The organism is Roseivirga sp. UBA1976 (assembly GCF_002336325.1).
GTDB classification, from domain to species: Bacteria; Bacteroidota; Bacteroidia; order Cytophagales; family Cyclobacteriaceae; genus Roseivirga; species Roseivirga thermotolerans.
Genome location: NZ_DDDQ01000118.1, coordinates 1 through 46,137 on the forward strand (window position 1 = coordinate 1; position 46,137 = coordinate 46,137).

The window sequence follows — 46,137 nt, forward strand, 5'->3', positions numbered from 1 at the left end:
AGCGATTTTCTGCTTCCAGAATTTTTCGCTGTGGGTCGTTTTCAGCCAAAGACGAGGGCACCAGGTTGTACCGCTGACCAAAATTGGTCATAAGTCTTTCGGCATGTTCCAATTGTCTTATGCGCGAATGGAGCTTGGAGAGGGCTTCATAAAGTTCAAAACTTATAATCTCCGTGCCCTCCTTGTTCATGGCATATTCAATTACCTTAAAGTTGTATTGCGGCTCCAGATAACGCCAATTGTAGTAGTCTGTCAGCTCACCGGCATCCAGCAGGCTATCCCATTCGACCAATTTGCCCCGCTGATAAGAGGCAAAGCCGGGAAAATTGGTTCTGAATTCCTCCAGTTCTTTTTTCAGGCTTATTAAAACCTTTTCTTTTTCATCTTTTAATTTTTGACCCTCTGCATAGCGCTGAAAAAGAAAGGCCATGTACACCCCCACAAAAACGACTAATAGTTCAAGCAACAGCCACTTTACTTTGTCACTGATTTGAAATAGCTTTCTAATAAACATTGATGTAGCTTTACCCAAAGGTTCAATTATTTGTAGTTTCAGGCAAATGTAAACCGACTGAAACGGTAGATTTACCAACTGAAAGTGAAGGTTTTAGCCATGAGAAAAAGTGAAAAGGGAAGAAAAGGACAACCTGAGTCATTGGGCGATGCAATACAGGAAATGCTAAAGTCTTTTAGAATTGAAGAGAAGTTCAATGAGGCAAATTTGGTTAACTCTTGGGAGAAGATCATGGGTGCTCCTATAGCCAAGCGAACCACTAAGGTTTACATTCGAGACAAAAAGCTTTTTGTTCATATTAACTCTGCTCCTCTTAAGCACGAGTTGAGCATGTCTCGTGACAAAATTCTGGTACTGATTGCCCGGGAACTTGGTAGTTCCATTGTCAATGAGGTAATCATTAAGTAAAATAGCGACCATTTAGTCTCAGAAGAATAAGAAGAGAGGCTGTCTCTCAAGCCTTTCAAAATCCTGCTCAATGGTAGAACAAAATCTGTCGACTCCGGAGACAGCCTCCTTCAACTGATAAATATGGCCTTGGCCTAGTTTTTCTTTATCTCTTGTTGTAGTTCTGCCTTTTGATTCTGAGGCAGCTTTACGGTTTTAATCATGTTGTCCTCTTTCACAAATTTGTTGAGTGCTGCTACAATAGCTTCTTTCGTTATGGCGTCTGCCCGCTCATTGCCTGTGAGTATGTTTTCCATATCTTCCCCGGTTTTCAGGTAAGTGGCTATCATGCTCTGCCAGTAGGAGTTCTGTTTAATTTGTTCCTCAAAGTTCTGTTTTCTGGCGTTAATCACTTTATCCAAATCTTCCTGAGTGAAATTGCCCTGTTTTATGTTTTCCAGCTCTTGTATAGCGGCCTGAACCAGCTTGTCTACATTCTCCGGCTTGCAGGGAAATGAAATTGAAAATGAAAACGTGGAGTTAGGGTACTGAGAAGATGAGAAGGATGCCCCGGCACCATATACTCCACCCATATCTTCCCTAAGGGTTTCTATCATTTTATTGGAAAGAATACTGGCCGCGGCATTAAGCAGACCATTATTTTCCAGGTTGTAATCAAAGTCTCCGCTAAAAGTGATGTTTACCTGGCTCTTATCGTCTACCCCCACATATATATTCTTCTCGTGCTTTCCGCTAATAATCCGTAAACCCAAATCTTTATACATTTCTTTAGAGCCTTTGGCTGGCAACGAAGCCACATATGTTTCCAGATACTTTCTAAAGGAAGGCATGTCTACATTACCCACAAATACGAATTTAAAGTCTCCACCATTGGCAAATCGCTCTTTGTAAATCTGTACGGCCTTATCCAGTTCAATTTTATCGAAACTCTCAGCCGATGGAAACTCAACTCTCGGGTGGTTATCGTACATAAAGCGCTGGCGCTGCACAGAATACTGAAGATCGGGGCTAGCACTAAAGTTTACATAGAGGTTCTTTGTTCTGGAAAGCCAACTGTTAAACGCAGATTCATCCATACGCACATTGGTAAACCTTAGATGTAGAAGCTGAAAAAACGTTTCCAAATCTTTAACGCTAGAAAAGCCTGAGAGGCCTTCTTCGTAAGAATTGATGTAGGGTTGCACCGAGGCTGTCTTTCCGGTTAAAAACTTGCCCAAGTCTATAGCACTGAAATCGCCTATACCCATTTCATTCACGATGGCCGCGGCATTTGAGGCCGACCAGTATACATTATCCGGGTATAAGGAAGTTCCGCCAAACGAAAAGGCTGTCATTCGCACTTCATCGTTTTTAAAGTCTGTAGGTTTAATGAACACTTCAGCACCATTGCTTAGTGTAATGTGTGTGATGCCCGTGGTTTCATTGGTTTGTTCTGCAACAATTTTACCCGGTTTTGGTGGGGCATCCATCAATGCAGAAGCAATAGCCTCTTCCTCATAAGGCTCAATGGAGTCATCCTCTACTATGGCATCCAGCAGGGCTGTCATTTCTTCGGCCGAAGGAATGGCCGCAGCATTTTCGGTTTTGGCTTGTACCTCAATGGTTCGGTTGTCATTGTGCCACCAACTATCGAGCAAGCCATTGATCTCTTTAAGTGTAATAGTGGGGATAATCTGCTCGGCCATTTCTCTGGTTTGTTTGGCACTTAGCAATGGGCCTCCATTTAAAAAATGGTTGAGATAGCCTTGTACTAAAGACCAGGACTCCCGCTTGTCTGCCTCTTTTTCAAAACGATCGAGTGAATTGGCAAATGAAGCCAAAGTTCTATCCAATTCGCCTTGGGTAAAGCCGAATCTTCTCACACGCTCGTTTTCTCGAATAGCCGCCAGAAGGCCTTCGGCAAACTTATCTTCCTTCACCTGAATGGAGATGGTATAATCATTTTTGCCCTTGCCTAAAGCGCTGCCATATCCACTGTAGCTATATTGGAAGGGTGGATTTTCCGACTGTACAAGCTCTCTTAGGCGTTGGTTCATCATTTGGCTAAAGAAACTGTATACTAAAGACTCTCTGAGGTCGGCAAACGTATTGCCAGTTTCCTTTTCGCCCGGTTGAATAAAGTTGATGGTAATGGAGTTTGAGGTAGCCTCATCGTCTGAAGCAATGGCTACTCGGGTGCCTTCAAAATCGGGCATGGTATAGTAAATGCGCTCTCTGGGCTTTTCAGGCATTTTTATGTCTGAAAAGTACTCCTTAATCATCTGCTCCATTTCGGCCACATCGAAATCGCCTACAGCAATAAGAGCCATTAAGTCTGGTCGATACCAATCTCTATAGAACCTTTTGGCGGCATCATATTCAAAGTTCTCCAATATTTCAGGCTCACCAATTGGCAATCGCTCAGCATAGCGCGAACCGGCCAGGGTAATTGGCCAAATCTGTTGACGCATGCGTTCATAAGCTCCCAGCCTCAATCGCCACTCTTCCATCACCACCCCTCTTTCTTTGTCTATCTCTTCATTGTCGAAAGTAGCCTGATGTGCCCAGTCGCTCAGCACCAGCATGGCGTTCTTCACGTTTTCCGGCTTATCTGAAGGAATAGGCAGCATGTATACGGTTTCATCAAAGCTGGTATAGGCGTTTAGGTCGCCCCCAAATTCAAGACCCATCTTTTGCAGAAAATCTACCAGCTCATTCTTTTCAAAGTTCTTCGTTCCGTTAAACAGCATGTGTTCGGTAAAGTGAGCCAAGCCCAGCTGGTCATCGTCTTCCACGATGGAGCCTGCTTTTACAGCCAGGCGAAATTCAATACGATTTTCCGGTTTAGGATTAGAGCGGAGATAGTAAGTAAATCCGTTATCTAACTTACCGATTAGTACATCGGGGTCTGTGGGTAATTGTTGGAAGGGAAATAAATGAAAGGGCAGCAAAAGTAAGAGGGCTGCCCAAATAGTTGAGAGTCTTTGACTTGTTCTTTTCATTGGTATCGTGTTTAACTAGAATGTTAGTGAAGATACCAATTGTTCAATAAAGATGAAAAAATTTAACTTTTTTTTGTTCGATTGCTCTCGATCTACTTCTTGTCGGTGTTTAGGTCTTGTAGTATTTTCTTTAGGAATCTGGACTCTTTTAAGTTGTTGAGTCTTTGTTGCAGCTCTATGCGCTGGGCTACAAACAGGGTAGTTATGAACAACATAAACAAGGTAAAATCTGTGGTTACCGTACGAAACATAGAAACAAGCACAATCACTATGGCCAGAATGAGCAGTAAAACGGAATTAGACCGTAGATACCATTTTAGTTCACGCTCCTTTTCTTTGCTATGAAAGCGTTCGGTCTGAATTTTCTCTTTGTTCATTATTATTCGCTGATAAGGCGAAATGGACTTCCAGCGGAGCTCCTCTATTCTCTGTTCTATCTTCTCAATCGTCTTCATGTTGTGTTAACCGTTAAAGACAAAACTACTTCACATTAAAGTAATTTTCAAATAACATTAAGTTAATATACGATTGAATTACACTTGAGTTAACCGGGATTCAGCCTGACGGAAAAAGGTTTTCTGGAAAACAAGTATGCCCAACACCCCCACCAAAATGGCTACATCGGCCATATTAAAAATGGGTAAAAGGGCTACTTTTTTTCCTCCCCAAAGAGGAAACCAATCGGGTAGATAGCCTTCCCAAAAATCGAAGTACAACATATCTATAACCTGCCCATGAAACCAGGGAGTTATGGAGTTGTACGGGGCGTTGTCTAAAAGTGCTCCGTAGAATACAGAGTCGACCAAGTTGCCGATTGCCCCACCCAGTATGGCTGCTATACACCAGAGAAGTCCTGCATGATATTTAGTTTTGGTGAGCCTGAATAGACCATAGGCAATAAAAAGAATGGCCAGCAGACGAAAAACAGTCAAGGCGAGTTTGCCATAGCCTGCTCCAAAGCTCAAACCAAAGGCCATACCTCTGTTTAGTACATAATGTAACTTAAACCATTCGCCCAGCAGGTTGATTTCTCCGGCCGGGCCCATGGTCATGTTATAATGAACCAGCAGCTTTACTGCCTGGTCTATTGCAACAATTGTAAGTGTGAGTACAAAATACTTATACTGTCTCAAAATGAAGCTATCTCACTCCAATGCTGACGGTAAGCGTCCAATCGTCTACCTCCAAACTTTGAGCATCAGATACCTCCTCCAGTATCTCCAGACTCAAAGCCTGAGTTTCTGTACAGATATATTCTGAGTAGGCTCTGATGGCCTCGTCTACAAAGCTATCGGACTTTTGAATTCGGATGTCTATTTTGTCTTGCACATCGAGTCCCATATCTTTTCTCAGGTTCTGCACACGGTTTACCACATCTCTGGCAATTCCTTCCATGCGCAGTTCATCTGTCAAAGTGATGTCAAGAGCCACTGTGGTCTTGCCTTCGGTAGCCACAGACCAGCCGGGAATATCCTGGCTCTTTATCTCCACATCTTCCAGGCTCAAGGTTATTTCTTCACCGGCAAGTTGCAGGGTAAAACTGCCTTCCTGCTCAATTGCGGCTATTTCCTGTTTCCCCCAGGCATTGACTGCCGCTGCAATGGCTTTTACCTTAGGCCCAAACTTTTGACCAATGGAACGGAAGTTTGGTTTAATGCTTTTTACCAAAATCCCACTGGTATCGTCTATAAACTCTATTTCTTTTACGTTTACCTCTGACTTTATTAACTCAGCTACATGCTCTACATTGTGCCTGGTTTTGGCATCAAGCACCGGAATCATAATTCTGGAAAGTGGTTGTCTCACCTTTAACTTTTCCTTCTTGCGGAGCGAATGGGTAAGTGACGAAATGGTTTGAGCGAGTCGCATCTGCTCTTCCAAATCCAGATTAATACACGTCTCATCGGCCTTCGGGAAATCGGCTAGGTGTACTGATTCCTCCTTGTCCTGACCGCTCACTCCGTTGAGGTCCTGATACAGCCTTTCCATATAGAAAGGAGCTATAGGAGCCCCGAGCTTGGCAATAGTGGTCAGGCAGGTATATAGTGTTTGGTAAGCTGCCTTCTTATCGTCATTGTATTCCCCTTTCCAGAACCGCTTCCTGTTCAGTCGTACATACCAGTTGCTCAGCTCATCGGTTACAAAATCCATGATCATTCGAGCTGCTTTAGTTGGCTCATAGGCCGAGTAGGCACTATCTACCTCATTAATGAGTGTATTGAGGCGCGAAAGAATCCACCGATCGCTCTCCGGTCGTTTGTTTAGAGCAATAGGGGCATCTTCAAACCTGAAACCATCCAAATTGGCATAAAGGGCAAAGAAGTTATAGGTATTGTACAGCGTTCCGAAGAACCTTCTCTGCACTTCGCCCACCCCCTCAATGTTAAACTTGAGGTTGTCCCAAGGGTTGGCGTTAGAAATCATGTACCAACGGGTGGCGTCTGGTCCATACTCACCGATGGTCTTAAACGGATCTACGGCATTGCCCAACCGCTTGGACATCTTGTTGCCGTTTTTGTCTAGCACCAAGCCATTGGCAATTACATTTTTAAAGGCCACATTTTCATGTAGCATTACGGCCAGAGCATGCAGAGTAAAGAACCAGCCTCGGGTTTGATCTACACCTTCTGCTATAAAATCGGCCGGAAAATTCTTTTCAAAAACATCTTCGTTTTCGAATGGGTAGTGCCATTGAGCATAAGGCATTGCCCCGGAGTCGAACCATACATCTATGAGGTCCGGTTCGCGGAACATTTTCTGCCCTGAATCGCTCACCAGCACAATATCGTCTACATAAGGCCTGTGCAGGTCAAAATCTTCTCCAATTTGCTCGGTCATGTACCCGGCTTCTATGGATTTTTGCACTTCCTCTCTCAGTTCGGCCAATGAACCAATACACTTTTGCTCTTTCTTATCTTCAGAAACCCAAATAGGTAATGGCGTTCCCCAGTAGCGCGAACGGCTGAGGTTCCAGTCTACCAGATTCTCCAGCCAGTTACCAAACCTTCCTTCTCCGGTAGAGGCCGGTTTCCAGTTGATGGTTTTATTGAGCTCCACGAGCTTGTCTTTATAGGCCGTGGTTTTTATGAACCAAGAATCCAAAGGATAGTAGAGTACCGGCTTGTCTGTTCTCCAGCAGTGCGGATAACTGTGCTCGTATTTTTCTACCCTAAAGGCTCTATTTTCTTCTTTTAGTTTGATAGAAATGAGTACATCGAGCGACTTTTCAGGCATCTCTTCTTCTTTGTAGTACTCATTCTTCACATACATGCCGGCAAAGTCTGTGATCTCTTTCACATACTTTCCTTGTTTGTCTACTATGGGTACCTCTTTGCCCTCTTCATCTCTTACAAATACTCCGGGTAGGTTGTACTGAACAGAGGTTCTGAAGTCATCGGCACCAAAGGTTTTGGAAATATGTACTATTCCGGTACCATCTTCGGTGGTCACAAAATCTCCAATAACCACAGTACATCCGGGTTTTGGTAGAGGAATGTAAGGCATCAACTGCTCGTAGCTGGTCCCTGCAAGTTCTTTTCCCTTAAACTCACCGATTACCTCATAAGGGATGAGCTTGTCGCCTTCTTTATAGTCTTCCAGCTTTAGGTCGCGAGCTTTCGGGTTGAAGTAATGACTCAGCCTATCCTTTGCCAGAATTACATTGATGGGTTGGAAGGTATATTGGTTGAAGGTTTGAACCTTCACATAATCTATATTAGCGCCTACGGCCAGACCGTTGTTTGCAGGTAAAGTCCATGGAGTAGTGGTCCAAGCCAGAAAGAAGTCATTCTCCGTTCCTTCAATCTTGAACATGGCGGTAATGGAGGTGTCTTTTACATCTTTGTAGGTTCCGGGCTGGTTAAGCTCGTGGGAACTAAGGCCAGTACCTGCTGCAGGTGAGTATGGTTGTATAGTATACCCCTTGTATAACAAGTCTTTGTCGTAGAGTTTTTTAAGCAAACTCCAGAGGGTTTCTATATAGTCGCGCTCAAAAGTAATGTACGGATTGTCCAGGTCTACCCAGTAGCCCATCTTTTCGGTCAAATCGTCCCACTCATCTTTGAATCGCATTACTGTTTCGCGACATTTCTGATTGTACTCTTCAACCGATACTTTTACGCCTATATCTTCTTTCTTTATGCCAAGCTCCTTCTCTACCTGAAGTTCTACAGGCAAGCCGTGGGTATCCCAGCCCCCCTTTCGCTTTACCTGAAATCCCTTTTGGGTCTTGTACCTACAGAAAATATCTTTAACGGTACGAGCCATTACGTGGTGAATACCGGGTGTACCATTGGCCGAAGGTGGGCCTTCAAAAAAGGTAAATGTTGGCTGTCCTTCTTTCAACTCAACCGACTTCTGAAAGATGTGATTGGTCTTCCAAAACTCGAGAATATCTTCACCAACTTTGGCAAATTCAGGCTGCTTGTATTCTGTGTACTTCTTCACACCTACTCCTTTTTCAGTTGTTAGCGTATTACTTCTTGGTGGTTCCCACAAAGGGGTCGTTTTCTTTGATCAACAGGTTTTGTGTATCTATTTCTTCGTCTTCATCTTCTATGTAGAACTCATAGTGTTCTATAAGGGGATGAAAGTTTTGGTTTCGCTTACCACTATCGAACACCATGAGCAAAGCCGGCAACAACGTGAGGTTGGTAAACATGGCAAAGAAAAGTGTCAGGGAAGTGAGTAAGCCAAGGGCCACTGTTCCTCCAAAATCGGAAAAGACAAAGATTACAAACCCAAAAAACAGAATAATGGAGGTATAGAGCATGCTAGACCCTGTTTCTTTTATGCTGTTGCTTATGGCAATTGGCACAAAGAATTTCTTGGCAAACAACTCTTGCCGGTATTTGGCCAGAAAATGAATGGAATCATCTACTGAAATTCCAAAAGCTATGCTAAAGATTAATGCCGTACTCGGTTTTAACGGAATGCCAAAGTATCCCATAATTCCGGCTGTCATAATCAGAGGAATGAAGTTGGGAATGAGCGAAATGACAATCATTCGAATATTGGCAAAGAGTATGGCCATAATAATGGCAATAATGACGAAGGCCAACAGTAAACTGAACCTCAGGTTTTCGATGAGAAACTGATTGCCCTTAACGAAGAGCAGTGTTGAGCCAGTTACAGCCGTTGAGATTTCCTCATCGTCTTTAAACACCTTGTCTATTTCCGGTTCAATCACGTGGTTAATGAGCGAGTCCATTTTATTGGAACCTATATCGGCAATCTTCAGACTCACGCGCATTACCTGACCGGTTGTGTCTACAAAAGAGCTCAGAAAGCTGGCATTATCGCTCTGGTTGGATAGATAGCTTAGAATTACGTTTCTGTCGCTGGGGCTCGGCAAACCGTAGAAGCGTTCGTTGCCATTATAAAAAGCTTGACGCACTGCCTTGGCAAAAGAGACGATCGATACCGGAGACGACACATTTTCCAACGGCTCCAGAGCCTCTTCGAGCTGATCTACCCTTCTGAGGTTTCTGGCATTTATGGTCGATTTGGGTCGTCCGAAATCAATTATTATCTCCAGCGGCATCACCCCGCTAAAATTGTCTTCAAAAAAGTAGAGGTCTTGCTTGAGCTGAGATTTCTCGGGAATATCATCGACCATATAGGCCACTGAATAGAGCTTGGTAACACCCACTATGGCCACGGTAAGAATAACAGCTGTGGCTGCAAAAACCCTGTAGCGATGGCGGTGTACCAGCAAGTCGAGCAGTACCAAAAACCGACCTACAATTTTAAACTCAAGGTGTTTTAACTGATTGGCCTTAGGGGCCGGCAAATAGCTGAGAATACCCGGAATGAGTACTATACTTACTACAAACGTGGCAAGGATGTTAATTCCGGCTACCAGCCCAAATTCCTTCAATAGCTTAATATCGGTGGTCAGCAGCACCAAAAAACCGATGGCCGTGGTAAAATTGGTGATGAAGGTGACCATACCAATTTTGCGCACCATTCGGCTAAGCGCCTTTATTTTGTTGCCATGTTTGGCAAACTCCTGATGGTACTTGTTGAGTAAATAAACAGCATTGGGTATACCTATTACAACTATTATGGAAGGTATAAGCCCCGTGAGTACCGTTATTTTGTAGTTGAGAATGCCCACTGTGCCCAACACCCACACTACCACCACACTGATAACAATAAGCGGTACCACTACTGAGGTCCACGACCGGAAGAACAAAAACAGAATTAGCGCTGTAATGCCCAAAGACAATACAATGAAGAGCCTCAGTTCATCATTAGTCTTTTCTTGCATTACGGTTCGCACAAAGGGCATTCCTGAGTAATGAAGTTCTATTCCAGTTTGCCGGGTAAACTCTTCTCCCATGGCCTGAATATCTCTTACCAACCCATTTCTGTCTTTGGAGTTGAGCACCTCGCGCTTCATATTAATGAGTATGAGCGTGGCTCCATTCTCCGGATTCAACAGTTGTCCGGTATAAAACTTGAGCTTCAAAGCTTCGGCCAGCAGCGAGTCTAGCTCCTGCTGCGTTTTTGGATAGTCGGGAATTAAGGGCTGCAGATCGAAACTCCTCTTCTCAGTGTTTTTGACCACATTTTGGAGCGCTGCCAGAGAAATTACATTGCTGATACCTTCAGTACTGGCTATACGATCATTGAGTCTCTTATAGGCATTAAAATTTTCCAGCGCATAAATGGCACTGTCTTTAGCACCAACTACCAGAATGTTGCCATCTTCTCCGAACTTTTCTTTAAACTCTTGAAAATACCGGTAGTTCTCATCAGTGCTCGGCACTGCGGTGTTAAAGTTAAAGGCCATCTGAACATCGCGAGCCATAAAGCCCATAAAGGCTGTTACAAGAGCCAGCGCGACTATCAGTATAAACCTGTATTTCAGTACAATATGGGGGAGTTTAGACCACATTTTCGAACAAGATCACAAAGGTAATATTTTCCCCTTTCAATCATATCCACAGGCCATGTTATTCGGAATAAGTGCTCTATATTTTACCGGGCAGGGCTATACCTCCAATCTTTCGGTACAAATTCATGGCGTTAGAGTCGGTTAGGCCCGATACAAAATCAAGTAAAGCCCTAAGGGCAAGGTACACGGTAGGAGCCTGTTCAATTTCGTAGCGGGTATCTTCGGGAAGCAATCTGTAGCACACCTGCTCTTTTCTTGTTTGTTTGCCTTTTTGAATAGAACATGCCGCTGGCACAAAAGCCTCGAGCAAACCATTAATTACTGTAAAACCGGCCGCTTCAATTTCCAGCACTGTTCTGGATCGGTAAATATTCTGAACCGATATCTTACTTATTTGTGCCAGGTGGTCGGCAGCCGGAATGGCATCTGTAAGTGAAACATCAAATTTTCCGCTCAAAATATCCTCTTCACTATCAAGAAACAGGGTCTTGCATTGATCTATCAGCTCGGAAATAGCCAAGGCCCTGAGCACCGCAATTTGCTCTCTTTTACTCCTTATAGTATATAGCTTATTTCTGTCGAACCTCTCACCAATAACCTGTGCATACAATTCAATGGTATCTTCCTGGCTCAGCAGCCCCAAATTGCAACCGTCTTCAAGGTCTATGACATGGTAACAAATATCATCTGCCGCCTCTACTAAAAATGCCAAAGGGTGCCTTGTCCATTGCTCCTCTGCTAAAGCCTTCAGCCCCAGCTTATGTGCCATTTCCTTAAACAGGTCGGCTTCCGATACATAAAAGCCATACTTCTTCTGGCTTCTTCTGGGTTTGAGTGCATCGCTGACCAGAGCCGGCCTGGGGTATTTAGTAAAAGCTGCAAGGGTTGGAGCAGTTAGTTTTAGTCCCTGATAGCCCGATTTGTTGAGCAAACGAAAGCCTTGAGCATTTCCTTCAAAGTTTACGAGATCGGCCCATTCCTTTTGGGTAAACTCACTTTCTAAAAGTTTTGCATTAAGCAAGAAGTACTCCGAAATGGCCTGCTCACCGGAATGGCCAAACGGAGGGTTACCAATATCGTGAGCCAATGAGGCTGAGGCTACAATAGTTCCAAAATCATTGGCCGATATTTGCCGGGCCATTTCAGGCCTGCGCTCAAGTACCGAATCGCCCACCAATCTACCCAGAGATCGCCCAACACTACTTACCTCCAAACTATGCGTCAATCGATTGTGAACAAAATCATGTTCGGGCAGGGGGTGAACCTGCGTTTTGTCTTGCAGTTTTCTAAACGGATGGGAGAAGATTATTCTATCATAATCTCTATCGAACAGGGTTCGGGCCTGTTGAATGCTTTTCTCTTCGCTCAAATCCAATAGTTGCTGCCAATGCATGGGGTAATTTTTTGGTGAAGGCTAATTTTTGCTCACAATAATGCTAAAAAATAAAAGAAGGTAGAACCCCGGAAGACAATTCAACCAAAATGATGGCCATCTGCAATCCTTTGCAAAATTAAAGTGGCTTTTAAGGCCTTAAAACAACTGATTACCGGGCAGGGTTAAGTAAAAGTTATCGAACAACGCTAAGCCTCAGAAGCTAACTATTTGAAGAGGCAACAGATATGTCGTGTATGTTAAATTTTGCAAACGTTTGCGTTAATTTTAACTTTAACATACTATGAATTGAAGTGCAGTAATTGTACTTTAAGCATTCGATTGCACTTTTTTGGCCGTTTTTGGCCACTAATCAAGTAAACTTAAAAATGATTGTATGAAAAAGTTTTTACTACTCCTTCTTGTATTGTCGGTGGGTTTCCAAGGGGCACTGCTGGCACAAACAAGAACGGTTACCGGTAAGGTAACTGGCGGGGATGACGGACAGGGAATCCCCCGTGTGAACATTACGGTAAAAGGAACTACCCGTGGTGTGCCGAGTGGTCTTGATGGTACATATACCATTGAGGTCTCTCCAAGTGATGTACTGGTGTTCTCTTTTGTGGGTTATATCACTAAAGAGGTACCTGTAGGAAACCAAACTACCATAAACGTAACGCTCGACCCTGACTATGCCGAGCTGGAAGAAGTGGTAGTAGTAGGTTATGGGTCTCAAGAAAAGAAAGAGATCACAAGTTCGGTGGTAGCTTTGGATGCCGAAGACTTTAACCAGGGTAACGTAAACGACCCAACTCAACTACTCCAGGGTAAAGTTCCCGGTTTGAGTATCTATAACAAAGGAGGCAACCCCAATGGTGGTGCCACCATTCGTTTAAGAGGTATTTCAACTGTTGGAGCCAACGTGCAACCACTCGTGGTTATCGATGGCGTAATTGGAGCTTCTCTTGACAACGTAGACCCTAACGATATTGCTACAGTAAACGTTCTTAAAGACGGTTCTGCAGCGGCTATCTATGGTTCCAGAGGTTCTGCGGGTGTTATCCTTGTAACAACCAAGTCTGGCAACAGAGGTGGTGGTCTGCAAGCTTCTTACAACGGATATGTTGCAGCCGATGAGGTGTTCCGATTCCAGCCGGTAATGACTCCTGATGAGTATGTGGCCACTGGTGGTAACGACCTTGGCTCCAGAACCATCTGGCAGGAAGAAATTACCCGAACCGGTATTTCTCACGTACACAACATTGCTGTTTCCGGTGGTTCTGAAAACACCACTTTCCGTGTTTCTACCAACTTCAGAAATATTCAAGGAGTATTGAAGAAATCTGGTTTCGATCAGATCAACGCCCGTGCTAATGTGAATCATTATGCACTGAATGACAGGCTGAACATTCAGTTTAACCTCTCTATGACTAATAGAGATCAAAACTTCTCGTTCAACGAAGCCTTCCGCTACGCGGCACTCTTCAACCCAACAGCTCCTATCAGAAACCCTGACGGTAGCTACTTCCAAGCCATCTTGTTCGACAACTTCAACCCTGTTGCTATTATCGAGCAAAATGTGAACCTGGGTAAGAGAAACAACCTGAACTTTAACACTCAAATGAGCTACGATATTTTGGACAACCTAACCTGGTCTGCCAACTATGCTCAGCAGTTCACTACATTTACCGGAGGTACTTTCTATCCTTCTAACTCACTATTTAGAGGATTCGACCGAACCGGTTTAGCTTCCAGAAGAACCGATGAGAGCAAGTTTACTTTGTTCGAAACCTACGGAACTTTTGTAAAAGACTTTGACAATGCCAACCTGACTATATCTGCCGGATATTCCTTCCAGGAAGAAGTATTTACAGGCTTTGGTATGGAAGCTGGTAACTTCCCAAGCAACGATCTTGGATACAACATTATTGGTTCTTCAGGCAACATACTTGGCGATGGTGCCAACGTAAGCTTATTTAGCTATGAGTCTCCTGAAAACAGAATTATTGCCTTCTTTGGTAGAGTGAACTTCAGCCTCGACAACGGTATTTTTGTAAATGCATCCGTAAGAAGAGAGGGTTCTACTAAGCTAGGTGCCGAAAACAGATGGGGTACTTTCCCTGCCTTTGGTGTAGGTGCAGACCTGTTGAACTACTTCGACATTGCAGCCTTCAGCCAACTGAAGCTTAGAGCCGGTTACGGGGTTACAGGTTCATTGCCGGGTCCTTCAGGATTGGCGCAAGACCTCTTCTCTTATGGCTTTGGCGGTGGTGGTACCGTAAGCTTTGTTAGAGCTGGTAACCCAGACCTAAAATGGGAAGAGAAAGCAGAGATCAACCTTGGTCTTGACTTCGGTCTTCTTGGCGGACAGTTGAGTGGTAGCCTAGATGTTTACTCAAGAGACATCAACGACTTCATTCTGGAAAGAACTGTTGATCCAGCCGTTTATGGAACAGACAGACGTTATGAAAATGCTGGTAAGTTAAACACTAAAGGACTTGAGTTTGCCATCAACCATGCCGGTATTGGCAGTGGCGATTTGAACTGGTCTCCTGGTGTAGTACTTTCTACTTACAGCACTACTCTTGAGGAGTTCGTAATTCCGGAGCAAATGATTGCCAACCTGGGTTCTCCTGGTCAGAACGGTACCAACATGGTAAGAATCGCTGTAGGCGAAAAAATTGGCCAGATCTGGGGACCAGTATTCTCAGGAAATGTGGATGCTGAAGGTAGACCGGTATTTGTAGACCTTAACAACGATGGCAACCTGAATACTGACCAAGGTAACGCTTTGGATGATGACGGTGACTTCCAGCAACTAGGAAACGGTATACCAACCCTTGAAATTGGTTGGACCAACCAATTGAGCTATGGCAACTGGGATCTGAACGTGTTCTTTAGAGCAGCCTTCGGTCATAGCCTGGTAAACACTTTCAGAGCTTTCTATGAGCCAATCGACCTGGGTGCTATTAACTCTTACAACAGAACAAAAACTGACTTGCAGATTCCTGAGCTTCAGGTGGCTCAATTCAGCTCACTGTATGTAGAAAAAGCTGACTTCTTCAGACTTGATAACGCCACTTTAGGATACAACTTCGATATGTCGAACAACTCTATGTTCAGCAAATTGAGAATGTACCTGAGCGTTCAGAACGCTTTTGTGATCACCAACTATCAGGGTATCGATCCTGATCCTTCTTTGGTTGACATTAACGATGGAAATGTTTTGGCACCTGGTATTGATAGAAGAAACAACTACTTCTCCAGCAGAACATTCACTTTCGGTTTGAACGTTGGTTTTTAATCAGAAAAGAAAAAGAATATGAAATATACAATTAGAATTCTGGCACTTGCGGCAACCATCTTTACCGTTGGCGCTTGTACAGATTTGGAAGAGGAATTGAAAGATTCGTTTACCGAAGACTTCGATCCGAATAACCCCGGTGTTGGGGTAACCAATAACGTAAACAAAGCACAGCCAAACGATGGCCTTGGTGCTGCATTTGGCAGGCTAATAGGTAGCTCTGCCGGTCATGGAGGATACTTCTCTATACAGGAAGTTTCGACAGACGAAGCTGTAATTACCCAAAAAGGTGGTGACTGGTTTGATGGTGGTATCTGGCTGGATATGCACAGACACCAGTGGCAATCTACTCACCCCGCACTCAATGGAGTATGGAATGAGTCTTACGGTGGTATTAACGAGTGTAACCGTCTTTTAGCCGATGGAGGACTCTCTCCTGCTGCCGTAGCACAGCTTAAAACGGTACGTGCCTTCTTCTATTGGAGATTGATGGATTCTTTCGGAAGAGTAAAAATTGTTACTCAGCCGGGAGTTGATGCCCCACAGGTAGACAGAGTAACTGTATTCAACTTTATTGAAAGTGAACTTCTTGCCGCACTTCCTGACCTTCCTGAAGGAAGACAAGAGTACGGTAGAGTTAGCAATCTTGGTGCTCAGGCATTTCTTTCCAGACTTTACCTGAATGCAGAAGTTTATACTGGTGTTCCTCGATATGCTGATGCTATTATAGCAGCCGATGCCGTAATTAACTCAGGGGTTTATAGCCTTACTCCAGACTATGCCGATGTTTTTGCTCCGGACAACGTAGATGATCCTGAGCACATTTGGGTATTGCCTTACGATGAAGCTACTCAGGGAGGCATGAACTTCGCTCAGATGACCCTTCACTATCCTAGCCAGTTGACTTACCGTTTGGCTGAGCAGCCATGGAACGGTTACTCTACTTTGGAAGAGTTCTACAACTCTTACGAAGATGGCGATGAGAGAAAAGAGAACAACTTCATAGTTGGCCCTCAGTATGATGTAAATGGTGCCCCAATTCTCGATTTGGCCTTTGATGCTGCCGATCCTGATGGAGCTCCTATCAACTATACGCCTGCCATCAACCAATTGGCCCCTAACGGAAGCCGTCAGGCAGGTGCCAGACTTGGTAAGTTTAGCTTCAAGCTGAAGCAAAGAGCAAACATGGACAATGACTATCCGCTTTTCAGATATGCTGAAGTTCTTTTGAACAAAGCTGAAGCCATTGCCCGATTAAATGGAAACTGGAGCGATCCTCAGGCCCTTCTTTTGGTAAACCAAGTGAGAGAAAGAGCCGGTGTAGATGGATTCGCTCAAATGGATGCCAGCACTTTCCTTGCAGAAAGAGGACGCGAAATGTTCCAGGAGTCTCAGAGAAGAATAGACCTGATCAGATTTGGTCGTTGGGGAGCTCTGTGGTGGGAAAAACCTGCTCACTCAGACACATATAAAAATGTGTTCCCTATTCCAAACGAGCAAATCAATGCATCGGGTGGTACGCTTACTCAGAACCCCGGATATAACTAGAATTTAGTTTAAGTATTTAGTAAAATGGGTTGCCGTTGAGGCAGCCCATTTTTGTATGAAAAAGTCAGTATTACTTCTATCGATTTGTGCCCTTTTAGGGGCTTGCAAAAGCAAAACATCCACCCTATTTGAGAAAGTAGAGGGTAAAACAAGTGGTATCGCTTTTGAAAACAGACTCGAATATTCCGAAGAGCTGAACCCCTATACCTACCGCAACTTCTTTAATGGCGGAGGAGTAGCTCTCGGAGACATCAACAACGATGGCTTGCTCGATATCTTTTTTAGTGGCAACATAGTAGAGAACAAGCTCTACCTCAACAAAGGCAATTGGACCTTCGAGGACATTACCGAATCATCAGGAACAGCAGGTAAAGGTTTTTGGTCTACCGGAGCCACTTTTGTAGATATCAATGCCGATGGCTGGCTCGATCTATACGTTTGCAAATCGGGTCCTCCAAGTGACGATCCAGGCAGAAAAAACGCCCTATACATTAACCAGCAGGATGGTACCTTTAAAGAGTCTGCAGCCGATTTCGGTCTAGATTTTAATGGCCTTTCTACCCACGCTGCTTTCTTTGACTACGACAAAGATGGCGATCTGGACTGCTACCTACTTACCAATTCCCTTCGCTCTTTGGGTGTTGGACAAGATATTATTGAAGGCCAGAGAGAAATACCCAGTGCCGAAAATGCCGGCAACAAACTACTACGAAACGACAATGGAAAATTTACCGATGTAAGTCGCCAGGCAGGCATCTATAATAGCGACATTGGCTACGGACTTGGAATAACACTATCTGACTACAATCAAGATTCCTGGCCCGACATTTTTATATCCAACGACTTTTTTGAAAAAGACTACCTCTACATCAACAATCAGGACGGCACCTTCACCGAAAGTTCAGAGGTCTATTTTGAAAGCCTCAGTATGGGGTCTATGGGAGCCGATGCCAGCGACCTGAACAATGATGGCCTGCCGGAAATAATGGTCACAGAAATGTTGCCGGCTACCCTACCCAGAAAAAAAACCAAAGCAACCTACGAGTCGTGGGATAAATATACCCTCAATACCTCCAAAGGATATTACCATCAATTTCCCAGAAACGTGTTGCAAAGAAACCTCGGCAATGGTCAGTTTCTGGAAATTGGAAGATTTGCCGGTGTAGCCGCCACAGAGTGGAGTTGGGGAACTTTAATTTTCGATGCAGACAATGACGGCCTCAAAGATATTTTTGTTTCTAACGGTATATACAAAGACCTGCTTGATAGAGACTACCTTAACTACATGGCCAACGAAGAGCGCATTCGCGCTATGATTCGCAACGATGAAGATGTGATAACCCGCCTAATTGATGTAATGCCTTCCAAGCCTGTGACCAATGCCCTTTTCCAAAACCAGGGAGACTTTCAATTCCAAAACATCAGTGAAACCAGTGGGCTGGAAGAACCCACTTTTAGCAATGGCAGTGCCTATGGAGACTTAGACAATGATGGAGACCTCGATCTGGTCATTAACAATGTGAACATGCCGGCCTTCATCTATAAAAACAACAGCGATACAGCCACTCAACGCTCCATACAGTTGCAGCTTAGCTCAAGCCTAAAAAGCAACCGTTATGCCATTGGTGCCTTTGTTCAGGCATGGGCCGGTCAAGAGCAGTTTTCCGGCTACAACTACCCTTCACGAGGCTTCCAGAGCTCAGTAGACCCCAAAATACACCTCGGAGTAGGCAGCCATGTCATATTAGACTCGCTAAAGGTCACCTGGCCAGAAGGTCGTATTACCACTTTGTATCAGGTTAAAACCAACCAACTGTTGCAATTAGACGAAGCTAATGCTACAGCAAAATCAGCCCCAACCCCACCAGCCAAACAAAGCCCACTCATTTTAGCCCAAAACCCGTTCGAATACACTCATGTGGAAAATGAGTTCATAGACTTTGACCGGGAGCGCCTGCTTATAGAAATGTATCAAAACGAAGGCCCTGCCATGACCATGGCCGATGTGAATGGAGACGGAAAAGAGGATGTTTTCATAGGTGGGTCGAAAGACATAAGCGCAAGACTCTATTTGAGCAACGGCAACCGCTACCAACTCTCCAGCCAGGCCACCTTCGAAGCAGATAAAATTTCGGAAGACGCTTCTGCTGTTTTCTTCGATGCCAATGCCGATGGACATATAGACCTCTACGTGACCAGCGGAGGCAGAGCTTTTAGTCGCAGTTCCTCCGCTCTTATGGACAGGCTTTACCTAAACGATGGCCAAGGAAACTTTAGCAAAAGTCCCTCTCCTTTGCCATTTACAAACTATTTCAGCACCAGCACCGTAGCTGCGGGCGATTTTGATGGTGACGGAGACCTTGACCTGTTTATTGGCGAACGGTTCGATCCTTTCTACTATGGTGAAGCTGGCAGAGGCTTCATCTTTGAAAACGATGGAAGAGGAAACTTCAAAGATGTAACCCAAACGGTGGCAGCCGAACTTCTGAAGGTAGGCATGATTACCTCATCGAGTTGGACCGATGTAGATCAGGATGGAGACCTTGACCTGATTGTGGCAGGCGACTGGATGCCGGTGACTCTTTATGAGAACAACAACGGTCGCTTAACCCGCTCAAATCGGTTGGCACCGCTTAGGGGCTGGTGGCACACCTTACATGTGGCCGATGTTGATGGAGATGGCGACATGGATATAGTGGCCGGAAACCACGGTGAAAACACCTTCTTAAAGCCAGGTACCCGCATGTACATGCACGATTTCGACCAGAACGGAACCAAAGAGCAAATATTCTGCGAGCCAATCAATGGAAAATACTATCCCTTGGCCGACAAGGATGAACTCATTAAGCAAATACCTTCGCTCAAAAAACAGTTAGTGTATTTTGAAGATTATGCAGAAAAAAGCATCGACCAGTTATTTAGCCCAGATGTGCTTTCGCGTACCTCCATCTACGAAATTGACGAACGCAGATCAGGCATTTTCTACAACAACAATGGCGACTTCACTTTTATACCCCTGCCCAAAGAAGCCCAGTACTCTCCGGTATACGCCATCGCTACGGACGATATAGATGCCGATGGCCTCACCGACATTATTCTGGGTGGTAATCAATACCTGGTAAAACCCCAATTCGGACGATACGATGGACTCAAAGGATTGGTGCTGCTGGGCACAAAACAAGGCTTTAACAGTAAAAAAATTGAGTTTTTGAATATAGATGGACAAATTAGACACATCAAAAAAATGTCAGTCAACGGCAAAGAAAGTTTCATTTTCATCATCAACAACGGCCCGTTAAAAACCTATGAAAAACAATAGAACGCTATACTTGATGATGGCCCTGCTACTTACTCTGGGCCTTGGCGCCTGCCAGTCTGATTACAGCAAAATGCTCAATGAAGAAATGGCCAAAGGGGTGCGCAATGACTCGCTCTTCTTTGGTATTCATTTTCAGCAGGCCAAACGCGACTTTTATGAACTCTGCTGGAAGAAAAACCAGGAAGGATTGTTCACTGCCGGTAGCAGAGGCAATTATGTACAGTACAATCTGCCTCCAGACAGCATTCATTCGGAAAAAATCGAAATGTTCTTTTACCCACAGTTCGATAGCAATGAGCAAATTACCGGAATGGACTTGGAGTATCGCTATGCCGCGTGGGCTCCCTGGAACAAAGCCCTCTATGCCCCGGAATTACTCCCCAGAATTAAAGACACCCTTATGGCCTGGTATGGCGGCAATGATTTTATAGCCGTTGAAGGAGAACAGCCGCAAGAAACTATTTGGGTGAAAGTTGATGGCAACAGAAGAATAGCCATAAAAACCAAAGACGATGAGATCGTACGCGTAAAAATGACAGACCTGACGACAACCATAGACGATTAATTTTTTAGCCATGTTCAGAAAGAAAACACTGCTTGCATACACTCTATTAGCCCTCGGATTTTCTGCCTGTCAGAACAAGCCCGAAGAATCACAAACACCACGTTTCACGCTAATGGAAGCAGAAAACACAGGCTTTCAGTTTGAAAACAAACTCACCTACGACAGCGAGTTCAACATATATACCTACCGCAACTTCTACAATGGCGGAGGAGTGTCGATCGGAGACATTAACAACGATGGTCTTCCCGATATTTACATGACAGCCAATCAGCTGCCCAACCGCCTGTTTCTTAACAAAGGCAACTTTCAGTTTGAAGACATTACCGAAAGCTCAGGCACTGCCGGCCAACGGGCCTGGTCTACAGGCGTCACCATGGTCGATGTAAATGCCGATGGCCTTTTGGATATCTATGTTTGTAATTCTGGCGATGTAAAAGGCGACAATAAAGAAAACGAGCTTTTCATCAATCAAGGAGACCTAACCTTTGTAGAAGCGGCCAAAGAATATGGCTTAGCCGACCCCGGCTACACAACCCATGCTTCATTCTTTGATTTCGACAAAGACGGAGATTTAGATGTATACATACTCAACAACTCTTACCAGGCCATTGGCAGCTTTGATTTGCGAAGAAATGAACGACCCAAGCGCGATGTGCTTGGAGGAGATAAACTGATGGAAAACCGGGACGGAAAATTCTACGACATAAGCGAAAAAGCCGGCATCTACGGTTCGGTTATTGGCTTTGGACTTGGGGTGACCGTGGGCGATGTAGACGGTGACGGTTGGGACGATATATACGTATCTAACGATTTCTTTGAAAGAGATTACCTATACATAAATCAACAAAACGGCACCTTTACAGAAGTGCTCACTCAGCGCATGAACTCCATTAGTGGAGCCTCAATGGGAGCAGACATGGCCGATATTAACAATGATGGCAGCAACGACCTGTTCGTAACCGAAATGCTACCCAACGATTATGACCGATTGAAGTCTGTTACCACCTTCGAAGACTGGAATCGCTATCAATACGGACTGAACAATGGCTATTATCACCAGTTCACTCGCAATACCTTTCAGATCAATACCGGAGCCGGATTCTCAGAGCTCGGGCGATTGGCCGGGGTAGAGGCCACCGATTGGAGTTGGGGTGCCCTCATCTTCGATATGGATAATGACGGCTACAAAGACCTCTATGTAGCCAATGGTATATATCAGGACCTTACCGACCAGGACTACCTGCAATACGCCTCGAGCGAAGAAATAATGAGCTCCATGATTAGCAAAAACGGAGTAGACTACAAAAGCCTGATCGACATTATCCCTTCCAACCCCATTCAAAACTACGCCTACAAAAACCAGAATGGCCTGGAGTTTAAAGATGTAACTAAAGCGTATGGATTAGCTACACCGAGCTTTTCGAATGGCTCTGCCTATGGCGATTTGGACAATGACGGGGATCTGGATTTAGTGGTGAACAATGTGAACATGCCCTCCTTCCTCTACCGAAACAATACCAAAGAAGGTGACGGGCACTACCTTTCCTTTTCGCTTAAAGGTGAAGGAGCAAACACACTGGCCATAGGCACCAAAATATGGGTAACTGCGGGTGAAGATCAGTACTACGTAGAGCAGCAACCCACCAGGGGCTTTCAGTCCAGCATGGATCCAAGGCCTTTTGTAGGGCTAAAAACAGGTCAAAACCTATCGGTAAAAGTGCTCTGGCCTTCCGGAAAGGTAACCCTTCTCAATGGCGTTTCACCCAACCAGCAATTGCAACTGTCAGAAGCAGAAGCCACTCCTCAACCCAGCGAAACCGATGAAAAAGGAACCCCCGCTATATTCTCGCAAGCCCCTTTAAACCTGCCATTTGCCCACAAGGAAAATGCCTTTGTAGACTTTGACATTGACCGCTCATTGTTTCTCATGAAGAGTACCCAAGGGCCAAAAATGGCCGTAGCCGATGTGAATGCCGATGGCTTTCCCGATGTGTTTGTGGGCGGCAGTAAAGAAGAAGAGGCCGTACTGCTACTCGGTTCGGCCAACGGGTTTACCGTAAATCGCCAGCCCGCCTTTGCCAAAGACAAAGTTTCAGAAGACCTGGAAAGCGTCTTTTTCGATGCCGATGGCGATGGTGACTTAGACCTGTATGTGTGCAGCGGAAGTATAGAGTTTTCGCAAAGCTCATCGGCCTACATCGATCGGTTATACTTCAACGATGGCCGGGGCAATTTCTCGGCATCCAACCAAATGCTACCCGGCAAAACCCGCTATGTAAGCTCTAGTACGGTCTCTGTTTTAGACTATGACGGTGATGGTGATTTGGACCTTTTTGTGGGAGAGGGCAGCCGCCCAATGCAAAACGGAGTTCCTGGCGATGGCTTCTTGCTCGAAAACAATGGTCAGGGAGTTTATACTGATGTAACCTCCGAAAAAGCACCAGAATTTAAAAGCCTGGGCATGATAACGAGTAGCCAGGCAGTAGATGTGAATGGAGATGGAGCTACAGACCTGATAGTTGTGGGAGAATACATGGGTATTGAGATATTTCTGAATACCAACGGCCAATTCAGAAAAAGCACCCCGGCCAACCTGGCCCGATTAAAAGGCTGGTGGAATGTAGTGCATGCAGCCGATGTTAATGGTGACGGCCGCATGGATTTCATAGTAGGCAACCATGGCCTCAACAGTCGTTTCAAGGCCTCAGAAGAACAACCCATTGCTCTATTTGTAAAAGACTTTGACAACAACGGTACCCTGGACCCTATTCTATCTAAATACATGGCCAATGGCAAAGCCTATCCCTATGGATTGCGCCACAATCTTATCGACCAGATTAAGAGCCTCAAAAAGGTATTGCCCGATTATAAGACTTTTAAAGACATGAGTGTAAGGGATATTTTCACTCAAGCGCAAATGGAAGGTGTTATGGAAATTAAGGCCACCGAAATGACCAGCGTACTCGTGCTCAACAAAGGCCAAATGAACTTTGAAGTGACCGAATTGCCAACAGAGGCACAGGTAAGTCCGGTATATGCCATTGCCACAGGCGATTTTGATGCCGATGGAGATACAGACATTTTACTGGGCGGCAACCTCTACTCGGTTAAGCCCGAGGTAGGCCGATACGATGCCAGCTACGGCACCTTCCTTAAAAACACAGGTAATGGACGTTTTGTGGCTGCCAAACCACAAGAGGGCTTCCTTGTGGAGGGCGAAGTGCGCGACATAGAGGTATTCGAAAACTTTGTGTTAATAGCCAGAAACAATGCAGAATTAATGAAACTCAAATTCGGAAAAAACTAAGGCAGCTTCATGGCTAACCCAACCAACGTATTGAAAACACTGAGAAAGAATACCCTGACCCTATTGGGGCTGGGTATTTTACTCTCTTTTTGCGGATGCAAAACCGATTCGCAATCAAAGAAACCCGTGCTTTTCAAAAAAGTACCCTCAGAAAAATCAGGCGTTAGCTTCCGCAATACGCTCACCGATAGTCCCAATTTCAATATTATAGAATACCTCTATTTCTACAACGGAGGAGGAGTAGCCACCGGAGATATTAACAATGATGGCCTCATAGACCTATACTTTACCGCCAATCAAGCACCCAACAGGCTCTATCTGAATAAAGGCAACTTTGAGTTCGAAGATATTACCCAAAAATCCGGTATTACCGAAAGCGGCACATGGTCTACAGGAGCCGTAATGGCCGATGTAAACGGAGACGGATTTCTGGATATTTACCTTTGCCAGGTAGGAGACTACAAAGAAGCCAAAGGCAGTAACCAGCTTTTCATTAACAATCAGGACGGCACCTTTAGTGAGCAAAGCAAAGCCTATGGTCTCGATTTTGTAGGCTTTTCTACGCATGCCGCTTTTTTCGATTACGACAGAGACGGAGATCTGGACATGTACCTTCTCAACCATTCTATCAAAAATCCGGAAGTATTCGTACCCGTAAATGAGCGAAGCAAAAGCAGCCCCGGAGGAGACAAACTCTACCAAAACCAGCTCGCCCAGGGCAAAAAAGGATTTGTAGATGTAACCGAACAAGCCGGCATTTATTCCAGTGTGCTGGGTTTTGGCCTTGGCCTGGCTATAAGCGACATTAACAAAGACGGTTGGCCTGACATATACGTGTCTAATGACTTTACCGAAAACGACTACCTATACATCAATCAACAAAACGGCACCTTTAAAGAACAACTCGAAAAGCACATTCAACACACCAGTCGCTACTCAATGGGCAACTTTGTGGCCGACATTAATAACGATGCTCAAGTAGATATTTTTACCACAGACATGCTGCCCGAAGACCCCGAGATATGGAAAAAGTCCATTGGTGAAGATAAGGTGGAAGTCTACAGAATTAAAGAACAGTTTGGCTATGGCGACCAGTATGTGCGCAACACACTGCAACTTAATTTGGGCAACGGCATGTTTTCAGACATTAGCCTATTTGCAGAAAACTTTGCCACCGATTGGAGCTGGGCACCACTCATTTTCGACATGAACAATGATGGTCTTCAGGATATTCACATTACCAACGGCATTTATAAACGCCCTAACGACCTGGACTTTGTAAACTACCTGAACAGCAATCCGGGAGCAATGGATGAAGACCAAATGGAAAGGGCCAGAATTAACTCCCTGCCCACACTAAAAATACCTAACTATGCAGCCCTTAATGCAGGTAACGGACGGTTTAACACCCAACCTTTCGAATTCGATTTGGGCTTCGATGAACCCACCTACTCCAACGGATCGGCCTATGCCGACCTGGACAATGACGGTGACCTGGACCTGATAATCAATAACATTGAACAAGAGGCCTTGCTCTACCAAAACACCCTGACCGAAAACAACAGCTATCTGAAAATTCGCTTTGAAGGGTCAGAACACAATGCCTTCGGTATTGGCGCACAAGTATACATTCGCCTGCCTGAAACCACGCTTTTTCGCGAAAACTTTAACTCAAGAGGCTTTCAGAGCAGTGTAGCTCCGGAGCTTCATTTTGGGCTGGGAAAAAACACAATGCCCGTGTCGGTGGAGGTGATATGGCCCGATGGCAAACGTCAGCAGTTAGACCACGTATCTCTCAACCAAACTTTAACCCTTTACTACTCCGAAGCCAAAACGGCTAGTGAAAGTAACACGAGAGACGAAAAAGCTCTCTTTTCTACCCACGGCTCATTGTTCGACTACCGGCACCGGGAAGATGAGTTCAACGACCAATTGCGCGAATACTTAATGCCACGAAAATTCAGTACCGAAGGCCCCGCACTGGCCATAGCCGATGTAGACGGTGACGGGCTGGAAGACATCTACCTGGGAGGTGCCAAAGACCAACCGGCAGAACTTTGGTTGCAACAACCCAATGGTCAGTTTAAGCGTAAGCTGGCCGCCATTTTTGAACGTTTGCAACGTGCAGAAGACATTAACGCCAGATTCTTTGATGCAGACAATGATGGCGATCAGGACTTGTATGTGGTGAGCGGAGGAAATGAATATGAAGACGGGCAGGTATTTAACTTCGACAGGCTTTATCTGAACGATGGACGAGGCAACTTCCAGTTTTCTCCCGGAGCACTCAATCGGATCGGAAGTCAGGGCAAGGCTCTTGCCATTGCCGATTTTGACGGAGACGGTGATCAGGATGTTTTTGTTGGGGCCAACGTAGTGCCCGGAGCTTATGGAAAAGACCCACAGCACTTTCTGCTCATTAACAATGGCCGGGCCTATTTTGAAGATCAGACTAACCAACGCCTCCAGGCGCCCACAGAGCTGGGCATGATTAACGCTGCCGAGCCCATAGACTTTGATGGTGATGGAGACATAGACCTGGTACTAGCCGGAGAATGGACCGGAATTACGCTTCTGCAAAACAATGGCAGTGGCCAGTTCGAAAAAGCATCGATTCCTGACTTTGTCAATACCCAAGGTTGGTGGTTCAGCCTCCACGTAACCGATGTGAACAATGACGGTCTTCCTGATATAGTAGCCGGAAACCTGGGCCTGAACACTAAACTAAAAGCATCGGAAGAACGCCCTGTAACTTTATCAGTCAATGATATTGACGGCAATGGACAGATAGACCCTATTATTTTTCATTACCAAAATGGTAAACAGACACCTTTCGCCTCCAGAGACGATCTCATAAAACAGGTTTCCAAGATCAAAAAGCTGCACAGCAACTATGAAGATTATGCCAAAAACTCTTCGCCCGAAACGCTTTTGGGTGAATACTTTACCCAAGGCTATGTAAAAACAGCTAAAACCTTCGAGTCAGTCGTTTTCCTTAATAAAGGCAATAGTCGTTTTCAAAGAATCAGCCTTCCGGCCACCGCTCAACTAAGCCCCGTAATGAGTATCGTTTCAGGCGATTACAACGAGGATGGTCATACCGATCTTTTGCTCTTTGGTAATAATTACAGCTTTAGAACTGACCTGGGCAAAGCCAACGCACGGCCTATTACGCTTTTGCTTGGCCAAGGAAATGGCCATTTTGAACACACCCACGATAGTTATCTGAACAATGCATCGACCTGGGGAGAGTTTAGAACAGCGGGAGTAGTAGTAGTTAATGGCAAAGAGACCGTTCTGGCCTTGCGCAACAACGATTACTCCGTGTGGCTGCAGCCCGGCTTTGATTAACGGTTTCACTTTTTTAATCGAAAATGCGGAGATTGAAAGCTCAACACTTTCTATCTCATGAAGAACCTTTGCGCACTACTTCTGGCCACACTACTGGCGCTAAGCTGCAAACCCACCGAATATGGTTTTCATAAACGCGATATAAAGGCCGCCCAAAAACTTTACGGCTTAACCTTTGAAGGAGACGGCTTAAACACCATGTATGACTATTTGGGGCGAAACAAACGCGGCTATATGGAAATGCGCGAGTTCACTATTGAAAATGAAACATTTCCGGCCGTAGCCTTCGACCCACACCCATCGGGTTTTATGGCTCCTGAGGGAGAACAAAGAAGGCTCACCTTTGAGATACCCCAAAACATAGCTCTGCCCCCCACGGAAGAAGAAATTGCCTTTATGAGTATAAGCCAACTAGCCTCTCTTATAAAAAGCAGACAATTAAGCTCTGAACGGCTCACCAGTATATACTTAAAGCGTATAGAACAATTCGATGGCCAGCTGCAAAGCGTAATTACCGTTACCCGCGAATTGGCCCTGGCCCAAGCTCGCAAGGCCGATGCAGAAATAGCAGCCGGTAAGTATCGTGGTATTTTGCACGGTATTCCCTATGGAGTAAAAGACCTGATGACCGTTGACGGCTACCCCACCACCTGGGGTGCCGAACCATACCGCAACCAGCAATTCGACTATACAGCCACGGTTGTAAAAAAACTGGAAGAACAAGGTGCTGTGCTTATAGCAAAGCTGGTTTCAGGTTCTTTGGCACGGGGAGATGTGTGGTTTGGGGGAAAGACCAAAAACCCCTGGGACTTATCGCAAGGTGCCAGTGGTTCTTCTGCCGGGTCGGGTTCGGCCACTGCTGCCGGGCTGGTGGCCTTTAGCCTGGGCACCGAAACTCTGGGCTCCATAACTTCGCCCGCAGCCCGCAATGGCGTAACCGGCCTGCGCCCTACTTATGGAAGAATAAGCCGCCATGGAGTTATGAGCCTCAGTTGGTCTATGGATAAAGTCGGGCCCATTGCTCGTAGTGCTAAAGACTGCCAAATTGTTCTCTCGGCCATCTATGGTTTCGACCCCTTAGACCCTAGCACCAATACCATTCCGCTAGACACCTCCGGGCCATCTGTAAAGGATCTGAAAATTGCTGTTTTAATGAGCGATCTGAAGAACGATGAAAGCGCTAACGGCCATAATATGCTCCAGGCACTTAGTGTGCTTGAAAAAGACCTGGGGCAATCCTTCGATACTCTCTCTTTACCAACCGACTTCCCCTACGCTGTTTTCGATATTATTCTGAGAGCCGAGTCAGGTGCTTTTTTTGACGAGCTGGTGCGTAGTGGCAAAGTAAACGACATGGTGGAGCAACACTCCGGCTCAAGGGCCAATTCCCTGAGGCAATCACGTTTTATTCCGGCCGTAGAATACCTGCAGGCCAACCGAGTGAGGCGACAACTGATTGACTATATTCATGAGCTTTTTGAAGGTTATGATGTTATTCTGGCACCTACCTTTCGTAGCCGGCAAATGCTCATTACCAATCTTACAGGGCACCCGGTAATTACTCTGCCAACCGGTTTCGATGAAAAAGGCCGCCCCACCAGTATGACCTTCATTGGCCAGTTGTATCAGGAACAAACCATTTTGCAGCTAGCGCAACACTATCAGGAACTCACTTCTTTTGAAGAAAAGAAACCTCCGTTGTTTTTTGGCGGGCAACAATAGCTTTTTGAGCCATAAAAGCACATATAATTGACAGGTTTTGAGGGAATTAATGAATCGGCAGACAAATAGGTCGCTTTATTGACGATTTCACTTGAACATGTCCCTGATACTCATAACATTTGTAATCCTAAAGAAAGGATTGTGTGATGAAAAAGTATTTTTTGATAGTACTTGCTTGCTCGCTGGCAGTGCTTGCCTGTGATAACGGAGTTAAGGAAGTAAACATAGAGTCCGATGTGTATCATCAGACCATGGACAAGCTCTCTGAGATAATTGTCCACGATATATTCTCTCCTCCGGTGGCCAGTAGAATTTATGCTTACCCGAGCATTGCCATGTATGAAGTTCTGGCGCAAAACAACCCCAGCTATAACCCCCTGGCCGGACAGTTGACCGAGCTTACCCCAATACCCCAGCCAACGGAAGAAATTTCTTACGAACTGGCGGCCCTGGAGGCTTTTATTAAAATTGGTACGGCCCTAATATTCTCAGAAGCCGATATGGATGCCTACCGCGAAGAACTTTATAAAGAGCTGAAAAAGGGAGTAAACAAGCAATACTTTGAAGCTTCTTTGGCCTATGGTGGTCAGGTAGCAAAACATATTTTAGAGTGGGCCGATGGTGATATGTACAAACAAACACGTACCTATCCAAAATTTACCGTAACCAACGACCCCACCCGTTGGCAGCCAACACCTCCGGGCTATTTTGAAGCCATTGAACCTCACTGGACTAAGATTCGTCCGTTTGCCATAGACTCATCTACTCAATTTGTACCGGAGAGGCCCACTGCTTTCAACATGGAAAAGAACAGCCCCTTCTACAAAGAAGTGATGGAAGTATATGAAGTGGGTAAAAACCTGAGTCAGGAACAAAAGGAAATTGCATCTTTCTGGGATTGTAACCCATACGTAATGAATGTGACAGGCCATGTAATGGCGGCCACTAAAAAAATTACTCCCGGTGGTCACTGGATTGGCATTGTAAAGATTGCCTGTAAAAAGGCAGAAACCGACCCCATGAAAACAGCCGAAGCTTATGCGCTCACTTCCATAGCTCTTGCCGATGGCTTTATAAGCTGTTGGGACGAAAAGTTTCGCTCCAACCTGATCAGGCCGGAAACGGTAATTAACAAGTACATTGATGAAGAATGGGTCCCCCTTTTGCAGACGCCTCCATTTCCGGAGTACACCAGCGGACACTCCGTTATAAGCAATGCGGCCGCCACAGCCCTTACATCTATTTTTGGCGACAACTTCTCTTTCAGAGATGATACGGAAGTAAAATACGGACTCACCGTGAGAGAATTCGACTCCTTCTTCGATGCTTCTGAAGAGGCAGCCATTAGTCGCCTGTATGGAGGTATTCACTACATGCCGGCCATTGAAAACGGTGTGACTCAGGGCAGAAAGCTTGGCGACTATGTGGTGGACAAGCTTAAACTAAGAAACGAAGCACTGGCCGAGAATAACGAATAATTCAATAGCAACCCCTATCTGGCAAGCTGTCTTAAAGCCTTGTGTACATTACCCAATGCGAGCTTTGAGACAGCTTCTTTTTTTACCTTCAACTTTACCCCTCCTTTCTATGATTTTAGCCCCTATGTGCTTATACTTATAGTTGCTTGAATAACAGCATGTTGCTTCGTCAGGCTACTGACTCTGATTGACCGGTTTTGCTTTTCGGTGGGTCGGGTCAAAACCAGTGATTGTATGGAAAGTATTGGATTAGAGCTATGGGATAAAATCATCATAGCCGTTTACCTCGTAGGCATTGTGATCTATGGTATTCGAAAAGGTAAACAAGAAAGCTCAGAAGACTATTTTCTGGCAGGAAGAAATATGGCCTGGCCCATTGTGGGCATTTCACTTTTTGCAGCCAATATAGGATCCAACACCCTAATTGGACTCACCTCCGATGCCTTTCAGACCAATGTGGCAGTTTATAACTACGAATGGATGGCAGCCGTGGTGCTGGTAATTTTCGGACTGTTCTTTCTGCCCTTTTACCTAAAGTCTCGCGTGTATACCATGCCCGAGTTTTTGGAGCGCAGATACGACACGCGAACCCGCTACCTTTTTTCGGGTATCACCATAGTGGGCAACGTTATTATCGATACCGCCTCCGGTTTATATGCAGGCAACCTCATTTTAAAAATTATTTTTCCTGACTATCCTTCCTGGATGATTATTGCCTTTCTGGCGGTTGCTGCCGCTGCCTATACTATTCCCGGAGGCCTATCATCCGTGGTTCATACCGAAGTTATTCAGGCCATACTTCTAGTTTTTGGTTCCTTTCTGGTTACATACTATGCCTTCGATCAGGTAGGTGGATGGCAAAAGATGATTGACGGCCTCAATAATCTGCATACCGGTGGCCTGTTAGAAAAAAATTCCGATGAAGTTTTAAGCCTCATAAGACCCAATTCCGATGAAGCCATGCCCTGGCTTGGGCTGGTACTCGGTGTACCCTTACTGGGCTTTTATTTTTGGGCCAACAATCAGTTTATGGTACAGCGGGTACTATCGGCCAAAGACCTGAATCACGGCCGTTGGGGCGCTCTGTTTGCAGGGCTTCTCAAGCTTCCTGTATTATTTATAATGGTAATTCCCGGAGTATTGGCCATTCTACTTTTCAAAGACATGGACATAAGTTTTCTCAATTACCAGATACCTACCGAAGGTGGGTTTGCTACTTGCGAGAACCTGAGTGACTGCCCCAATATGACATACCCTGTGTTGATTTATAAATTATTACCCACCGGTATTCTTGGGTTGGTTATTGCCGGGCTCCTTGCCGCCATGTCGTCAAGTATTTCGGCCACGCTCAACTCGGCCTCCACACTCATTACCATGGATTTTACCCAAAAGCTAAGGCCCAATATGAGCTCTAAACAACTGGTACGGGCCGGGCAGATAGCCACCTGTGTGTTGGTGGTTTTAGCCGCGGCCTGGGCTCCCATGATCGAGAGCTTTCAGTCGCTCTGGACCTATCTGCAACAAATTCTTGGTTTTATATCTCCACCCATTGTGGCTGCTTTTGTAGTAGGACTTTTCTATCGGAGAGCCAACGCGCAAGGAGGGTTCTGGAGCCTCGTACTCTCCTATTTATTGGTAATTGGCTGGATCATCTACTGTTTCTCTAAGTATGAAGGCATTAGTACCGATGCCACCGGGGTGCACTTCCTCTATGTGGTACCAGTGCTTTTTGCCATAGCCATAGTGCTTAACGTAGGAATAAGCCTGGCCACAACTTCACCCGATGCTCAAAAAGTGAGCGAGATGATTTGGACCTCTCAGATTTATAAAGAAGAAACTAAAGAACTGGCACATTTGCCCTGGTATAAGAACTACCGAACACTTTCTGTACTGTTGCTTATTGCCACAGCCATAATAGTGATTTGGTTTGCCTAAAGAAAGAGGGAGCAACATGCCCAATTGCTCCCTCTCTTCGTGGTATCGGTTGCAGCAATTAAACCGGTTTATGGTGAAGGAACATAAATATTAAAATACTTTTGGCCGCCTCTATGGCAAAGCTATTCTGCCTATGTACAACCCTACTGCCCATATTACTCTCAAGGCCTTGGAAACAAAGGTTTTTGGCAAAGAGAATGGCCTAAGAACACCCTTTGAACAGCGGTTAATCGCGCTGTTTTCGGACATTTACAGTCGCTTCGAGCAGCTCTATGGCCAGCACCCTTCCTTCGAACCGGCTTTGGAACTACTGTTGCAGAAAATGTTGGCCGCCTACAAAGCCCGGCCCAAGCACTTACTGGAAAGTGATGCTCATCGCGAAGCTAACCCCGGTTGGTTTTGCAACCAGGAGACCACAGCCATGATGCTGTATGTAGATCGCTTCAACAATGATTTAAAGGGATTACTGGAAAAGATGGATTACTTCGAAGAGCTGGGGGTTAACATGCTTCATCTGATGCCCCTCTTCGATAGCCCTAAAGTAAAAAATGATGGTGGTTATGCTGTAAGCAATTATCGGCAGGTAAATGCCCGGTTTGGTACCAATGGCGATTTAGTGGAGGTGGCCAAAAAACTTAAGCAGAGCAACAAACTCTTAATGCTCGATTTTGTGGTAAACCATACTTCGGATGAACACGAGTGGGCCGTAAAAGCCAAGGCTGGAGACCGCTTTTACCAAAACTTCTACCATACGTTTAGAGATCGTACCATTTCGCTACTCTATGAGCAGGCCATGCCCGAGGTTTTTCCGGAAAGTGCTCCTGGCAACTTTACTTTCAACAAAGAAATGAACTGTTGGGTAATGACCGTATTCAACGAATACCAGTGGGATCTCAACTATTCTAACCCTTATGTGTTCGTGGAAATGCTCGACAATGTGTTGTTTCAGGCTAATATGGGGGTGGATATCTTTAGGATGGATGCCGTGGCCTTTGTATGGAAACAGATGGGCACCAGTTGCCAAAACTTGCCGCAGGCTCATATAGTGCACCAGCTTTTTAAGCTCTGTAGTCAGGTGGTAGCTCCGGGAGTCGCTTTTTTGGCCGAGGCAATAGTGAGCCCTGAAGAAATTGTAAAGTACTTTGGCACCAGCAATGTATGGAGCAATGAACACGACATGGCCTACAATGCCACACTAATGGCTTTACTATGGAACTCTCTTGCCACACGAAACACCCGAGTAATGAAGGCCAGCCTGCGCGACAAGCCCAAAAAACCCAAAGGCACTACATGGGTGAACTACGTACGCTGTCATGACGACATAGGCATGGGCTTTGAAGACCGCCACATTGCCGAATCAGAATACGACCCTGCCGCACATCGGAAGTTTTTAACACGGTTCTTTACCGGAGACTTTGAGGGTTCGTTTGCCAAGGGCTTGCCTTTTATGTATAACCCTAAAACAGACGATGCCAGAATTTCAGGTAGCATGGCCTCATTGGCCGGTTTGGAGCAGGCCCTTCAAGAAGGTAATGAATTAGGGGTAAAAAGAGCCATTGCCCGCATTAACCTACTACATGGCATTATTCTTTCGTATGGTGGCATTCCGGTTATTTATTCTGGCGATGAAATAGCCATGCTCAACGACTATTCCTTTTTGGAAGACGAATCCAAAAAAGATGACAACCGCTGGGTGCATCGTCCCAAAATGGATTGGGCGTTAGCCGAAAAACGCAAGAAGCCTGATACACCCCAGGCACAAGTCTTCCGAACCCTTCAACACATGATTGCCCTAAGAAAGTCCATCGATGAGTTTGGAGATCATAACAACTTTAGACTCATTGAAACTTCCAACGAACATGTTTTTGCTTTTGAAAGAAGCTGGAAAGGAAAAAGCACCGTGGTTATTGCCAATTTTAAAGACGATGGCCAATATGTTTACTCCCACTTAGTTTTCCCGCAAACAATGGTTAATCCCTTTGGTATGAAAGATCGGCTTAGTGGCAACCAGTTGTTGATCGAAGAAGGGAGGCTGCATTTTGAACCCTATCAACTATACTGGCTTACCAATGGCTAGATGAGTCATTGCTCCTGTATGCACAAAGGGTTTCAGGAGGTAAAACAAGGAAGTAAAGCATGGACTTGCTGTAAAAGGGAAAATAAGGGGTGGTGAAGCTCAGCCCAATCGTCCTTAATCTTCACTGTGTTTTTGATTAAAAGAAGTACCACATTCGAATCATTGCAAGACTTTGTGACCAAACACTTATTTTAAGGTAAGAATTATAAAACCATGACGAAACTCTGGGGAATAGATTTGGGAGGAACCAAAATTGAAGGGGCAGTACTTAAATCGAAAAACGATCCAACACCAATTGTCCGTAAAAGAATTAATACTGAAGCCGACAAAGGCTATGAGCATGTGCTCAATAACATCAAAAACCTGTTAGGTGACTTGGCCAAAGAAGTAGGAGAAAAACCCTCCATTGTCGGTATCGGAACTCCAGGAGCCATCGATCCGCCTACCGGTTTAATGAAGAATAGCAACTCACAAAACCTCAACCATAAACCTTTCAAGAAGGATTTGGAAGCCCTTTTAGGAATCCCGACCAGAATGGCCAATGATGCCAATTGTTTTGCTCTTGCAGAAGCACGAATGGGCATTGTGCCGGAAGTTGATCCGAATGCTGAGGTGGTCTTTGGAGTGATAATGGGCACAGGCTGCGGTGGCGGAGTAGTGGTTCATGGAAAGGTGATCAATGGTAAGCAGGGCATTGGTGGTGAATGGGGTCATAATTTCCTCGATGCTTCTGGTGGTCCTTGCTATTGTGGCAAGTCAGGCTGTACCGAAAAAATCATCTCAGGTACAGGTTTAGAAGATTTTTACGAGCAACAGACCGGAACTCGCAAAAGACTGAAGGAAATTCTTCCTGCTGCCAGAAGCGGTGAAGACCCCAATGCTGTCAAAACCCTGGATAGATTGGTTCATTTCTTTGGCTTGGGTATTTCAACTATCATCAATGTGCTAGACCCAGATGTCATAGTTTTAGGAGGTGGAGTTGGCAATGTAGATGAGCTTTATACGCGAGGCGTGGAAGAGGCTGCCAAATATGTTTTTAATCCAAGAATGGACACTAAGATTGTCAAACCAAAACTAGGAGATAGTGCGGGGGTATTTGGCGCAGCGTTTCTTTGTGAATGACCAAAATCAAAGGACTTATTTTAATTTAGCATTTTGATTATCTCATTGTAAAATGAATCGATGAGTTCTTCAAATGGCTGCTCAGAATCAGACATTTTCTCAAATTTTTTCTTAATGTCATTTGAAATGTGAATTACAAATTCCCCTGTTCTAAGGTCAAATACTGTAACGCTCCCTGATAAAGTTATACTTCCAGAACCGTTTAGTTTAGAAACCTCCTTTCTCCTTATCGGGGAGCGAATAATTATCAAGTCTGTATTCTTGAATCCGCTTTTTAACTCGAGTCGTTGAACTTCGCTTATATTCTCAAAAAGATTAGCTTGAGTATCAACAGTTTTCGACAAATCGATATATAAATAGTTTCTTGCTAACTCATTCAAGCTTGGTTCATTTTGAAGTTTAGATTCAATTTCCTGTTGACAACAAACATTGAATGTTGCCGAGAAAATCTGTTCAAACAATTTATTTGTCTGCGATGTATTTCCATCCTCATCAAAAAGGGGTGTAAAAGAGACAGTAACATTGACCCCAATAGTATACTTTTTATTGACTTTCGTCTTTTGACAAAAGGCAAGACCTGGTACCATCAAAACTAAGACTATGAGTACTTTTCTAAAGTTCATATCTCCTTCTATTGTATCTAGTGTATAAGTTAAGCGGTTCCCTAAATCAAATCAAAGACACTAATCAAATTAAAAATAAGAATCCAAAATTAGATGATATTACAAGGAGGTTCAGAGCAGCTTTCGTAGGTGAGTAAATGTTGACGGTTTGACTCAAGGTGTGATAGGATCCTTCTTAGCTCGGCATGACTTTTAATATGGGTTTTTCGGTTCCAAAATCAAGTGCCTATCTCCAGCTTGGTCTTGAATAAAACGAGGATGCTATCCCTTGGAGGGATGGCATCCTTAAAAATCAAAAAAGCCGTCAGCCCTTGAAGGGCTAACGGCCTTAAACATCTTAGTGCTTACGTCAACTATCTATCCTTTGTATCAATCTTAGCTCCTTCGGGCTTAGTGGTAGCATTCTTCACGTGTTCCTCCAACCAGCTGTCCATTTCCCACAACATGTGCAGAATAGACTCTTTGGCAGCATAGCCATGGCTCTCAGCCGGCAGCATCACCAAACGGGCAGTGCCTCCATGACCCTTAATGGCATTGTAGAAACGAATACTCTGAATTGGGAAAGTACCCGAGTTGTTATCTGCTTCTCCATGAATGAGCAACAATGGTTCATTAACCTTGTCGGCATGCATAAATGGCGACATGTAATTATAAAGTTCCGGAGCCTCCCAGTAGCTTCGCTCTTCGCGCTGAAAACCAAAAGGCGTAAGGGTTCGGTTATACGCACCACTTCGGGCTATTCCTGCTGCAAAAAGGTCGGAGTGAGCCAATAGGTTGGCCGTCATAAAGGCACCATAGCTATGGCCTCCAACCCCTATTCGATTTCGATCGCCAACACCCATTTCTACCACCGCATCAATGGCCGCTTCGGCATTCATTACCAGCTGCTCGCGGAAGGTATCGTTGGGCTCTTTATCGCCTTCTCCAATAATGGGAAACTCCGTGTCGGCCATTACCGCATAGCCTCTCAAAACCCAAAAGATTGGCGAACCAGAACTCACTCGTGTAAAGGAATAGGGCGTGCCTCTTACCTGTGCGGCAGTAGCTACTGATTTATATTCGCGGGGATAGGCCCACATGAGCACTGGCAGCGGTCCGTCTTTGTCTTTGTCATAACCGGCAGGGGTATAAAGCACTGCCGTAAGGTCTACTCCATCTTTTCGCTTGTACTTAATAATTTCCTTATTCACTGCCATCATTTCGGGCTGCGGATGAGGGAAGTCGGTTATGGCAGTGAGTGTGCCTTTCTTTAAATCTCGAATAAAGTAGTTCTCCGGTTCATCTTGCGACTCGCGAATGGTTATAATCCGATCGGCCTTCTCCGAAATAATATCGATTGGTCTTTCATAATATGGGGCTTCTGAACGGAAGAGTATTTCCTGTTTTTTGGTCTTGAGGTTAAACCGACTTAAAAAAGGACGGTCTCCTTCCGGTGAACCACCCACGCTGGTCATAAAAACATCGTCTTTATCTAACTTCAACACATTGCGGCCATACTGGTTTTTCACAGTCATTGGATTGCCCGGATCATTGTATCGGTCGGTTGTCGCACGCTCAATAATTACATGGCCCGGCTGGCCGGGTTTAGAAGGGTCTATGATGGTGCTCTTTTCCATTCGGTTGGCCCACCACTGTTCATTCAACCAGGCGCGGTTCTCATCGCCCCAAACAATACCACCATACCGCAGTGAGGTGCTGGCCAGCTTGGTTGGCTTGCCATTAAATGGTGCCGATTGCATGTACACAATATCTCGCTCTTGCACTTCCAGATTGGGATCTCCACCATCATTGGCTTCTGCCCAGTAAAGGGTAGCCGGCTTATCGGCTCGCCAGTTCACACTGCGCATCCCTTTGCGCGTGGCATCAAAGCCCTTTGGCCTAACCTCATCTAAAGGAATTTGGGCCAATACTTTTTTATTGTTACCGTTGGCACTCCAAACCTCATAGTTGAAGGGAAATCTGGAAGCCGGAACTAAGTAAGAAAAAGGTTTTTGTATGGTTTCTACCAGCATATACTCTCCATTCGGAGATATGTCGAAGCTTTTAATAATAGCCGGCTGGCCCACTTTAGAAGATTTCCCGTTCAGATCGATACGTTGGAGCTGCACGGTGGTGTAGTACTCAAAAAGCTGTTCGTCATAGGCATTCTCGAGCAAATCCTGATAGGTTCTTGAGGCTGCCTCTGCTCCGGCTGTTTCCTGAATTACCGGCCCTTTAGGCGCACGGGGTTGGCGAGGAGCTTCACCTCTACCTTCCACTATGGTGCTTACCATAAGCGACTGGTTGTCAGGCATCCACTCAAAAGCCGATACATAGGCATTGTTCACAATGGGAGCTGTGAGTCTTCTGGCACTACGGCTTTCCAAATCGGCCACCCAGAGTTCAATGCCGTTTTCAACGGTATGGGTAAAGGCAATCTTTTTCTCATTTGGCGACCACGACACGTTGCTAATGGCAGGGTTTGCGGGCATATTGGCAAAACTGTAAGTTTCGCCAGTAGCAATGTTCTTTAGGCTTAAACCGGTCAGTGGGTTTTGTCTGCTCCTTCCATTGGTGGCCGGGTTAATGCGCGTGCCTCCTATGCGCAACTCTGGAGCTGCCACCTCTTCAATGCTGGGGTAGCCCGGTCGTTCCATCAAGAGCATCCATTGTGCCTTCGAATCGATGCTCACTGCCGGAGTAGCAGGTGCATCAATAAGTTTAGCGATAGCCTCCGGAGGACGCTGATAACCATTTTGACCCTTAGCGTCAGGGCTTTGCAGCAAAAGGAAAAAAGCCAACAGGCCAATTCCCGATAATGTTTTTATGTACTTTCTCATGGTGGTTTGCTTGATTCTGTTAGTCAATTTAGTAAGGCTTAGCATAAAGCACAGATTAAATCCACAGAGCTACATTTCTTAGGTATGAAAGGCGCAACAGCCACCAAAGACTCTTGAGCAATACTATGTGATCAGGTTTATACGAAATACTTCGTAATTATTTTTGAAATACGAAACCATTCGTATATAATTGTTCTACGAAATAAATCGTAGTATGAAGATCGTAGTCTGGCTATTCTTATTGATGAACTCCATCTGGCAGCAAACTGACAGTAAAAATCAAATACTGAAAGACTGGATTGCTACGCAAAACCAGGGAAGCGATAAAGCCATTAACACCTTTATTGACCGTTGGTTTTCTGAAGAATTAAAAGCAGGTATTACCGACCGAAGCAAACACGTAGCCTTCTACCGACAGATTATTGATGAATTTGGTGAGATACAAGAGACCGTGTACGAGGTAATGGAGTCTACTCCTACAAAACTCAAAGTGCAACTATTAAAAAAGAATACTCCCTTTTTGCCGGAACCTTCACCGGAAAACATTCTGGTGGTGGAAATAGACGTGCAAAAAAATCATCCCAACCGGCTGGCCCGGGGTTTGGGTATGGGTGCGCTCATATGCTACATAAAACGTGATTAGAACCAACAAAGAACATGATTAAACCTACTGAAAGCGAGCTGGAAATTCTCAACATACTATGGACAAATGGCCCTAGTAGTGTGCGTGAAGTCAACAAAAAGATCAATGAGCAAAAAGAAGTTGGCTACACAACTACTTTGAAACTTATGCAGATTATGACCCAGAAAGGGTTAGTTGAAAGAGATGAAAGCAGTCGTTCACATATCTATTCTGCCCGAATAAAGGCAGAAGATATTCAGGAACAAATGCTGGACAAACTGCTGAACACCGCCTTTGGCGGGTCGGCCAGTAAACTGGTATTAAGCGCACTGGGATCGGGCAAGGCATCCGCCAGAGAATTGGAAGAAATAAAAGCACTCATTCAGAAGTTGGAGCAAGATGGAAATCAATAGTAACATACTGGAGGCCATTGGCCTTGGACTGGTTCATTCGCTTTGGCAAGGAGCTGCCCTGCTATTCGTTGTTTTACTAGGGTTGGTATCCTTAAGAAATAAAAAGGCAAAAACCCGATATACCCTTGTACTAATGGGCATACTAGCCTTACCTGTTTTACTAGCAGGCAATCTATACTTTTTCTGGCCGGCAAGCCCTGTGGAAAACTCAGGCACTTTAATCGCTTCAGAAATCCGTTTTTCTCCTAACATTATCTCTGACTTTCAAGCTTTTGCTGAAAATCCACAAAGCTCTTCTACCGTTTTATGGATTAAGGAAAATGCCCCTACCATAGCTGTAATCTGGATTGTTGGAATGGCCTTCTTTCTTCTTAAAGTATTGGGCTCATTCATCTGGATGAAGAGACTTCTAACCAAGGCATTTCCACTCGAAGAAACCTCCATAAACAGCCTTATTTGTAATATTAAGCTGGTTTTAGGCATCAAGAAACCCCTTCAAATCAAGTGTAGTTCATGGATTAAAAGTCCGGTAATTTTGGGCTTTACCCGACCAACTGTTCTCTTTCCTATAGGATTAATAGAAGGTCTTTCGACAGAAGAAGTGGAGGCCATTCTTTACCATGAATTGGCTCATTTAAAGAGAAATGATTTTGTTATCAACATCATTATCAACGTTTTACAAATAGTGTTTTTCTATCACCCTGCCTATTGGTGGATGAAAAGCCAGCTTGACAATGAACGCGAATATGCCACTGATGAATTGGCGCTAAAATATTCAGAAAAGAAACTCCCCATGATCAAGGCTCTGGCTAAGGTTCAAGCTTTCAGTATGAACCAACCCGGCCTTGCCTTCGCGGGAAACTCAAAAAATCAGGTACTTAAACGCATTAACATTATGATGAATTCAAAACAACAACCCAATTGGCTGAGCGCCATTTTTACCATAGCCTTATTGCTGGTCGCATTTGGCTTAATGAGTGTTCAAGAAACAAAACCAAAAACCGGGAAGTCGACTGAACCTAATACGTTGACCGAGTCTGAGGTTGATTTAGACTCTCTCCAAAACTCAGCAAACCCACAAACGAGAATCGATTATCTGGAATTCGATATGGACCCTCAGCCACAAGATGACAGTATAGCGATTTCAAAAGCCATTCTGGAAATGGTCAATAATCCCAATGATTTCATTTTCGAATTCGATGAGCAAGGCGAGGTAGTGCAAATAACAAAGAGTGGTAAAGAGTTAAAAAGGTCTGAGCTCTCCAATTATAAGATAGCCTACGCTAGGCTTATAAAGCTTGGTTTTGCTTTGACTAAAGGTGCTGAAGAAGCTAAGATTGAACAAATACAAGATGAACTGAGGAAAAGAGAAGAAGAGCTTCTGAGACAAAAAAGAGGGGTGGTTCGATACAATGTTAATAACAGATATGAAGTAGACTCTGTTTGGCTGAACGGGAAACTACTGGAAGGTAGTGATCGTGAGTTCCACCTAAAAAACTGGAGTCTTTGGGAAAGGGAAAAACTTGAAAAGGAATATTTAAGACTTCAGGATTCATTAAAAGTGGTACTCTACCCTGGCAATGAGATGGACTCTGCAGAAGTGGCCTGGGTCAATAAATACCAAGCCATGCTTGCCCCCTTGGAGGAGAAGCTAGTAAGTTTGAATTCCAGCCTTATAGAAAACAGCGAAGCCAAACTCGCTATGCTTGAAAAACAAATAGAAGAGTTAAAGGCCTCTTTAAAGGCTGAGAAAGAATTTACAACCCTTGCTTTTCCCAGTGGCAAAGCACGCTTCGAATTTGCCAAAGTTTTCCTGGTAGATAAAATCCATAAAAACTCGTTGATTCACTTTGACGGACAATTTCGGCCCTCAATGAAACTAGCCGACCTAACAGAAGAGGATATTATGTCTATTGAAAGTATGGATTTAATTCATGGTTCTAAAATGCTTGAGTTCGCACCAAGTGAATTGCTGATTAATAAAACCCAGATTCTTAGACTGAACAAGTATAAGCCGCAAGCCAAGGAAAAAGTATTAAAGATCGTAAAGGGAAAGCCAGTTATTGAATTGAATGGTAAGCTTCTGAAGGGAAAAAGCTTAGACGATCTAAACCTTGAAAATGCTCAAAGCATTGAAGTATTGAGTGGAAATAGCTTGTATAAATTCTATTCTAAGGAAGAGCTAAAGGGTTACGAAAGCATGATTAGAATTTATACAAATCAAGATGAAAACGCCCGCTTCCATGCCATTTCCGTAAGTCCCGATAACAGTAAATACTTTTTCAATGATGATTCCCTGCGAGAGGTAATGTATGATTTCTACATCCTTGAAAGATTAAGCCGCTCTAAAGGAGTATTGATTGAATATGGTGGTAAAATCGAGAAAGATTGGACCTTGGAGAGCTTAAAGAAAGACAAGCTTTACGAAATCAAGACGATAGAATTACTTAAGAATAAGGAAATGGAAAGCCACTACTCCAAAGAGCAACTAAGTGGAATTGATGTCTTGCTAAGAGTCAATGCAAAGAACTAAATCAAGCCGCCATGTGCGGCTTCTTTATTCTCACACCACCACTCTGCTCTATTTGATTATCATCTCTTGCCTCGATTTTCTATATTGAAGGTGCAGTCAGCCAACGCGCTAATTTTTAAGCTGGCTGCATTTACCTTTTCAATAAAAACCATGAAAAACAAACGGCAAACCGCCCTTGTGGCTTTGCTGCTTCTGCTGGCACATTTGGCCTGTGCCCAGGAATGGCAAAACCTAATTGGCGACAACCTCAACAACTGGAAAAAGCTCGGAGGCAACGGCACTTATGAGCTACAAAACGGTATTATTACCGGTACCACTCAAAAAAATACTCCCAACACATTTCTGGTTACCCGACAAGAATACAGCGATTTTATTCTGGAATTCGACATTTGGGTAGACCCCGCCATCAACACCGGGGTTCAAATACGAAGCCACAGTATAGAAAGCTACCAAAATGGTCGTGTCCATGGCTATCAGGTAGAAATAGACCCGAGCCCCAGGGCCTTTTCAGGTGGTATTTACGATGAAGCCCGCAGGCTATGGATGTACCCCATTTCCAGAAACCCCAAAGCACACAATGCTTTTAAAAATGGCGTGTGGAACCGGGTGAGAATAGAAGCCATCGGCCCTTCAATCAAAACCTGGATCAACGGTATTCAGTGTGCTGACCTGGTTGACGATATGACAGGCAGTGGTTTCATCGGCTTGCAGGTACATAGCGTGGCCGAGCAAGATGCCGGCAAACATGTGAAATGGAAAAACATGCGCATTCTTACCAAAAATCCGCAAAACTATACCCGAGAAACCGACCCCTCAGTGCCTCAGCTCAGCTACTTGATCAACCAACTAAGCGACAGAGAAAAAAGAGAAGGTTGGCGTCTTCTATGGGATGGCAAGACCTCAGCAGGCTGGAGAGGAGCCAAACTTGATCATTTCCCCACCAGTGGCTGGAATATGGAAAACGGTGAGCTCTCAGTAGCCGAAACAGGTGGAGCAGAATCAGCCGCAGGTGGAGACATTATTACTGTAGACCAATTTGCCAATTTTGAGCTGGAACTTCAGTTTATGCTCACAGAAGGAGCCAATAGTGGAGTCAAATACTTTGTAGACCCTCAGCTTAATCAGGGAACCGGTTCGGCCATTGGCTGCGAATTTCAGTTGCTTGATGACCAACGACACCCTGATGCCAAAATGGGAGTAAATGGCAACCGTACCCTGGGAGCTCTTTACGATCTCATAGCTCCTGAAAACCTTTCCATTCCCGGTCGCGGAAAACAGTTCAAAGGCCTCAATGTATGGAACAACCTGCGCATAGTCTCTAAAAACGGAAAAGTGGAACACTGGCTCAACAACGAAAAGGTAGTAGAGTACGATCGGTTCTCACAAATGTTCCGAGCCCTTGTAGCTTATAGTAAGTACAAAGACTGGAAAGGTTTTGGGCAATGGCCAAAAGGCCACATTTTATTGCAAGACCACGGCAATGCCGTAAAGTTCAGGAGTATTAAAATCAGAGAACTTTAAGTCATGGAAAAGAGCCTTAAAACAGAAACCCGAAGGGAGTTTATCAGGAAATCGGCATTGGCAGGTTTAGCGTTCAGTATGCCTGCTTACAGCTATTCGAGAATATTAGGCGCCAACGAAAAGGTGCTCACGGCCACCGCAGGTATAAACAGCAGAGGTAATGCCCACATTGCCGCTGCAGCCAAATACCCTTCAAAAATGGAGATCATAGCACTTTGCGATGTAGACAACAGAACATTTGCCAAAGCATTCCAAAGTCATGAATCGCTGGAATCTAAAAGTGTTACTCTATACTCAGACATTCGAAAACTGCTCGAAAACAAAGACATAGATGCCGTAACCATTGCCACACCAGATCACTGGCACGCTCCAATGGCCATTATGGCAATGAATGCCGGAAAGCATGTATATCTGGAAAAGCCATTCAGTCATAATCCGCAGGAAGGTGAATGGCTGGTTCAGGTGCAGGCAAAAACAGGCAAAGTGCTCCAAATAGGAAATCAGCAGCGTTCGGCTCCTACCTCCATAGCCCTTAAAAAAGAAATAGACAAAGGTACCATTGGCCGTCCGTACTATGCCAAAGCCTGGTACTCCAACAATCGTGGGTCCATAGGCACTGGTAAGAAGATAAACGTACCCGAATGGCTCAATTGGGAACTATGGCAGGGACCAGCACCAAGGAAAGACTACAAAGACAACTATGTACACTACCACTGGCATTGGTTTTGGCATTGGGGTACGGGCGAAATCAACAACAACGGCTTGCATGAACTGGACATTGCCCGGTGGATGCTCGGAGTGGACTTCCCGGACAAAGTGATCTCTCAAGGCGGACGATTTGCCTTTCAGGACGACTGGGAGTTTTACGATACCCAATTGGCAAGCTTTTATTACGGAAAAGACAAAATGATTACCTGGGAAGGCAGGAGCTGCAGAACCTTTCCATTAATTCATAACAGGGGGCGAGGCACCGCTATTTACGGAACCGAAGGCTCTGCCATTGTAGACCGTGACGGTTTTGAGATATACAACAAGGATGGAAAACTCATTGCATCAGCAAGGGAAGAAGAAAAATCGGCCTCTACCGACCTGGTAGGTATTGGCGGTTTAGACGGCTACCACATGAAGAATTTTCTGGACGCCATAACCAAAAGTCAAACTATCAACTCCCCGGCCAATGAAGCCCATAAAAGTACTCTAATGTGCCATTTGGGCAATATGGCTCAAAGGTTTGGTGGAACACTGGAAATTGATAGCTCCAATGGCAAGCCGAAAAATAAACAAGCCATGAGTTTATGGGGAAGAGACTATGAAAAAGGCTGGAAGCCTGTGGTTTAATTCTCAAGATCTCGACACAAGCTAACCCTGCTCAATAGCCTCTAGCCGGAATCGGTGTCCTCACCGATTCGCCTGTCAATGTCTTGGTGAAGACACCAAGGCTGGCATTAGGTTAGACAGATGCCTTCTAGTGCCCCATCAAAGTCTCTCATAGAGGACTTTGATAGACACTGCTTTATTCCCATCCAGGCTATGGCAGAAGTGTCTGCCAGCTTAGAACGTTTATGCAGATGCTTCGGCTTCGCTCAGTATGGAAAGGGAGCGGTTTTGGCCTTGCTCAGAATAGAAAGATGACTTTACGCACTAAACCCTGGCCGGAATCGGTGAGGACACCGATTCGCCTGTTAATGCCTTGGTGTGGACA

The 46,137-nt window shown here is 44.9% G+C and carries 26 protein-coding genes; 17 read left to right on the forward strand and 9 right to left on the reverse strand.

Features of this window, described 5'->3' with window-relative positions:
• Positions 1 to 514, reverse strand: a 514-nt coding sequence (locus tag B3763_RS11715; protein ID WP_286746676.1) for a hypothetical protein, incomplete at its 3' end; no start/stop codon positions are given.
• Between the two features lie 99 nt (positions 515 to 613).
• On the opposite strand from B3763_RS11715, the gene B3763_RS11720 reads away from it, so the two are divergent.
• Positions 614 to 922: a DUF721 domain-containing protein gene (locus tag B3763_RS11720; protein WP_189628711.1), complete on the forward strand. Its 309-nt coding sequence runs from the start codon at positions 614 to 616 to the stop codon at positions 920 to 922.
• 134 nt (positions 923 to 1,056) lie between these two features.
• Here B3763_RS11720 and B3763_RS11725 read toward each other — a convergent pair whose 3' ends face one another.
• From B3763_RS11725 to dgt, 6 genes are all read right to left on the reverse strand, one after another.
• Entirely contained in the window at positions 1,057 to 3,903 is a 2,847-nt protein-coding gene (locus B3763_RS11725; protein ID WP_286746678.1) for a M16 family metallopeptidase, read from the reverse strand.
• A gap of 92 nt (positions 3,904 to 3,995) precedes the next feature.
• The gene (locus tag B3763_RS11730) at positions 3,996 to 4,358 is read right to left on the reverse strand and encodes a hypothetical protein (RefSeq protein WP_189628713.1); all 363 of its coding nucleotides are present in this window, start codon (positions 4,356 to 4,358) and stop codon (positions 3,996 to 3,998) included.
• A 78-nt stretch (positions 4,359 to 4,436) separates the two neighbouring features.
• Entirely contained in the window at positions 4,437 to 5,036 is a 600-nt protein-coding gene (locus B3763_RS11735; RefSeq protein ID WP_189628714.1) for a lipoprotein signal peptidase, read from the reverse strand.
• Positions 5,037 to 5,043: 7 nt separating this feature from the next.
• Positions 5,044 to 8,349 (reverse strand): isoleucine--tRNA ligase, encoded by a 3,306-nt coding sequence (ileS, locus tag B3763_RS11740; RefSeq protein ID WP_286746682.1) that lies wholly within the window; start codon positions 8,347 to 8,349, stop codon positions 5,044 to 5,046.
• 28 nt (positions 8,350 to 8,377) lie between these two features.
• Positions 8,378 to 10,804, reverse strand: a complete 2,427-nt coding sequence (locus tag B3763_RS11745) for an efflux RND transporter permease subunit (RefSeq protein WP_189628716.1) — start codon at positions 10,802 to 10,804, stop codon at positions 8,378 to 8,380.
• 76 nt (positions 10,805 to 10,880) lie between these two features.
• On the reverse strand, positions 10,881 to 12,197 hold the full coding sequence (gene dgt / locus B3763_RS11750) for a dGTP triphosphohydrolase (RefSeq protein ID WP_286746684.1): 1,317 nt from the start codon (positions 12,195 to 12,197) through the stop codon (positions 10,881 to 10,883).
• 376 nt (positions 12,198 to 12,573) lie between these two features.
• Between dgt and B3763_RS11755 the strand changes: the two genes are divergently transcribed.
• The 11 genes from B3763_RS11755 to B3763_RS11805 all read left to right on the forward strand — a co-directional run bounded on the left by B3763_RS11755 (position 12,574) and on the right by B3763_RS11805 (position 35,904).
• Positions 12,574 to 15,480 carry a SusC/RagA family TonB-linked outer membrane protein gene (locus B3763_RS11755; RefSeq protein WP_286746685.1) on the forward strand — a complete coding sequence of 969 codons (2,907 nt, stop codon included), beginning with the start codon at positions 12,574 to 12,576 and terminating at the stop codon, positions 15,478 to 15,480.
• An 18-nt stretch (positions 15,481 to 15,498) separates the two neighbouring features.
• On the forward strand, positions 15,499 to 17,028 hold the full coding sequence (locus B3763_RS11760) for a RagB/SusD family nutrient uptake outer membrane protein (RefSeq protein ID WP_189628719.1): 1,530 nt from the start codon (positions 15,499 to 15,501) through the stop codon (positions 17,026 to 17,028).
• Between the two features lie 55 nt (positions 17,029 to 17,083).
• Positions 17,084 to 20,347: a VCBS repeat-containing protein gene (locus B3763_RS11765; RefSeq protein ID WP_286746687.1), complete on the forward strand. Its 3,264-nt coding sequence runs from the start codon at positions 17,084 to 17,086 to the stop codon at positions 20,345 to 20,347.
• Complete coding sequence (locus tag B3763_RS11770) at positions 20,334 to 20,912, forward strand: hypothetical protein (protein WP_189628721.1); 579 nt, start codon at positions 20,334 to 20,336, stop codon at positions 20,910 to 20,912. The genes B3763_RS11765 and B3763_RS11770 overlap by 14 nt, the downstream gene beginning before the upstream one ends.
• A 10-nt stretch (positions 20,913 to 20,922) precedes the next feature.
• On the forward strand, positions 20,923 to 24,219 hold the full coding sequence (locus B3763_RS11775; RefSeq protein ID WP_189628722.1) for a VCBS repeat-containing protein: 3,297 nt from the start codon (positions 20,923 to 20,925) through the stop codon (positions 24,217 to 24,219).
• A 9-nt stretch (positions 24,220 to 24,228) separates the two neighbouring features.
• Positions 24,229 to 27,570 carry a VCBS repeat-containing protein gene (locus tag B3763_RS11780; protein ID WP_286746690.1) on the forward strand — a complete coding sequence of 1,114 codons (3,342 nt, stop codon included), beginning with the start codon at positions 24,229 to 24,231 and terminating at the stop codon, positions 27,568 to 27,570.
• A gap of 57 nt (positions 27,571 to 27,627) precedes the next feature.
• Positions 27,628 to 29,292, forward strand: coding sequence for an amidase (locus B3763_RS11785; RefSeq protein WP_286746691.1), 1,665 nt, complete (start codon positions 27,628 to 27,630; stop codon positions 29,290 to 29,292).
• Between the two features lie 146 nt (positions 29,293 to 29,438).
• Positions 29,439 to 30,770, forward strand: a complete 1,332-nt coding sequence (locus tag B3763_RS11790) for a vanadium-dependent haloperoxidase (protein WP_286746693.1) — start codon at positions 29,439 to 29,441, stop codon at positions 30,768 to 30,770.
• A gap of 234 nt (positions 30,771 to 31,004) precedes the next feature.
• Positions 31,005 to 32,705, forward strand: a complete 1,701-nt coding sequence (locus tag B3763_RS11795) for a sodium:solute symporter (protein WP_286746695.1) — start codon at positions 31,005 to 31,007, stop codon at positions 32,703 to 32,705.
• 133 nt (positions 32,706 to 32,838) lie between these two features.
• On the forward strand, positions 32,839 to 34,782 hold the full coding sequence (locus B3763_RS11800; protein ID WP_286746697.1) for an alpha-amylase family protein: 1,944 nt from the start codon (positions 32,839 to 32,841) through the stop codon (positions 34,780 to 34,782).
• Positions 34,783 to 34,995: 213 nt separating this feature from the next.
• Positions 34,996 to 35,904 (forward strand): ROK family protein, encoded by a 909-nt coding sequence (locus tag B3763_RS11805; RefSeq protein ID WP_286746699.1) that lies wholly within the window; start codon positions 34,996 to 34,998, stop codon positions 35,902 to 35,904.
• A 20-nt stretch (positions 35,905 to 35,924) separates the two neighbouring features.
• Here B3763_RS11805 and B3763_RS11810 read toward each other — a convergent pair whose 3' ends face one another.
• Both B3763_RS11810 and B3763_RS11815 read right to left on the reverse strand, forming a co-directional pair.
• A complete protein-coding gene (locus B3763_RS11810) occupies positions 35,925 to 36,527 on the reverse strand; it encodes a hypothetical protein (RefSeq protein ID WP_286746701.1) in 603 nt (200 codons plus the stop codon).
• Positions 36,528 to 36,880: 353 nt separating this feature from the next.
• Complete coding sequence (locus B3763_RS11815) at positions 36,881 to 39,346, reverse strand: S9 family peptidase (protein ID WP_189628730.1); 2,466 nt, start codon at positions 39,344 to 39,346, stop codon at positions 36,881 to 36,883.
• Positions 39,347 to 39,560: 214 nt separating this feature from the next.
• Here B3763_RS11815 and B3763_RS11820 point away from each other — a divergent pair, with 214 nt between their 5' ends.
• From B3763_RS11820 to B3763_RS11840, 5 genes are all read left to right on the forward strand, one after another.
• The gene (locus B3763_RS11820) at positions 39,561 to 39,989 is read left to right on the forward strand and encodes a hypothetical protein (protein ID WP_286746703.1); all 429 of its coding nucleotides are present in this window, start codon (positions 39,561 to 39,563) and stop codon (positions 39,987 to 39,989) included.
• A gap of 14 nt (positions 39,990 to 40,003) precedes the next feature.
• Entirely contained in the window at positions 40,004 to 40,381 is a 378-nt protein-coding gene (locus B3763_RS11825; RefSeq protein WP_348655134.1) for a BlaI/MecI/CopY family transcriptional regulator, read from the forward strand.
• Complete coding sequence (locus B3763_RS11830) at positions 40,368 to 42,914, forward strand: M56 family metallopeptidase (protein ID WP_286746705.1); 2,547 nt, start codon at positions 40,368 to 40,370, stop codon at positions 42,912 to 42,914. Before B3763_RS11825 ends, B3763_RS11830 begins: the two co-directional genes overlap by 14 nt.
• 150 nt (positions 42,915 to 43,064) lie before the next feature.
• Positions 43,065 to 44,435: a 3-keto-disaccharide hydrolase gene (locus B3763_RS11835; protein ID WP_189628734.1), complete on the forward strand. Its 1,371-nt coding sequence runs from the start codon at positions 43,065 to 43,067 to the stop codon at positions 44,433 to 44,435.
• A 3-nt stretch (positions 44,436 to 44,438) separates the two neighbouring features.
• Positions 44,439 to 45,773 carry a Gfo/Idh/MocA family protein gene (locus B3763_RS11840; RefSeq protein ID WP_286746707.1) on the forward strand — a complete coding sequence of 445 codons (1,335 nt, stop codon included), beginning with the start codon at positions 44,439 to 44,441 and terminating at the stop codon, positions 45,771 to 45,773.
• Positions 45,774 to 46,137: the final 364 nt, after the last annotated feature.

Coding starts and splice junctions, on each gene's coding strand:
- B3763_RS11720 (WP_189628711.1), top strand. CDS start 614: ATGAGAAAAAGTGAAAAGGGAAGAAAAGGACAACCTGAGTCATTGGGC.
- B3763_RS11725 (WP_286746678.1), bottom strand. CDS start 3,903: ATGAAAAGAACAAGTCAAAGACTCTCAACTATTTGGGCAGCCCTCTTA.
- B3763_RS11730 (WP_189628713.1), bottom strand. CDS start 4,358: ATGAAGACGATTGAGAAGATAGAACAGAGAATAGAGGAGCTCCGCTGG.
- B3763_RS11745 (WP_189628716.1), bottom strand. CDS start 10,804: ATGTGGTCTAAACTCCCCCATATTGTACTGAAATACAGGTTTATACTG.
- dgt (WP_286746684.1), bottom strand. CDS start 12,197: ATGCATTGGCAGCAACTATTGGATTTGAGCGAAGAGAAAAGCATTCAA.
- B3763_RS11755 (WP_286746685.1), top strand. CDS start 12,574: ATGAAAAAGTTTTTACTACTCCTTCTTGTATTGTCGGTGGGTTTCCAA.
- B3763_RS11760 (WP_189628719.1), top strand. CDS start 15,499: ATGAAATATACAATTAGAATTCTGGCACTTGCGGCAACCATCTTTACC.
- B3763_RS11765 (WP_286746687.1), top strand. CDS start 17,084: ATGAAAAAGTCAGTATTACTTCTATCGATTTGTGCCCTTTTAGGGGCT.
- B3763_RS11770 (WP_189628721.1), top strand. CDS start 20,334: ATGAAAAACAATAGAACGCTATACTTGATGATGGCCCTGCTACTTACT.
- B3763_RS11775 (WP_189628722.1), top strand. CDS start 20,923: ATGTTCAGAAAGAAAACACTGCTTGCATACACTCTATTAGCCCTCGGA.
- B3763_RS11780 (WP_286746690.1), top strand. CDS start 24,229: ATGGCTAACCCAACCAACGTATTGAAAACACTGAGAAAGAATACCCTG.
- B3763_RS11785 (WP_286746691.1), top strand. CDS start 27,628: ATGAAGAACCTTTGCGCACTACTTCTGGCCACACTACTGGCGCTAAGC.
- B3763_RS11790 (WP_286746693.1), top strand. CDS start 29,439: ATGAAAAAGTATTTTTTGATAGTACTTGCTTGCTCGCTGGCAGTGCTT.
- B3763_RS11795 (WP_286746695.1), top strand. CDS start 31,005: ATGGAAAGTATTGGATTAGAGCTATGGGATAAAATCATCATAGCCGTT.
- B3763_RS11800 (WP_286746697.1), top strand. CDS start 32,839: ATGTACAACCCTACTGCCCATATTACTCTCAAGGCCTTGGAAACAAAG.
- B3763_RS11805 (WP_286746699.1), top strand. CDS start 34,996: ATGACGAAACTCTGGGGAATAGATTTGGGAGGAACCAAAATTGAAGGG.
- B3763_RS11810 (WP_286746701.1), bottom strand. CDS start 36,527: ATGAACTTTAGAAAAGTACTCATAGTCTTAGTTTTGATGGTACCAGGT.
- B3763_RS11815 (WP_189628730.1), bottom strand. CDS start 39,346: ATGAGAAAGTACATAAAAACATTATCGGGAATTGGCCTGTTGGCTTTT.
- B3763_RS11820 (WP_286746703.1), top strand. CDS start 39,561: ATGAAGATCGTAGTCTGGCTATTCTTATTGATGAACTCCATCTGGCAG.
- B3763_RS11825 (WP_348655134.1), top strand. CDS start 40,004: ATGATTAAACCTACTGAAAGCGAGCTGGAAATTCTCAACATACTATGG.
- B3763_RS11830 (WP_286746705.1), top strand. CDS start 40,368: ATGGAAATCAATAGTAACATACTGGAGGCCATTGGCCTTGGACTGGTT.
- B3763_RS11835 (WP_189628734.1), top strand. CDS start 43,065: ATGAAAAACAAACGGCAAACCGCCCTTGTGGCTTTGCTGCTTCTGCTG.
- B3763_RS11840 (WP_286746707.1), top strand. CDS start 44,439: ATGGAAAAGAGCCTTAAAACAGAAACCCGAAGGGAGTTTATCAGGAAA.